The organism is Pseudolactococcus yaeyamensis, from assembly GCF_054658615.1.
Window position 1 is genome coordinate 57,672 of sequence record NZ_BAAGGP010000001.1, and the last position, 57,671, is coordinate 115,342.

Genomic DNA, 57,671 nt, shown 5'->3' on the forward strand with positions numbered 1-57,671 from the left:
TCGTTTCTGCCGTTTCAGTCAAATGGCGTGACATGGCAATAGAACTTGTCAAGGCTGCTAAAGTAGCAGGTTGCACTGTGAGTTTCGATGTTAATTATCGTGGGAAAATGTGGAGTCAGGCAGAATGCGGTACTGTCATCAAAAAAATCCTACCTTATGTTGATTATTGCTCTGCCGGGCATATGGATGCCCTATACTTGTTAGGAATACCTGAGGCACCTAGTGATGTTGCTGATGCCTTGGCTTACTACTATGAAAAGATGCACCAAATGTTTCCAAATATTAAGCTGTTTTATGCGACAAAACGTGATGTGGTAAGTGCCAGTCAGAATCGCTTGACAGGTGCGATTTGGAATCAAGCCGAAGGGCTAGTTATCTCGAAAACGCATGATATTAATCCGATTATTGATCGAGTAGGTGGTGGGGATGCCTTTTCAGGAGGTGTTTTACATGGCATCTTATCAGGATGGACATTGCAAGAATCAATAGATTTTGGTACGGCAGCATCAGCTCTGAAACATACCGTCCATGGTGACACGAACCTATTTAGCGAGAAAGAAGTGAGTGATTTTCTAGCAGCGGGTTCAGGCGCCATTCAACGATAACTCTTAAAATTAATCAGTAAAGCTAGGTCAGGTGATGTCTGACAGAGCGATTCAAAATAGACGACGCATTAAAACTGTCATATGATTGTGAATAAATTCTCAAACACAGGTCGCGTGTCAGTCTTTTTTTGTACTCTTTTTTCTAGAAAATCAACGATTTTTTACAAAGAATATAAAATGTAAGCGGTTGCTTGTTAAAAGTGATGCCGCAGAAAGGTTGGAAATTTGCGTTATCTTACAAATTTAGAAACAGATGCAACTTATAACATAGCCATGGATGCCTGGCTATTAAATACTTTGCAACCCAAAGAAGCCATCTTTGTGATTTGGCAGAACAAGAAAGCTGTTATCGTTGGTCAAAATCAAAATACATTTGCAGAAGTCAATCAAGAATTTGTCGAAGCAAATGATATTCAAGTTGTTCGCCGTGTGACTGGTGGAGGTGCTGTTTTTCATGATTTAGGAAATTTGAATTTTACTTTTATCGTGCCAGTGGCAAATTCTGCTACGGTTAATTTTAAAAAATTCGTTGAGCCGATGTTGCGTGCATTACACGCCTTAAATATTCCTGCTGAGTTATCTGGTCGGAATGATCTCATGCTTGATGGCAAGAAAATCTCAGGAAATGCCCAACGCTACGCCAATGGTTATCTGATGCATCACGGGACACTGCTCTTTGATTCAAAAATTGATGATATGGTCCATTCGCTCAACGTGGCAGATGAAAAATTTATCTCGAAAGCAGCGAAATCTGTCAGAAGTCGTGTCGGGATGATTAAAGACTATGCGCCAGAAGGCACAACAATCAAGACATTTTATGATGCCCTGGTGTATGAATTGTCCAATCATGGTGTGGATCAAGAAATCATTTTAACGCCTGAACAGTTGGCAGAGATTAAGACTTTACAGGAAAGACAATTCTCGCAATGGGATTGGAATTACGGCAAATCCCCTACTTCTAATTTTCACAATCATGCTAAATTTGATGGCGGCATTGTGGACGTCTACGCACAGGTAGAAAATGGCTTGATTAAGACTTTACGTTTCGAAAGTGATTTCTTGGGATTACATGACGTAGCACCTGTTATCACAGCCCTAACAGGGCAAGTATTTGATAAAAAAACTGTCTTGGTACATTTACAGGCTCTACCTTATCGGGATTATTTTGGTACCATCTCTGTTGAAGAAATTGCAAGTTTGTTTGTCTCAGTTTGAGAGTAGATTCATCGCCAAATCAAAAAGAAAAAATGGAGGATATTATGTCACATGTCGAAAAAATTTTAGATTTTCAAGCACAGCTTAAAGCACAAGAGGATGCTTTTCCAATCTTAAGAATTCTTGATGAAACTGGGAAGGTCGTTGATGCCGAGGGAGAAAGTCGGGTCAAGCTATCAAATGAAGCACTTGTAGAGCTGATGGAACGGATGGTATTTTCCAGAACCTTGAATGATCGCGCAACCAAATTAGCCAAGCAAGGTCGACTAGGCTTCTTTGCACCAACGATTGGTCAAGAAGCCTCACAAACAGCAACAAGCTATGCTTTTGAAGCGGAAGATTACTTACTCCCTGGTTATCGTGATATGCCGCAGATGATTCTAAAAGGATTACCAATTGAAAAAGCTTTCTTATGGTCACGCGGCCATCAAGTTGGCAATGAAATGGATGACCTGCAAACTTGGATGCCACAAATTATCATCGGTGCCCAACACGTTCAGGCAGCTGGTGTAGCACTAGGCTTAAAAAAACGTGGTAAAGCAAATGTCGCCTATTGTTACACAGGTGACGGCGGTTCTTCCCAAGGTGACTTTTATGAAGGACTTAATTTTGCTGGTGCTTATCAGGCACCCGCAATCTTCTTCATCCAAAATAATGGATATGCGATTTCGACACCAAGAAAATTGCAAACAGCAGCACCACATTTGGCGGCTAAAGGTTGGGCTGCGGGTGTGCCAAGTATTGTGATTGACGGCATGGACCCTTTGGCTTGCTACCTTGCCAGTCAACAAGCGCGTGATTGGGCAGTTTCGGGTCGTGGACCAGTCTTAATTGAAGCCTTGGTCGAGCGTTTTGGGCCGCATTCTATGAGTGGTGATGATCCTTTGCGTTACCGCACTAAGGAAGAAATTGACACGGCTTGGACATTTGATCCACTTGTTCGTTACCGACGTTATTTAAGAAATAAAGGCTTGTGGGACGAGGACATGGAAACAGATTATATTGAAGCAGTCAATGGCAAAATTGATGATGCGGTTAAAATGGCAGATAATGTACCCAAACAAAAAATTTCAGATTTTATTGTATCAACGATAGAGGTTTCAGGCTTTGCCCAACAGGAACAAATTGAAAAATTTAAGAAGGCAGGTAAATAAGTATGGCGGTAAAAACTTATATTCAAGCAATCACTGAAGCACTTGATATCGCACTTGAACGTGATGAGAATGTCTTAATTTTTGGTGAAGATGTTGGAAAAAATGGTGGTGTTTTTCGAGCAACGGAAGGGCTACAAGATAAGTATGGTGAAGAACGTGTCTTTAATACACCACTTGCAGAATCGGGCATTGGTGGCTTGGCAATTGGATTAACGACACAAGATTATCGCCCGATTATGGAAATTCAGTTCTTCGGTTTTGTGTATGAAGTTATGGATTCTATCGCAGGACAAATGGCGCGGGGGCGTTTTCGTTTTCATAATCAGCGAACTTTTCCGATTGTTGTGCGAGCACCTTATGGTGGCGGCACGCATACGCCAGAAATGCACTCGGATAATTTAGAGGCATTGATGGCACAAACACCGGGCCTCAGGGTTGTCATGCCAGCCACAGCAGAAGATGCTAAAGGATTGCTGCTGTCTGCTATCGAAAGCAACGACCCTGTGATTTTTTTGGAACATTTACGACTTTATCGGGGTGTAAAAGGTGAAGTGGCAGAAGGCTACTATACAACACCATTAGACAAGGCAAAGGTCGTCCGTGAGGGGAGTGATGTGACGATTATCACCTACGGTGGCATGGTACCAGTCAGCTTAAAGGCTGCTGAAACATTAGCAAAAGAAGGGATTGATACCGAGGTAATTGATTTGCGTACAGTTAGTCCGCTTGATATTGAAACGATTGGGGCATCTGTTAATAAAACAGGCCGTGTCGTGGTCGCACAAGAAGCGCAACGTCAGGCAGGGATTGGCGCCATGGTCATGAGTGAGATTTCAGAACGTTTTATCATGGCATTGCAGGCGCCAATTGGTCGTGTTGCCGCACCAGATAGTATTTATCCATTTGCCTTAGCTGAGAATGATTGGCTACCAAATATGACTGATGTCGTAAACGCAGTAAAGGAGGTAATTGATTTTGACTGAAATTTTTAAAATGCCAGATATTGGTGAAGGAATGGCCGAGGGTGAAATCGCCTCTTGGTTAGTAAAAGTTGGCGATGTTATTAAGGCAGAAGATGCTATTGCTGAAATCCAAAATGATAAATTGTTACAGGAAATTTTATCGCCTTTTAGTGGAACAGTAACAAAACTTTTTGTTGAGGCGGGAACAGTCGTCGCTGTCGGTGAACCTTTGATTGAATTTGATGGTGAAGGTACTGGAATAGCTACAGGAGAAACAGTTGGAGCAGTTGAAACAAAAGCAATATCAGAAACGCCTAGTGTTGAAACGGTAACCGTTACAGCAGATAAAACGGCAAACAGCACCATTGGCGCACCTGTTGTCAATGGTCGCGTGCAGGCTATGCCGAGTGTCCGTAGATATGCGCGTCAAAACGGTATTGATCTAACGCGGGTGCCAGCAACTGGTCGCCATCATCATATTACATTAGTAGATGTGAAGCATTTCGAAGCGTCAGGTCATGTCGTACAAGCACCAGATGAAAATATAGTAGCCTCGCAAGTAGAAATCACTGAAACTGAGCCAATGACAGTTGAAGTAGTGAAAGTTGGTCGCGTGCCGATGACACCTGTTCGTAAGGCAATCGCTAAAAATATGGTGGCACAAAAGACAAGCCTACCACACGTGACACTCTTTGACGAAGTGGAAGTATCGGGCATCGTGGCACATCGCAAAGCCTATAAAGAACAAGTTGCGGGACAAGGTATCAAATTAACCTATCTGCCCTACGTGACAAAAGCACTCGTCGCAGTTGTTCGTAAATTCCCGGAATTAAACGCCCATATTGACATGACTGCTCAAGAAATTGTTTATGCTAAAGATTACAATGTTGGCATTGCAGTGGATACACCGAATGGTTTATTTGTACCCGTAATCAAACAGGCTGATCAAAAATCTATTTTGACCATTTCCAAAGAGGTTGGAGAACTAGCAGAGTTAGCAAAACTTGGCAAATTGAAACCGACAGATATGAGTGGTGGGACAATTACGATTTCAAATATCGGATCAGCTCGTGGCGCTTGGTTTACACCTGTTATTAATGTTGGTGAAAGTGCTATTTTAGGACTCGGTACGATTGCGACAACACCTATTGTTAATGCAGAAGGTGACATTGTGGTGGGACAGATGATGAAATTATCCTTGAGCTTTGATCACCGCTTGATTGATGGCATGCTCGCACAAAGCGCTATGAATTATCTTAAAAAATTACTCGGCGATCCCAAATATTTACTGATGGAGGTGTAAAAATGGTTGTAGGAACACAAGCAAGAGCAGTGGATACGGTTATTATTGGCAGTGGCCCGGGTGGTTATGTAGCAGCAATTAGGGCAGCAGAATTAGGCCAAAGTGTGACGATTGTAGAGCGAGGCAATATTGGTGGTGTTTGTTTAAATGTTGGCTGTATCCCTTCAAAAGCGCTGATTAGCGCAGGACATGCCCTTCATGCCGCAACACATGATAGTCCATTTGGCCTGACAATAACAGGTGCCAAACTAGATTGGGAAAAGACGCAAGCCTGGAAACAAAATACTGTTGTCAATACCTTGACAGGTGGTGTAGAAATGCTACTCAAAAAGCATAAGGTAGAGATTATCCGTGGCGAAGCACGTTTTAATGACAATCAAACTGTCAATGTGATGACCAGTGATACTTCTCAGCTTTTGGAATTTAAACATGCGATTATTGCGACGGGATCGCATCCCATTGAAATTCAAGGTTTTAAGTTTGAGGGACGAGTAGTGGATTCGACAGGTGTTTTATCACTTCCAGAAATTCCTGAGCACCTAATCGTCATTGGTGGAGGTGTTATTGGGACGGAACTTGCGGGCGCATATGCTAATCTAGGAAGCCGGATCACGATTATCGAGGGGGTGCCAAAAATCTTGAACGGTTTTGATGATGAGATGGTCAAGGTCATCGTTAGTGACTTTAAAGAAAAAGGCGCAGAGATTGTGACAAGTGCTAAAGCTAAAGGTGTGATACAGGATGAAAATGGTGTGACGGTCACCTATGAAGTGGCTGGTGTAACACAAACGGTTAGAGGCGATTATGTTTTAGTATCCGTCGGGCGCCATCCTAATACAGACAATCTAGGTCTCAATGCGACAGATATTAAGTTGACAGACCGTGGCTTGATTGAAACGAATAATCAGCAACAAACATCTGTCCCTAATATTTACGCTATTGGCGATGTGGTTGCAGGTCCAGCTCTCGCGCATAAAGCAAGCTATGAGGGCAAGGTGGCCGCAGCAGCGATTGCGGGTCAAGACGTGATTAATTGTGCCGTTGCGATTCCTGCTGTTGCTTATACAGAACCTGAGCTTGCTACAGTTGGAGAGACACCTGATTCTGTCAAAGCAAAAGGGTTAAATGCTAAAATCTCTAAGTTCCCCTTTGCGGCAAATGGTCGAGCGATTACCATGCAGTCAACAGAAGGTTTTATTCGAATTATTACAGATAAGACAAGCCACGTAGTCATTGGTGGACAAATTGTTGGTCCAGGTGCGAGTGATTTGATTTCACAACTCAGTCTAGCAATGGAAAATGGTCTAACTTCCGAAGATATTTCATTAACAATTCATCCGCACCCCTCTCTTGGTGAAGCAATCATGGATACTGCTGAACTTGCAGATGGCTTACCTATTCATATTTAGTAAGCGATAGGTTAGGTTAAAATGATTTGAAATGGAAAGGAGATGGTAGGTGAGGGAAAATGGCAATTCGTTCGAAAGGTTTAAGAATTTCTATCAAAAATTATTGAAGAAAAGGGATAGGAGTTTTTATAAAATGAATGGTCAACTCGAGTTGGTTAGTTATACTAGCTACCTTAAGACCTGCTTTTCTACAAAAGTGACAATGATAATAAAGTCAGGCTGTTTAGAAATGACTCGAAGAATCAAGACAATCATAGCAATGGAAATGTTAGATATTCACTTGTTTTTTGTGATGATTGAAGAGTTGTATGTTGTCATAAAAAATATAATATAATACCAATGGAATCGTCAAGAATAGGAGTGAATAGAGATGATGAAAAATGATGAGATGATTTTAGATGAAAAAAACTACTCACTAGAAGGTTTAGAAAAGTTTTATCAGGACTTACTGAGGCATATTAAAGAGGCTTATCCTGATATAGAACGTAGGATGACGATTGTCATCCAAGCTAAATTAATTACAACAAAATTGACGGAAGAAGAAAAGTCCTGCTTAGAAGTAGAGTGGTTTGAAATCGCAAGAAAAATCAAGGCAGTTAAAGAGTCAATATGGCTGTTAGATATGCATGCGATGCCAGATGTTTCTGGTCAATAAAGAAGATGAAAAATCATTAATCGGTACTGGTAGTGGTACAGATTAATGATTTTTTTGTTGCAGAGAAACTAGTTTTATAGGCTTGGTTATGATAAAATAATGTCTATATGATAGTAAAGTTAGGAAGAATATGAAGGATTTTAAAATTTTAGGGTGGCGCCTATATTTGCTGGCAGTTTTTGTTGGCCTATTGTTATTTAGCTTATTGAAACTTTATCCGATGCTGACTTATTATTTTCCAGCCTCTCAGCGTGGCATTTATAAGGGAACAGATGAGACAACAGGGAAAACGATTGTACTTGATAGCCGAAAGGCTAACGTCATTAAGCAAATTCGTGTTTCTGATGATGAACGTGATATTTGGTTCAGCTATGATTATGCGAGCCATAATCGGACAATCAGTAAAGGTAAAGATGATAAGATGCGTTGGCTTGGGTTTAAACTTGATGAAGCAGATAGACATCTCAACTATATTTGGATTTATCCTGCGCGTCAAAATAAATTGGCATCGCTCGTTGTGTGTGATTGGCAGACTGGTAAGACTGTCGCAACTTATCATCTTGTGAGGGAAAAATAATGACAATTAACTATAATCGAGGGAACCTGTTTTCACGTGTTGCAACGGTTTTATTTTTGGGGAGTATTCTTTTCGTACTTCTATTCTTTGCTTTACCTCTTTTGGATACGTTAGGTGAAGATGGGATAGGGATTGTCCTGCCAGTTATCTGCCTTATTTTAGTTGTCATTCTCGCAATCGGTTTGTCTTTACGTTTGTTAGCCTATCCCTTTGCCGTTAAATTGGAGCAGGAGACATTAACATTTTCAGGACAAGTTTTAAAGGCTATCAAACTGGATGAGTTAGACTTTTTGGCTTATGATGAAACATTTCAGGATGGTAATAGTTTTCAAATATTACTAGGTTTTTCAGAGGCATTAGCAAAAACATTCCCTGAGAAAGCTCAGAAAAAGTTACTTGAAACGAAAGCAGGTCAAAAGTTACTGGTTTTAAATTTTTCAGTCCTAGAGGACAAGTCTTGGGATGAATTTTGGAAAATTTTGTCCGAAAAATCGCTATACGTTGATTCAATTTTACTAGATAAACAAGGCCTACTAGAGAACTATAAAAAACAGATTGCGACACGAAAAGTCCAAAAGCAAAAAATTCTGGCATTTATCTCAATCGTCATTGCCATACAATTTATCCTACAGCTGTTTGGGGTTGACCGCTTGATTCAGTTTGATATATTTCATTAAAATACTTGAAAGAAGATGATCTTCTTTTTATTTTACGGTAAATACTAACCGTCAGCAGGCCTTTTTTATGGTATAATCAGGCAATATGGAAAATACATTTGATGCACTACAAATTAGTGCAGAAACGCAGAAGGCTTTGACAGCCTTGAATTATACAACACCTACTCAGGTGCAACAAGCAGTGATTACAACATTTGCTAAAGGTCAAGATTTATTAGTCAAATCACAAACAGGGAGTGGCAAGACAGCGGCTTTTGCCATTCCTTTAGTCGAAAATATCGTCTGGGAAGAACGTCGCCCGCAGGCTATTGTCCTAGCACCAACGTGCGAGTTGGCGCTACAAATTGGCGAGGAAATCTTTAACATTGGACGTTTTAAGCGGATTAAAGTCGAAACTTTAATCGGCCATTCGTCCTTTCAAGCGCAGGCGCGTAACCTTAAAGAGCGGACGCACGTCGTTGTCGCGACACCTGGCCGATTGTTGGATCATATCGACCAAGGCACGATTCAGCTTGACCAAGTCAAGTTCGTCGTCTTAGATGAAGTCGATGAGAGGCTCAGCATGGGCTTTATGGCACAGGTGGATGCGATTTTTGAGCAGTTGCCAACTAAACGTCAGGTTGCTTTGTTTTCAGCGACCCTACCGCAAGCGGTCATGGATGTGTCGGACTTTTATATCAAACAACCTGCATTGATTGAAGTACAGGCGACAAATACTGTGGCAAATCGGATTGAACAGACTTTCTACTTGGTTGATAAAGTTGACAAGTTAGAGAACCTCTACCAACTCTTAGTACTTGGCAATCCTGACGCAGCCATCATCTTTGCCAATACTCGGGCAGCAGTTGATGCCATCGCAGATTTCTTGGCTCAAAAAAATGTCAAGGCAGAAACCTTGCATGGTGGCATGGAACAACGCGATAGAACGCGTGTTATTAACGACTTTAAACACAATTACTTTAGGTTCTTGATTGCGACAGATGTGGCGGCGCGTGGGATTGATGTGGCGGATATCGCAGCGGTGTATAATTATGATTTGCCTGATAATCCTGAAAGTTACACACATCGTATCGGACGGACAGCGCGTTTTGAGAAAACAGGACAGGCTGTTTCATTGGTCAGCAGTGCCCAAAGAAGTGATTTTGCTAAAATTGAGTCTGCGCAGCTGGCTATCGCTGCTAAAATCACTGAGATGCAACTGCCAAGTATCAGTCTAGTCGAGAAGCGCTTGCCCACATTTACCGCAAAACAAAAACGTGAAATGGTCGTGAAAACAGCGAAAAGTGCTGTGTTTAAGGATGATATCATGAAGCTGCATATCAATGCTGGCAAGAAAACAAAGTTGCGGGCAGGCGATGTGGTGGGTGCGATTACCAGCATTCAGGGGGTGACTGGCGATGATATTGGGGTTATCTCAATTATCGATGTCTCGACTTTTGTCGAGATTTTGAATGGCAAAGGCAAGCAAGTCCTTAAAGCCTTGCAAACTGAGAAAATCAAAGGTCGCATGCGCAAGGTATCCCGTGCCAATGCTGGAAAATATGAGTAAAAATAAAATGCTTGTCTTAGGACAGGCATTTTATTGACGTTTGAAAAAGGCAGAAGGTGCTTTGCCATAATATTTTTTAAATAATTTGCTAAAGTAATAGGCATCCTGATAGCCGACTTGATTAGCGGCTTCTTTAACAGTCATGGTTGCCTGATTTTCTAGCAATTCTTTAGCGCGCTCTAGTCGCAATTTAATCAGATAATTAATCGGGGATTCGCCTGTTTCTTCTTTGAAAATGCGGGAGATATAGGTTGGGCTGATGTAGAGTGTTTGTGAGAGGGTAGATAGGCTGACCTCTTCAGTGTGATGTTCCTCTAAATAGCCAATGATAGCATGAATAATCGCTTGTTTTTCTTGTGCCTCATACGATAATTTGAGTGCATTGGTTTCCAAGTGATTGGTCGCGGAGTCACGTAAGATGAAGATGATGAGTTGCATAACGAGTGTTTTGAGCATCAGGTCATAGCCGGGGGAGCCATTTGATTTTTCGGCCAGTATTTCTTGACAGACCTCAAAAAAGTCACGCTCAAATTCATTAAGCTTGATAATTGAGGAACTAAAAGGGAAATTATCCCGAGAGACACCCTGTAAATTGAAATTTCGGAAGCCGATATGAAGTTGTGTTGAAGCCATACCAGTTTCATAAGTTTCGTGATGATAAACGCCGGGATTGAAGAGCAAGATTGTTTGGCTTTCGATGCGCGTTTTTTGATCACCAATGATATAATCAACCGAACCATCGATGACGATAGACATTTCCAGATAATCATGACAATGATGTTTGCTGCTACAAGGTCCGCTATTTTGACAATCGAAAATATAAAGAATTTCAGGATTAAAATTTTTTGAGTTGAGCTGTAACATATTTTTTCTCCGTTAGGACTATTTTAACTTTATTCTGTGAAATAATAAAGCTAAAACAATTCTATCTATCACAACAATCATGTTATCGTCTCTTTTTCATTATTCCCAAGCTGCTTGTACAAGTCATTCAAGGTGACGAACTGAGCTTGACTTTCCTCAAACTTTTGACTTAGGACTTTTTTGGCGTTGTTAAAATAGCTTCTTTGACTATTAGCGTTGATTAAATTACTGCCAATAAAAGCATTATCATCCATTTTAACGACAAAAACATAGCATTTTCCTTGCGGCAATTACGCTCAACTGTTTTGATAACTTACATTTATATCGTATAGGATGATGGTTACAACTTGTTAATAATTTTGCAATACCTGATAAATGTGTGATTTTATCTAGTGAGTAGTTTAAAACAAATCATTTTGTCTATCATCTTTGATAAAATTGACCATTCTTTTTGTCTGATATTTGGCGTAAGATAGAAAGCAAGCAAGGCATCAAAACATGATAAAAGATTTTGCATGGACAAATTTTTTATTTTCCTATGGCATTGCAATTGTCGCTTGGGCGATGTAGGGAAAAACTAAAGGCAATATGCCTTAGTGATTTATCACTTAGCGTTGACAAGAAGTTAGCTTGAAGTTCAAATAAAACATAAGGAGAGATAATGGAAAGTATCAAATGGGTCTGGCAATATGCTAAGGTCTACAAATGGCGTATCTTTTTTGCACTGATTCTAGTGACGATAACATCTGCTTTAGCAATTGTTTTTCCACTATTGGGCGGTAAGTTGGTAGATATCGTGATTAATCAGGGGAAGATCAATCTGTTAGTGCCAATCTTGGCTAGTATGTATGGCGTAGTCATTGCTCGAATCATCATGCGTTATACCTATCAAATTTTATTTGAGCAAATCGGGCAAAGGACACTTTACAAAATTCGTGAGGATTTGTATATCAAATTACAAGAAATGGACTTTGGCTTTTTTAATCAGACACGAGTTGGTGATATCATGGCGCGAATGACAGGAGACACAGATGCAATCAGGCATTTTGTTTCTTGGGTCGTCTATACCCTACTAGAAAATGGTCTGCTCTTTATTTCGGCAGTGCTGCTCATGGCAACGATTGATTGGCGCCTGATGTTGGCTTTACTGGTGGTCACACCTTTGATTGGTTATTTAACCAGTAGGATGTCTCGCCAAGCGCGTCCCCTGTTTTATGAAATTCGAGAAAGTTTTTCACGCCTTAATTCAATGGTAGAGGAAAATATCAGCGGTAATCGCGTTGTTAAGGCTTTTACGCGTGAAGCATTTGAAATCGAAAAGTTTAATCAACATAACGATGACTTTAGACAACGCAACATTGACTCTGCCAATATTTCCAGAAAATATTTGCCTGTTTTAGATGCTTTGGCAGGGTGTTTAGCTGTGATTACCCTTGCTTTAGGGGGCTATTTTGTGATTAATGGTCAGATGACCTTGGGGAATTTAGTGACTTTTAGTAGTGTTCTATGGATGCTTGACATGCCGATGCGCATGAGTGGCTGGTTGATTAATGATGTCCAACGATTTATTGCCTCATCTGTCAAAATTCGTGATATGTTACAAGCAGAAACACAAATTCCGATTCAATCAGAAAAGTCTGCCAAACATCTGAAAGGTTATGTTGAATTTGATGATGTGTCGTTTCACTTTCCAGATGCCCCCGATGTGGCAGCTTTGTCGCACATTTCATTAAAAGCAGTGCCTGGTCAGACGATTGGTATTCTTGGGGAGACGGGTTCTGGTAAGTCAACCTTGGTCAATTTGATTGCGCGGTTTTACGATCCGACATCTGGCGTGGTTAAGATTGATGGTGTTGATGCACGCAAATGGCATGTGCGGGAGCTACGCGATCATATCGCGCTCGTCATGCAAGACATTTTTTTGTTTTCTGATACCATTGAAGAAAATATTGCCTTTGGCGTACCGGGTGCTGATGGCGATGAAGTTCGGAAAATGGCACGGATTGCGGATGCCAATCATTTTATTGAAGGAATGCCAGAAGGCTACGATACTATTGTTGGCGAGCGTGGGGTTGGTCTTTCGGGAGGGCAGAAACAGCGGATTTCCTTAGCCCGTGCCTTGATGAAAAATCCGTCGATTTTAATCTTGGATGATACAACATCCGCTGTTGATATGGAGACGGAGACCAAGATTCAGGAAGAGTTGGATCAAATCACGACGGATAAGACCACTTTTATCATTGCTCATCGTATTTCTTCGGTTAAGGAAGCGGATGAAATTATTATTATGGCGCATGGTAGCATTGTCGAGAGAGGTAATCATGAAACTTTACTGGCACAAAAAGGCTATTACTATGAGGTGTATCGCAAACAATTAGGTCATTTTGATTTGGAAATGGAGGTGGGGGATAATGGCAAGAAATAAATTTGATGTCGACGAAGAATTAGAAGAAGGCTTTAATGCCGCACATTTCAAACGATTATTTCGCTATATCACGCCTTATAAAAAGTCAATATTTGCGACATTAGGGATCATTTTTATCGCAAATATTGCAGCTATGCTAGGCCCTTTTTTCACCAAACTGGTGATTGATGATGTCATGCCAAAGAAAAATCTCAGTATGCTTTGGCTGATAACGATCGCCTTTGTACTGTCAATTATCGTGATGGGCTGGTGTATGCGGTATCGAATTAAATCAATTACAATCATTGGGCAAGATGTCCTGAAAGATATGCGGTTTGATATCTTTCAACATCTGCAAAAATTACCCTTTTCTTATTTCGATAGCCGACCACATGGAAAAATTCTCATTCGAGTAGTCAATTACATTAATTCACTGAGTGATCTCCTGTCCAATGGCTTGATTAATCTGATTTCAGATATGCTCAGTGTCATCGTGACTTTGATTTTCATGTTTGCCATTGATTTTAAACTGACCTTGTATAGTTTGAGTTTATTGCCAATCCTGTTTATCTTTGTCATGCTGATTAAAAATGCCCAACGCAAGGCGTATCAAACCTTGAGCAACAAACAGTCTAATATGAATGCCTATATCCATGAAAGTATTTCAGGCATCAAAGTCACCCAATCATTTTCACGTGAAGCTGAAAACTTTAAGATTTTCTCTAAGGTGAGTCATGACTATCAGACCTCTTGGATGAAGGCGATTTATATTCAATTTTTGATGTGGCCGGGGGTGCAAAATATTTCTGTTTTGACCACTTGCTTGATTTATTTTATGGGAATTAAGGGGATTGGTGTAGAAGTTTCGACAGGAACTCTGATTGCCTTTATTGGTTATATCAATAATTTCTGGAATCCTGTGATTAACATTGGCAATTTCTATAACTCTCTGATTACAGCGACCGCCTATTTAGAACGAATTTTTGAGACTTTGGATGTCGATCCTGACATACAAGATGCACCAGATGCGTTTGAGTTGCCTCCGATTAAGGGAGATGTTGTCTTTCGTCAGGTGACCTTTGGTTACGAGACAGGGAAAGAAATCCTCAAAGCAATCTCTTTTCATGTTCAACCCGGCGAGTCTATTGCGCTAGTTGGGCCAACAGGCGCAGGAAAAACGACCGTGATTAACCTCCTCAGCCGATTTTACGATATCAACTCAGGTGAGATTTTGATCGATGGCGTTGATATTCGGCGCGCGACCTTGCAATCCCTACGCCAGCAAATGGGCGTCATGCTGCAAGATACCTTCATTTTCTCAGGTACCATTCTGGAGAATATTCGCTACGGTAAATTAGAGGCAACGGAAGAAGAGGTTATCGCAGCCTCTAAGATTGTACGGGCGCATGATTTCATCGTTGACTTAAAGGACGGTTACAACACCGAAGTCAAAGAACGGGGCAGCACTCTATCTGCTGGACAACGTCAATTGATTTCATTTGCGCGGGCGCTTTTAGCGGATCCTAAAATTTTGATTTTGGATGAGGCGACTTCCAGCATTGATACCAAAACAGAAACTTTGCTACAAGATGGGTTGGACAAACTTTTAGTCGGTAGGACTTCCTTTATCATCGCCCATAGACTATCAACGATAAAAAATTCTGATCGCATTTTTTATATCGACAAAGGTGGCGTGTTGGAGTCTGGCAGTCATGATGACTTGATGGCGGCGCAAGGCGCCTATTACCACTTGTATCAGTCGTAGTCTGACTTGTTACAGCAGGCTTAGAGTATAAGACAAAAGGTGTTAAACCACACTAAACTCTGTATGAAAAAGGAAATTACATGGTTCGGTGATTTATCTTTTTCACTATGACTTTGTAGTTGCCACTTTAGTGGCATACGGAAAAGCTAGAGGTAACGTGCCACGCTCTGTACAGTAGACTTGATTTTTGAAAAAAATCTAAGTCGCTGGACAATCTTTTAGGCGTTGACTAGAGTTGCGGTTTATAAAGTAGATTAAAGGAGTTTATGATGGATGATTTGAGGTATAAAGCACTGGATAGCTATACCTTACAGGAAGCGAGAGAGATTTTAAGTCAGGGCATATTGGAAGAGTTGATGTTATTACCGCTTTCAGTTGGCGAAAGTGACATTGACTGCTTACAAGCGCAAGAAATTTGTCCGACACTTTTGAAGCATGAATCCGATAAGAGGCAACGCAGCATTGGGATTAGCCTATATTGCTAGGACAAAGGGGAACTTGGACAAGCGGTTGATCAAACCCTATTTGTTAAAAGAATTAAGGGATAACAAAGAAAATCGTGGGCGAATTATTGATGCTATCAGTGATATCAATATTTTTCTTGGTTGGCATCTGGCTGAAAAAGCAATTGAAAAGTTTGAAGGTGGTAAATTTAATGATATAAGTGGTCTTAGTCTGAGATAAGGATATACCCAATTTGTTGTTAAATGAAAATAACGCTGTTCCTCGAAAGAGGGGCAGCGTTATCATATTATGGCTTGAAGTCACAATAGAAAGTAAGTTTTCACTTACTGTGATAATTTAGTGAGGAAACAAGAGCTGCTTTTTGTCGATGATAACTCAAGTCAAGTTATTTCGTTGATAAGTTTGGTAGAGCGCATTTTCACAATTTAAAAACGAAAATGTCATAAACGACCTGAAATATATCAACTATTCATAATGTCAATTTTGTACGAACAATATTTCTATGCCATGAATGACATCAAATATATCCAAAAATATTTTTAAATGAGAGTTCATAGTGATATTTATTAAAAAACAAATTTGCCATTTTTGATAGTCAAAAAAATTCTAGGAAAGGCTTGACAAAACAAAAATCACAAGGTACAATAACATTGTAAGTTAGTTCGTAAAACAAACCAATAAGTTTTAACACGAAAGGATAGCATATGGCATACGTATTAGGGATTGATCTAGGCACGAGTTCGCTCAAAGGTCTTTTGATGAATGAAACAGGCGATGTCGTCGGTGAAGCAAGTGCAACTTACCCGATTTTGACCCCGCAAACAGGTTTCAGCGAACAGGAGCCAGAACAATGGCTTGAGGCAGCGAAACAAGTCATCGCAGCACTCATTCAAACCTCACCAAAAATCAAAACAGAGCTCAAGGGTATCAGTTTTTCAGGTCAGATGCACAGTTTGGTGGTGTTGGACGAGAACAAACAATCGATCCGACCAGCCATTCTTTGGAATGATGTGCGGACAACCAAGCAATGTCAGGAAATTACTGAAAAAGCAGGCGATTTAGTCTTAAGTTTGACCAAAAACATCGCCCTAGAAGGTTTTACGCTACCCAAAATCCTCTGGATTCAAGAAAATGAACCAGAGAATTGGGAAAAAGTCCGCTACATGATGTTGCCAAAAGATTATTTAGGCTTTTGGTTGACGGGTACTTTTGCGACAGATTTCTCAGACGCAGCAGGAACCTTGCTACTTGATATTGCCAAAAAAGAATGGGCACAGCCAATCTTGGATACCTTTGATATCCCGATTGCGCGCTTGCCGAAACTCTTTGAATCCCAAGACCAGATTGGTGTATTGACAGATGATATGAAAGCCTTATTTGGCTTTGAGGTAGATGTGCCAGTCTTTGCAGGCGGTGCGGATAATGCGTGTGCGGCTGTTGGGTCGGGTATTATTCAAGAGGGTGCAGGCATGTGCTCTATCGGGACGAGTGGTGTCTTCTTATCATTTGAAAACGATGCACTTGCAGATTACCAAGGCAAACTTCATCTCTTTAACCATGCTGCCAAAGGCGATTACTACTCGATGGGTGTGACATTAGCTGCAGGCAATAGCTTGGATTGGTTCAAAAATACCTTCGCAGCAGATAAAAGTTTTCCAGAATTACTCGGAGGCATTTCGGCTATCAAACCAGGTGCAGATGGCTTGTTATTCACGCCTTATATTGTCGGCGAGCGGACACCACACGTGGACAGTCAAATTCGCGGGTCATTTATCGGCATTGATACCCATCACACCTTGACGCATTTTGCAAAAGCAATGCTTGAAGGGATTACCTTCTCACTCAAGGATTCTCAAGTGATGATGGAAACAGTTGCCGGTCGTCATTTTGAACGCATCGTTTCTGTCGGAGGAGGTGCGAAAAACCCTGACTGGTTACAGATGCAAGCTGACATTTTCAATGCGACGATTGTGAATTTGACGGTTGAGCAAGGTCCAGGACTTGGCGCTGCGATGCTTGCTGCCATTGGTGCAGGTTGGTTTGATAACGCTGCCGAGGCTGCTGAAGTCTTTGTGCATTATAAAGATGAATTCACACCAAACCCTGACCATGTTGCAGCCTATGCCAAACTATATGCCCTTTATACACAAGTTTACGGTGCAACTAAAACACTGAGTCATGACTTATTGGATTTAAACTAAAATTTATAGATTTAAAGATGATTTAATGGGGAAACAAAAAGTTAGAATAAAAAATGACGGGAGTGATGAAGAAAATAAAAAAATGTATATTAGTTATTGTACTTTTCTTGTCAACGGTGGTGTGTATTTCGAGAGTAGAGGCAACAAAACCACCTAGATTTTTGGGGGACATTAATGTATGGAGTCGGGAATATTCGATACTACATTTCATCAAGTGCTAGTAATTTTACGGGTGATATTGATAATGCAAGACAAAATTGGATGTATACTGGTTGGGATAACCCAATTTATATGCATAAACAGGGAAGTAATTATGGTACGAATATTGATTGTTACGGCTATACAGATTCTAGAAGTGGAATTGGCGGGTATGTAGAATTTTTTGACGATAGCGAACGAGCAGTAGCGACAGGAGGAGCTGTACCAAATAGAAATTATTATTATTCTATTGTGCGATTAAATCAACACTACAAAAACAATTCGTATATGAGAGATAGGATTCCGCGTCATGAGATGGGGCATGCATTAGGGCTAGCCCACGTTAATGATAAAAGCAGTGTCATGTATCCAACAGTAGAGGGTGATCCACGTCAAGTAGATAGGGATGCTAGTAATAAAATTATAGATATTTATGGACGGTGAAGAAAAGAGTAATGATTGGTTTGTTTTTCATTCTTATTCTAGCTGGATGTAGCAAACAAACTTCAAAGGAAAATAGCTCTAATAAAACGAAATTAAATAGTAGTTCTGAAATAGTTAGCTCAAAAAATAAAGTTAAAGAAGTTGCTAATTATTATTCCTATCTAGATGGGATTGATCGTTCTGTTGTTCAAAAATCTGTTATTGAATCATTCACGATGTATGATAAAACAGACCCTCAAAAATTACAAGAAATAAGTAGCGATGTTTTTATAGCAAAGGTTGTATCTATTGACAAAGCTGATGTAGATGCGAATGTAGCTGGTGTAGAAAGTGACAATCTTATTCCGAATACCTATGGTAAATTGGAAATTTTAAAAAGTTTAGAAGGTGATGCTGCAGGGGAAGTTCAATTTATCAGGTCAGGAGGTATTATTAAAGAGAAAGAAAGATACAAGAATGCCCCAGAAGATGAAAGACAGAAACATAATAGACTAAGAGCACAATCTGGAAAAAGCTCTATTGATCAAAGTGAAGAATGGATTGAAGTAAGAGAGGAAGGTGATATTGAGCTTCATGCTGGAGAAACATACCTATTTTTTGCGACCTATGATGAAAAACGTCAGGCATATTTTTTAATTGGTTTTGAATATGGCGCCTTGTTATTGGAAGATGAAAAACAACCAATTGAAAAAGTACCTACGAAAGAAAATGAAATTGGAAAAACTTGGGAAATCAAAAATGAATCTACTGGTGAAGAAAAAAAATTAGGCGAATTTTTAGAAAAAGAACTTGAAATTGATGTAACAGAAAAATAGTGACTTGATTTTATAATTTTGAAAATCATGACTAGAATATAAAATAGGAGTATAGAACAAAAATGACAGATTATAACTCGGCAACCTATCTTGAAAAAGTTGATGCTTGGTGGCGGACAGCTAACTATATTGCTGTTGCCCAAATGTACCTTAAAAACAACCCTTTATTAAAAACAGAGATTCAAAAAGAAGATGTCAAAAATCATCCGATTGGTCACTGGGGAACAATCGCTGGTCAAAACTTTATTTATGCGCATCTTAATCGTGCGATTAATAAATATGACCTCAATATGTTCTACATCGAAGGCCCGGGTCATGGTGGACAGGTGATGGTTGCCAACTCATACATTGACGGCAGCTATACTGAAATTTATCCAGAAATCACACAAGATGAAGCAGGTTTCAAACAGTTATGTAAAATTTTCTCATTCCCTGGTGGGATTGCTTCTCATGCTGCGCCAGAAACACCCGGCTCTATCCATGAAGGTGGCGAGTTAGGTTACGCCCTTTCTCACGCCACAGGTGCGATTTTAGACAATCCAGATGTGATTGCGGCGACAGTTATTGGTGATGGTGAAGCTGAAACAGGCCCGCTTGCTGCAGGTTGGTTCTCAAATACTTTCATCAATCCAGTCAATGATGGTGCAGTTTTGCCGATTCTTTATCTCAATGGTGGTAAAATCTCGAATCCGACGATTTTGGAACGTAAATCGGATGCTGATTTAACCAAATATTTTGAAGGCCTCGGTTGGGATCCGATTTTCGTGTCAGGCACTGATGCGACTGAAGTTCATCCCGTTATGGCTGAAAAATTAGACCAAGTAATTGAAAAAATTAAAGCCATTCAAACAGAAGCGCGCAAAGGCAAAGCAGAAGAAGCAACTATGCCAGCTTGGCCTGTCTTGATTGTTCGGACGCCAAAAGGTTGGACAGGACCAAAATCGTGGGATAATGAACCAATTGAAGGGGGCTTCCGTGCTCACCAAGTGCCAATTCCAGTGGATGCCCACAATATGGCAAAAATTGACGACCTCGTTAATTGGTTGAAATCTTATCGTCCAGAAGAGTTGTTCGATGAAAATGGGACAATCCGTGATGAAGTCCGTGAGATTTCGCCAAAAGGCGATCGTCGGATGTCAACGAATCCTGTGACAAATGGTGGGATTGATCCGAAACCAATGGTCATCACAGATTGGAAGAAACACGCACTTGACTTTGAGCCAGGTAGCATTTCAGCACAAGATATGGTTGAGTTTGGTAAATATGCCAAAGACTTAATCGTGGCCAATCCAGAAAATTTCCGTATCTTCGGACCAGATGAAACCAAATCAAACCGTTTAGCATCAGTCTTTGATGTGACCAGCCGCCAATGGTTGGGTGCTAAAAAAGAAGACTACGATGAATGGATTTCACCAGCTGGACGTGTCATTGATGGTCAGTTATCTGAGCACCAATGTGAAGGATTCTTAGAAGGCTATGTCTTGACAGGTCGTCACGGTTTCTTTGCCAGCTATGAAGCTTTCTTCCGTGTTGTGGACTCAATGATTACCCAACATTTCAAATGGTTGCGTAAAGCCAAAGAACAACCTTGGCGCAAACATTATCCATCGCTTAACTTGGTCGCAACTTCAACTGTTTTCCAACAAGATCATAATGGCTATACCCACCAAGATCCGGGTCTCTTGACACATTTGTCTGAGAAGAAACCAGAATTTATCCGTGAATACTTGCCAGCAGATACCAATACCATGCTCGCAGTTATGGCTGAAACTTTGGCATCAGAAGAATTGATTAACTTGATTGTTTGTTCAAAACAACCACGGGCGCAATTCTATTCTGCTGAAGAAGCTGAAATCTTGGTTAAAGAAGGCTTGAAAGTGATTGATTGGGCATCAACTGTTGCTGCAGATGAAGAACCTGACTTGGTGATTGTTGCTGCGGGTACAGAGCCTAACTTGGAAGCCTTAGCTGCGGTAACGATTCTTAAAGCGACTTATCCTGAGCTTAAAATTCGCTTTGTCAATGTCGTTGATTTGCTCAAATTGCGCCATCCAAATGTTGACCCACGTGGCTTGACAGATGAACAATTTGACGCTTACTTCACGACAGATAAGCCGATTGTCTTTGCTTTCCATGGCTATGAAGGCTTGATTCGTGACATCTTCTTTGATCGTCACAATCACAATGTCTTTATCCACGGTTACCGTGAAAATGGGGATATCACAACTCAATTTGATATGCGTGTCTTTAGTGAAATGGACCGTTTCCATTTGGCACAAGACGCCGCAAATGCCGTTTATGGTGCTGAAGCAGCAGCCTTCTCACAAAAAATGACTGATACCATTAACTTCCACCATGATTACATTCGTGCCAATGGTGAAGATATTCCAGAAGTTGAAAACTGGCAATGGTCTTAATTTAACCAGATTGTACACTCATTTAAGTAAAAATAGCCAAAAATGTTCGCTTTAGTTGCTTAATTGAGTATATTAGAGAATTGTGGTCAACATCAACACCTAACCACCTGTTGCTGAAACGATTGCATGATAAACATTGAGCCTCCTTAGCTAATTTTGATATCAAATTAACTACAATTCTCTATTTAATATAATGATATAATCTAGTTCTTAGACGACATCATGAAAATATGTGCGTTTCCTGTTGTCAAGGGAGCGCATATTTTTGTTAAGCATCACCCCAACATCGTGTTACAATAGAGGTGTTAAGTATTAATCAAATCAAGTGTCTTTGAGCGAATGACCCCGCTTGGCAGAAGCGTGAGCGGATGTCAAGTTTCAAGGTTTCATGAAATGAAATCGTAGAAAGGTAAAATTATGAGTGTAAAAGTCGAAAAAGTTAGTCTGGGAGAGGGGAAAACAACCCAGCTAGTCAGATTAGAAAATAAAAGTCTCACAGTTGAATTAGTCGCTTACGGGGCGCATTTATATCGTGTCTTGGCAAAGGATAGGCAGGGTGTCGCTGAAAATGTCGTCCTAAATGTCACACCAATTTCAGCATTAGCCACTGACTTACAGTATTTTGGTGCGACTGTAGGGCCAGTTGCTGGTCGGATTAAACGGGCACAAATTGGGGCATTAAGCTTAGAAGCCAACGAAAATGCGAATTCCCTCCATAGTGGCTCGCAAGGCTGGTCATTCCAAGAATGGGAGTTGGATTGGCAAGAAATTGACAACGAGATAAGTGTCATCTTTAGTTATGTCGATGATAAATCTGGTTTCCCGGGTCCGATTACAGCGCAAGTCATTTATCGCTTGGTAGGAGAACAGCTCAGCATGACTTTTACGGGAGCGTCACCAGTTGCCACTTTCTTTAATCCAACTAACCACGCTTATTTCAACCTCAGTGGTGAGTTGAAAACGGCTATTCGTCAACAGAGCCTTGAAGTCTCAGCCTCGCACGTTCTGGAAACAGATGCCGAGCTCATTCCCCTAGGAACATTTTTGCCCGTAAAGGGTACCCCCTATGACTTTACGACGGCTAAACCGCTAGAAGTCGCCCTCAGCGCCCTGCCAAGTGGCTTGGATACAGCTTTTGTTTTTGATGGCAATGCGCGTGAACACTATGTTACTTTGTACGATGAAGCAAGCGGCAGACGACTAGACGTGACGAGCGAGGCTGGTAGCGTGATTATTTACAGCGCCAGTGGATGGGATCGCGATACTGATGTGAACAATCGACCTATGACAAAAGAGTTAGGATTAGCGATTGAGTTTCAGGAGTTGCCTGATTTACCACATCACCCTGAATGGGGAAGTATCGCACTTTTGCCAGATGAAAAAGTTTCTAAGACAATTCACTATAGATTTGGAGTCAAATAAAATGGTTAAAACAATCATTAGCATAACAGGAGATTACTCTCATGAGGGGAGAGTAATAGATCACTGCATTCAGCGTGTTGTTAGTTTGTTAGATGAAGCTGTCATCTATGAAAATGTCCCTTTAGATGCTTTAGCTGACGCACTCTCCAAAAATCCAGATTTAGTGATTTTATCAAGTGAAAACCGATATATGTTGCAACAAACTGGCTTAAGTGAGTGGCTAACACCGGAAATAAGTACTCAGATTACGACTTATGTCGCTCATGGAGGTAGCTGGCTTGCACTCCACTCGGGTATGTCCAACTATCCGATAGATTCAGACTACATCCAAATGTTAAAAGGTTATTTTGTCAGACATCCAGAGCCACTGGCGGTAACCTATAAGTGTGAATTAGCCGAGGCACCGAGGCAATTTGTCATCCATGATGAACATTATCAAGTTGGTTTCGTTGATGAGTTTACCAACATTTTCCTACGGAGTTTTTCAGATGCGGGTGAGTCAGTCGCAGGCTGGCGACATTTTTATGGGAGTGGCAAAGTTGCAGGCTATGTGCCTGCCCATAATCGCGAGGGAATGCTTAATCAAGAAAATTTAGCGTTGCTAAAAACAGTTGTTAATTGGTTGCTGAAACATCAATCTAGTGTTAGATGGAAACAATATCTAAAAGAATAATGGTTGCAGGCTTACTAATAGCATTTTAAATACAGGATGAATAGGTTCAGGAGACTGAGCCTATTTGTTTATATTTGAGAGAATTTTGCTATTTTTAGGATAAAAGAATCCATTTTAGTAAGTTTTTTTTTAAAAAGTTCGTTATTGATTTAAAAATTTTGAAAAAGGTATTGACAAAAGTGGTGGAAGCGATTACAATAGAGATAAGTTGGTTTTTCGAACAATCTAACTAGAGGTAATTCATTGGGAAGGGGAGTCAAATTGCTGATAAGATAAAGAATAAGGCGTTTGTCTATTAAACAACCTAACTAAAAACTTAAAGCTTTTGAAAAGCAGGAGGAAGAAAAAATGGCATATTTTCCAGAGATAGAGAAAATTCAATACGAAGGTGTTGGGAGTAAAAACCCCTTCGCCTTCCGTCACTACAACCCAGAAGAAGTTGTAGAAGGCAAAACAATGAAAGAACACTTACGTTTTGCGATTGCCTACTGGCATACCATGACGCAAGACGGCTCAGATCCATTTGGTAATGCGACCAACCAACGCCCTTGGTTTGGTGCAACACCACTTGAAACAGCCAAAAATCGTGTTGAGGCATTCTTCGAAATCCTAGTTAAATTGGATGCGCCTTACTTCTGTTTCCACGATATTGATATCGCACCAGAAGGTGACACGCTTGAAGAATTTTTCTCAAACTTGGATATCATCACAGACTTAATCAAAGAAAAGATGGATGAGACAGGGATTAAATTGCTCTGGAATACAGCCAATTTGTTCTCAAATCCACGCTTTGTCAATGGTGCAGGCTCATCAAACAACGCCGATGTCTTTGCTTACTCAGCAGCTCAAATCAAAAAAGGTTTGGACATCTCTAAAAAACTCGGCGGTGAAAACTACGTCTTCTGGGGTGGTCGTGAAGGTTACGAATCACTTCTCAACACAGACATGGCACTCGAACAAGATAATATCGCCCGTCTTTTCAAAATGGCGATTGCCTATGGCGAAAAAATTGGTCATAAACCACAATTCTTGATTGAGCCAAAACCAAAAGAACCAACGAAACATCAATACGATTTCGATGCGGCAACAACCCTTGCTTTCATCTTGAAATACAACTTGCAAGATGACTTCAAACTCAACCTTGAAGGGAACCATGCAACCTTAGCAGGTCATACTTTTGAACATGAATTGACAGTGGCACGTATCAATGATGCGCTTGGTTCAATCGATGCCAACCAAGGCGACGTCTTATTGGGTTGGGATACAGATGAGTTCCCGACAAATGTGTTTGATACAACCCTTGTCATGATTGAAATCTTGGAAAACAATGGGATTGCGCCCGGTGGGATTAACTTTGACTCCAAAGTTCGTCGGTCATCCTTTGCGCCAGAAGACTTGTTCCTAGCTCACATTGCTGGATTTGATACCTTCGCTCGTGGTTTGAAAGGAGCAGCAGCGATTCGTGCTGATAAATTCTTGTCAGACCTTAAAGCGAAACGCTATGCCAGTTATCAAACAGGGATTGGTGCCAACATCTTAGCAGACAAGGAAGATCTTGAAAGCTTGACTGAGTACTCACTTAAAAATGGTGCTGCGATTACAAATGACTCAAGTCATATTGAACTTGTGAAATCACATCTTAATGATTATTTGGTTTAAAAATGACTCATGTTAATGCTTAGGGGAATCTTCCTCTGTAACCTATAAACATAAATTATAAATTTTAAGGAGCTTACAAAATGAAAAAATGGCAAAAAGTGGCACTAAGTGCAGTTACGGTTCTGTCGGTGGTAACATTGGCAGCAGGTTGTTCGGCAGGTAAGAAGAAAACAAGTTCTTCTGGCAATAAAGGCGCAGTAGAAGTCAGCTTTAGCTGGTGGGGCAATGATGACCGTCACAAAGCAACACAAGATATGATCGATGGTTTCGAGAAAGAACATAAAGATATCTCGGTTAAAGGCGAGCCTAGTGGTTTTGGTGATTTGGACCAAGTATTTACAACTCGTTACGCAGGTAATACACTTGCTGATATCACAACTTTGCTCTATAACTGGGTCCCTCAGTTTGGACAAAATGGCGGTTTCTATGACCTATCTACCATCAAGAGCTTAGATTTATCAACTTATGACAAAGATTTCTTGAAATTTGGTCAAGTTGATGGCAAACAAGTCGCTGTACCTTATGGTCAAAATACAATTGTCATGTATGTCAATAAATCAGAATATGAACGTAATGGTATTGATGTTGCAACTCTAAAAACTTGGGATGACTATAAAGAAGCTGCTAAGAAATTACCTGAAGGATCGTTTATGATTGCGTCGCCAACTTGGCGTTTCCCTGTAACTGTTTGGTTGCAACAAAAAACTGGTAAAGCTGAATTTGATGAAAAAGGCGATTTGAACTGGTCTGAACAAGATTACTTAGATGCCATGACTTGGTATAAAGAAATGGCTGATGCACGTGTCTTCGTTTCACGTAAAGATTACCTTGAAAATGTCGGAACAGAACCTGTTTCACTTGCAACGAATAAAAAATGGTTGGAAGGTGAATATGGCGGAGGTATTGGTTGGAATGCTGGGATTACATCTGACTATGAATCTTTGAAAGAAATTGGCGATGAGTTAGTTATTGTTGACTATCCAATCGCAAAAGGTGGCAAAGAAGTCAACCTCTTGTCTAAACCATCACTATTATTTGGTGTTAAGAAAGACGAAAAGAATCCAGAACAAGTTGGGACTTTCTTGAATGACTTCCTGAATGGTGAAGAAGCTAACAAAACACTTGGACTTTCTCGTGGCATTCCTGCATCAAGTAAAGCCGTTGAAGTCTTGACAGAGGATGGTCAATTAACTGGCTTCATGAAGGAAGGTTTTGACTACGCAAAAGAAGCAGTGAAAATTAATGAAACGCCTTTCTATGAAGATGGCACATTGACAACAATCTATACAACTGAAATCGAAGCTGTAGAGCTTGGTAAAACTGATTTGAAAACAGCAGCTAAAAATGTTTACACGAAAACGAAAGAACAAGCTGCCAAACTTGCTAAAGATTATAAATTGAAATAATCAGGAGACTTAATGGGAGCAGATAGACATATTTGTTCCCATCGTCATTTACAGCATAAAAAATAAATTATTCCAACTTATTACACTTAGGAGATTAAGCAATGAAAAATAAAAAAATTGGCTTAATTTTTGTAGCGCCTTGGCTCGTCGGGTTTATCGTTTTAACAATTTGGCCGATTCTTTCCTCATTCTACTATGCGTTGACAGATTATTCTCTGGCACGTGTTGGACAGAAACCTGAGTTTCTAGGGCTACAAAATTATATCAACTTATTTAAAGATGAAACATTTAGAACCTCTTTAAAAGCAACAGTCATCTATACGGTTGCGACTGTACCGCTTCAATTAGGCTTTGCCTTATTTGTCGCCTTTATCCTGAACTTTAAGCTCAAAGCGATCAGTTTCTATCGGACGGCTTACTATATTCCGTCAATCTTAGGAGGCAACATTGCGGTTGGTGTACTTTGGCGCTCAATGTTCCAACCTAAAGGCTTGGTCAATACTTTCTTAGGCACTTTTGGTATTCATCCGATTGACTGGTTGTCAACAGCGGCAGGGGCGATGATTGTCCTTGTCATCTTGAAAGTTTGGCAATTTGGTTCTGCCATGCTGATTTTCTTAGCCGCCCTGAAAGACATTCCGGGGGAACTGTACGAATCAGCAAGTCTAGAAGGTGCCTCAAAATTGACACAGTTTTTGAAAATCACTGTGCCACTCATCACACCGACAATTTTCTTCAATCTCGTCATGCAGCTCAACAATGCCTTTCAAGAGTTCAATGGGCCTTACATCGTAACAGGGAAAGGACCGCTCAACTCGACCTATCTGGCGTCGATGTTTATCTATGATAAAGCCTTTAAGGAGTTTGATATGGGCTATGCGAGTGCTGCGAGTTGGATTCTATTTGCCCTGATTGTCGGCTCAACTATCGTGCTCTTTGCCAGTCAAAGAAAATGGGTTTACTATTCTGATGGAGGTGGAAAATGACGCCTAGTTTATCTGAAAAAAGAAAAATTCAGAATCAAAAAGTTTCAGCGGTGATCAGATATGTCGTGCTGACATTGGTTGCAGTGATTATGCTCTATCCGATTATTTGGTTAGTTGGCGCATCCTTTAAAGAGAATAACGAGATTTTTACATCGATTGGGTTTATTCCTAAAAAGCTAGATTTCCAAGCCTATATTGACGGTTGGAATACCAAAGGGGATTATACTTTTACCCTGTATTTTATCAATACCTTTAAGTACGTACTGCCTAAGATTCTATTCACGGTAGTTTCAGCGACGATTACAGCTTATGGTTTTGCACGGTTTGAGTTTCCTTTCAAGAAAATCATGTTTTCACTCTTGATGGCAACGATGTTCTTGCCGCAAGTCGTGACACGTGTACCCCTTTATCTCTTTTGGAAAAATCTTGGCATGTTGGATACTTATGTGCCTTTACTTGCCAATTCCTTCTTTGCCCAAGAACCTTTCTTCGTCTTTATGATGATTCAGTTTTTACGGTCTATTCCAAGAGATTTGGATGAAGCAGCAACGATTGATGGCTGTGGTGAATTTGGCATTCTGTGGCGCATTCTAGTGCCTGCTCTGAAACCAGCTTTGACATCTTGTATTATCTTCCAATTCGTTTGGACCTTTAGCGATTTCTTGGGACCACTGATTTATATTACCTCACAAGACAAATTCCCAGTTTCATTAGCCTTGAAACTTAACATTGATCCATCGACCAACACACCATGGAATCAAGTCTTTGCCATGTCTCTGATTTCACTCTTGCCAGCGATTATCCTGTTCTTTAGCGCTCAGAAATACTTCGTTGAGGGTGTGACATCTTCTGGTATTAAAGGTTAGAAAGTATATTTTAGCTCATATAGAGGCCTTTGAGCGGATGTAGTTCGCGACTGACCCTGCTTGGACGGAGCGCCAGCGTAGGTCAAGTTTCAAGAGTTCACGAAGTGAAACCGCAGAAAGGAAAAAAATTATGAAATTCAATTTTGATTTTTTGACAAACTGGACAGTTGCCGGTGTTAATGTCGTATATCGACTAACGGTGCAGAATCTTTATTTCATCATGTCAAATGCTTTATTTCTTGTCATGCTCCTGATTTTCAGGCTGACCATCAATAATTTTGTCTTGTTTCTTGTGCCAATCTTTCTGATGTTGAACAGCTTTTTGGCTCAGTTTAAGGTGATTGAAGCACATGAGGATAGATTACCTTTGAAAAAATATGGGGCCATTTATGTGACAAGTTTGAAACGGCATTGGCAAGTAACACTATTTTATACCTTCTTGATTGCCTTTCTCATCTTTGATTTACAAGTCTTGAGCTTGACACAAAACGTTCTGCTCTATATTCCTTTTCTGATTACCAGTGGTTTTCTCATGAGCAGTATGTTCTTTGTGCTTTTGATTTCGACGGATGATCGTTCGGCAACTCTTCCTTTAGGGCGCAAATTTTTCTCAGCCCTGTTGATTTCATATAAATTACCTTTGGTAACAGTTTTGAATATCCTGTGCTTGCTTGCGACTGTTGTGACCTTGCGAATTTTTCCAGTGGCTTACATTTGCATTCTTGGCGGGGCGATTAATTATCTGATTTACTTGAATTGCCAACGACGATTTTCAGTAAAATTGTACTTTGAAGATTAAGGACACCTCTAAAAACTCAGATTTGCCACTTTTGGTTAAATTTCCCTATCGCATCGTTATTGCTTTCGCACCTTGCAGTAGCAAATGGGCTTTCTGTGGCGAGTAATCGCAGCCACAAGCCTTGTCGCAATGCCTAGCCGAAGACAACTTCGTTGTCCTCATTGGTTGACTGAAAGCAATGCTTTCAACTAGAAAAATTTAACTCAAAAGTCATCAAAAGTCATCAAAAGCAGTTTTTAGAGGCGCCCTTAAAATAAACCAAGCATGAAAAAATGCTTGGTTTGGTTTACTTATAGCTGACTAAATGAGGGAAGAAAAAAGATGAATTGGAAAACCATTTTTGGTTATGTGAGTTCAGATTATCGCTCGTGGCCAAATGATCTACAGGCTGAGCAGCAAGTGATTAGTCTGAGAGTAGATGCAGGTGGCACGACGATACGTTTGGTGTTGGAAAATGAATATGGGATTGAGCCCCTTGATTTTAGCTCAGTCACTTTGATGTATGCGAATCAAGTTTATCCAGTTCAAGTCTTGCGACAAGATGCCATTTCGATTAGACCCGGTGAGCGAATACAGACGGATCCGATTGCACTTAGGTTTAATGCGGGGGATAGTTTTATCATTACGACACAACTAGCGCATCCAACGACGGTGACCAGTGGCATTGTGACCTATTCCAATCAAGAGATGCAGATTGAAAATTTTTATCAAGGTAATTTTGAGCCACAGACGCTGCGTTTTCGGACGAGACAAGAAAATCCACTCTTGCACTTTGTTTACGGTTTTCAGTATTTGGAGGCTGTGACGATGGCAGAAACGGTGCATGTTTTCGGTGATTCCTTGACTCAGCAAGGTTGGTTAATAGACGGCTTGAAACAACGGCTGCGTGATGAACATATCTCGGAATTTGGGCTGGTGAATCTCGGTATCGGTGGCAATCAGATTTTGGTTGGCACAGATAGACCGCAGGCTGATCCTTATTTCCGTCAGGGGTATGCGGGGCTAGCGCGTTTTGAACGAGATGTTTTCAGTTTAAATGCGCCTGATACTGTTCTTATTTTTCACGGTATCAATGATTGCTTGTTTGGCGATGCAAGGGCTGAAGAGATTATCGCAGGTCTGGAAAAATATGCGCTAATGACCAAACGTTACGGTAGTCGCTTGGTCGGCTGTACCTTGACACCAGCAGGCCAATCAGACTTTTATAAGGAAAGCTCTGAAAACAAGCGCCAAGCTGTCAATGCTTGGATTAGAAAGTCATCTCTGTATGATGCGGTATTAGATTTAGACGCTGTTGCGCATTATCCTGAGACACCACATGTGTTGAAAACAAGGCTTGATCGTGGTGATGGCTTACACTATAGTCAAGCTGGAGGTCACGAATTGGCACAAGCCTTGCCAGTTGAGCAAATCAATAAAATATTGCATTAATACTTGGAAGGAAGCTATATGTTGAAAAAATATCAATTTGCCACATTTAAGCAAATTATTTATACCGAGCAAGAATCGCCAGCGGTCAGTCATGCTGGGCAAAATGTGGCAGCAGATATGACAGCGGTCACAGGACATTCAGTCAAGGCTCAAGTTGCAGATGATTTAAATATCCCACATCAAATCATCGTTGCCAGTCTAACCAACGGTGAATCGTTAACTGCAGAGTTATTAACAGCGGGAAAAATCACCTCAGCTGAGCTTGCTCAAATCAATGGGCAGTGGGAAAGTTATTTGATCAAGTTTATTGACAATCAGTTGTTGATTATTGGTAGCGACCGCCGTGGGGCTGTTTATGGCCTTTATCACCTGTCAGATGAAATGGGGGTTTCCCCCTGGACATTCTTTGGTGATGCACCATTGCCCCAAAATCCTGAGGTTGCGATTCAACTTGATGGCACGCTTTTTCAAAAATCGCCTTCTGTCAAATATCGTGGTATTTTCCTCAATGATGAAGATCCTGCGCTCACGCATTTTTGTGAGAAAAATTTTGGAACCAGTGTTTTTGAGGACGCTGCTTTAAACAATCCTGAGGCTTATCCGGGTTTTAATCATCATTTTTACAGTCATGTTTTTGATATGATTCTGCGTTTAAAAGGCAATTACCTCTGGCCAGCCATGTGGGGCAATGCTTTTTGGACGGATGATTCTCAAAACGCTGAACTTGCTGAAAGTTATGGCATCGTCATGGGTACCAGCCACCAAGAATTTATGGCGACGAGTGATAAAGAATTTACGTGGTGGGCTGCTGAAAAGGGGTATACTGAAACCGACGGATCGCCCTTGGAATGGGATTTCTGGCGCAATGGCGATAAGATGACGGAGTTTTGGCGCAATAGTGTGACCACACGTCATCAAAATGAAAATGTCTATACCGTTGGGATTCGAGGGCTAGGCGATTCGCCGGCAGCGCCGATGGGCACGACTGAGGCTGATAATATCAAACTGGTCAGTGATGTTTTTCAAGCACAACGGCAACTTTTAGCAGATGCTGGTCTGAATCCTTCGGAAACGCCGCAAGTTCTGGCATTATATAAGGAAGTTGAAAATTATTATTATCACGGCTTGAATCAAGAAATTCCAGCTGATGTGACGATTTTACTAGCTGATGACAATCATGGTAATTTGAGAACCTTGCCAACTGATGACATGCGTGCTTTCCAAACGGGTGGTTTTGGCATGTATTACCATTTTGATTACCATGGCGGCCCCCGCGATTATCGCTGGATTAATACAAGCCCAATCGAAAAAACGCGTGAGCAAATGGTTATGGCCTATAATTACGGTGTGCAAAATCTTTGGGTTGTCAATGTTGGTGATCTGATTCCCTTGCAATATCCGATAGATTATTGGTTTAATCTAGCTTATGATATTGAGCGTTATGGTACGATCGAAGGGACAGCGAATTTTGCGTCTGAGTTTGCAACACGTGAATTTTCAGCCTATTTTCAGCCTGATGATGTCGCCAAAATTTCCCACGTTTTGACAAGCTACCCCCAATTAAATGCTGTCCGCAAACCAGAATGGTTGGGCTATGATGATTTCAATGTGTTGGATGGCGAAGCGCAAAACCATTTGAAGGCTTGGGAAGCATTGGACGAGACTGTCACGCATCTCTTGGGGAATTGTCCTGAAGTGGTGCATGATGCCTTCTATCAATTTGTCTACTATCCCGTTCATGCCTCGAGCAATGTTATCAAACTGATGCTTCATCTTGGCTTTCAGAAGATGGGTATCAAGCCAGAGAGCAGTGAAAAAATCGCCCGTCAGGCATTGGCAGAAGATACCGCGATTAATGATTACTTCAATTATCAGCTCCATGGTGGTAAATATCTGGGCTACGGCATGGAATTTCATATCGGTCAGACGACATGGTACTCGCCCTTGGAACAGTTTACTTTTCAACCGTCAAATATGTTAGATTTTTCTTTTGCGGACAATCCTAAACCTCATGAGCCACAAATTCGTGAGCTGACCTCAGATGTTTTAGTTGATATTGCTAGTGACCTGCCCAATCAAACAGCTGTTGAGCAAGACGGTGTGATTGCGATTTTGGCTAAAGAGTTTGCCAGTGATAGACCCGCTAAAAATGGCGCACGTTGGACGAGCTTACCCAATTATGGGCGTGAAAAATCAGCGATTAAGGTTCAACCTGATCAAGTCAGTGTTCACCCAAGTCAGATTGATGTGGCGAAAGTGTTGGCTGAAAATGCTTATGTTGACTTTAACATTTATGTCAAAACAGCAGGTATGGCAAGCGTTGTCACCCAATTTTCACCAACGACTTCACCGATTTTTAATGACTTAACACACTTGCGCTATGGGATTCAATTGATTGCAGTTGCAGATGACGGTAGTTTAATTGCGGATGAGCTTCAAATTGTCAATACCCTATCCGATGATTTCATGATTATGAATGATTGTGGTTTTACTTGGAGCGATGGGGTAGATACGGCAGTTCACACAGCAACCCTTCGAAATGGCAAGTCTTGTTTGTCTCAGCACCAGATAAAAAGTGCAGGATTTTACAAATTACGCATCTACATGATTGATGATGGTTTGGTCTTGCAAAAGGTTCAATTAGGCACAGCCAATCTGCCGACAGTTCGGACAGAAGACGGCTGTGATGTCCCACGCGCCTTGATTGGTCCAACGGATTGGTCAGGCAATAGTTTCATTGCCGATGTCAAATTTCAAGCCGGTCGTGATTCAGGCGGTGGCGATAAAAAATTAGCAAAAGGTGGCACCCTCCAAAATTATTTTGGGGTGAAGCCAAGTTATTTATATCGAAAATTTTGATAGCAACTAATCGAGTTTCGGCTCCTTGGTGTTATGAAAATAGATAAAAGTATGCACGAACGTTGTTCGTTTACGCCTTTTCCTAATTTTCTACACACCAAAGCAGTCGCCTCAACATCTTAACTAGGAGAAAATAATGTCAACAAGAGATAAATGTTGGTTAGACAAAATCATCACCAACGAAACTTATCAAAGGTATTACTTAGCAGAAAAATCAGCGCTTGCAACAACGATTGAGCAGGAGTTTGCAGCTCTATTTGACAATGCTCAGAAAAAAGCGCAAAAAAATGAGGCTGATATCGTGTTTGAAATCGTCACAAATGAAAAACTAGGTCAAGAAGGTTTTGAGCTGACCGTTTCTAAAAATGGCGTCGTGATTTCAGCCAACAGGTCAAAAGGCTTGCTTTACGGTTTTTACCATCTTTACACACGTTTGGCACAGGGGAAAGCCATCACAGCAACCGTGTCTGTGCCTGACCAAAGCATCCGGATGATTAACCATTGGGATAACATGGATGGATCAATTGAGCGTGGTTATGCGGGGAATTCGATTTATTATCAAGATAACACCTTCCGCCGTGATTTTGAAACCATCCGCAACTATGCACGCTTATGGGCATCTGTCGGGATTAATGCGATTTCGATTAACAATGTCAATGTTCATAAGGTTGAAACACGTTTGATTCTCGAAGAAAATTTGCCAGAAGTCAAATACATCGCGGATATTTTCAGCGCCTATGGCATCAAAACCTATCTCAGTGTGAATTTTGCCTCGCCTAAACTCGTTGGTGGTTTGACGACTTCTGACCCATTAGACGAAGGTGTGAATGATTTCTGGGCAGATATTGCCAAAACTATCTATCGTGCCATTCCTGATTTTGGTGGCTTTGTGGTTAAGGCTGACTCAGAAGGCGAACCGGGACCTTTCACTTATGGTCGTGGGCATGATGATGGCGCTAATATGTTTGCGCGTGCCTTGGCAGCTTACGGCGGTCAAGTCATCTGGCGCTGTTTCGTTTATGATTGCGCACAAGACTGGCGTGATCGTTCGATTGATCGGGCGCGTGCTGCTTATGACCATTTTATCGACTTGGACGGTAAATTTGATGACAATGTGACCTTGCAAATCAAACTTGGCCCCATTGATTTTCAAACGCGTGAACCTGTGACCCCCTTATTTGGTGGCTTGAAAAAGACCAATCATATCATCGAGTTCCAAATCACACAGGAGTACACAGGGCATCAAAAACATATCTATTATTTAGCGCCTGTTTGGAAAGAAGCTTTAGACTTTGATACCAAGGTCAATGATAAAGAAAATCTAGTCAAAAATGCGCTCAAAGAAAATTCAGTCATTGCATCACGTTCTGGGATTGCAGCAGTCGGCAGTGTTGGTATGGATGAGAATTGGACGCACCATAAATTGATGCAAATCAATCTCTTTGCCTACGGTCGTTTGTGTTGGCACAATGATTTGACCTCGCAAGAAATGGCTACAGAATGGCTGGCTTTGACTTTTGACCTGTCAGAAAGCGCAAGAGAAAAAGTCTTGGACATTTTATTGACCTCTCGTGAAACCTACGAATTTTACACTGCACCGCTTGGCATTGGGTTCATGGTTAAACCGCATTTGCATTATGGGCCAGACATTGACGGTTATGAATATGACCGTTGGGGGACTTATCATTTTGCTGACCGCAATGGGATCGGTGTCAATCGGACATCTGTTGATGGTACTGGTTATGCAGGGCAGTATGCGCCAGCGCGTGAGGCGGAGTATAATGATTTGGCGACCTGTCCAGATAATCTGGTTCTGTTTTTCCACCACTTGCCCTACACGCATGTGCTTCAAAGTGGCAAAACCTTAATTCAACACATTTACGATACGCATTTTGAAGGTGTTGCGCGTGTTGAAAACTACATTGCAACTTGGCAAGATTTAGCTGACGAACTCCCACCAACAGATTTTGAAAATGTCGCAGAACTTTTGCAGGAACAATACAGCGTTGCCAAGGATTGGCGTGACCAAGTCAATACGTATTTCTTACGAAAATCAGGGATTGCTGATGAAAAAGGGCGTCAAATCTACGCTTAATGAAGTCCGACTAGGAGTGATCAAAAATGGTAGAACAAATCAAGATAGGCGTTGTTGGGTTAGGTAATATGGGAATGACCTATGCTAAAGCACTTTTAGCGGGTCGGATTCCTTCTGCGGTTCTAACAGCAGTTTGTGTCAATGGTGCTGTGAAAGCTGAAAAAGCAAGAGCAGAGTTTGGTGACAATGTGCAGTGTTTTGGTGACTTTCAAGAATTCATCAGCTCAGATGAAATTGAGGCAGTCATCATTGCCACGCCCAATCAAACCCATGCTCCCATGGCGACAATAGCTTTTCAAGCAGGTAAGCATGTCTTGCTTGAAAAACCAGTTAGCTTAGACATTCGAGAAGGCTACGATTTGGTGGCGCTGGCAGAAAGTCAAGGCTTAACCTTTGCCGTCATGCACCACCTGCGTTTTAATCCACAATTTCAAAAACTCAAAGCTTTGTTAGAGACACAGATAATCGGTCAGATTCAACGTATTCACTGGGATAATCTGCGCTATTTTCGACCACAAAGTTATTACAATAGTCTGTCATGGACAGGAACATGGGAGAAAGATGGCGGTGGTTTGCTGATTAATCAAGCCATTCATGAGTTAGACTTGCTGAACTTTCTCTTTGGTGAGCCGAAAAGCTTGTTAGCCTATACGCAGTTTGGCGCTTACCGTAATGTTGAAGTTGATACCGAATCAACCCTTATCTTAACCTATCCGAATGGTGCAAGCACCACTTTTGTGACCTCGATAAATGAACCGTTAGGACAGGAAAACCTACGGATTGTTGGGGAATTGGGCGAGATAAAGTGGTTAGGAGATGGCAAAATTACAGTTACCAAGCTAAATCAAGCAAGTGTTCAGGCTGGCACACCAGAAATTTCTGAAACTTATGATATCGCCATTAGGCTAGATGACAATAGTTGGCAGGCTGATTTAATTGCCAGTATTGCCAATTTTTCTCAGCATATTTTAGATGATAAGCAACCATTAATCGCGCCGGGACTTGCAGGCGTTAAAAGTGTTGAACTGGCAAAAACAGCTTGGGCATCGGCTTATTTAGGTCAATGGTTGCAGTTTCCAGTCAAGCCAGCTGAAATTGAAGATAGCTATGACCAGATCAAACAAGCGTACGGTAAGTGACACATCATCCACCAAGTCTGTTAAAACACACCTAACATCAAAAGGATAAAGGCAATGCGTTTAACTCAAATTAAAAAAGTTGTTACAAAACGACTGCAACAGGATTTTTCAGGGCAACACTTTTCAACAGCAGCCTTGCGCCAACTTTTTTTGCCTGTCTTGATTGACCGAACATTTTTAATCATGTTCGGTTTTATTAATACAGCCTTAATCAGTGCTAGTGGCTCAGCCACCATTGCGGCAGTCAATATGGTCGAGAGTCTAAATGTCTTTTTAGTCTCGATGATTAGCGCCATTGCACTGGCGGGTACTGTCTTAGTGGCGAGAAATTTTGGTGCAGGACGGCGAATCAAAGTCGGAAAAATTATGACGACCAGTATTTTAATCACTTTCGTGATAGGCGTGTCGTTTTGTCTAGGGATGTTACTTTTTAAAGGTTCTATGCTTGAGACCATTTTCGGGTCAGCCCAAGCAGATGTGATGGACATTGCCCAATTTTATTTTCTGGGTGTGTTGTTGACCTATCCAAGTCTTGCCATTCTTGAGGGAATAAATGGTGTTTTAAGAGGGATTAGTCGAACAAAAAGTACCTTGACGATTTCTTTGTTTACCAATCTTCTTTATTTGGCTTTGAGCTTGATTTTAGTTATCGGTCTGAAACAGGGGATTTTAGGTTTGATGATTGCCATGAATTTCTCGCGGATTTTAGGTGCTATCTTTGCTTTAAGGTTACTTTTAACAAGTATGAAAGAAGATGGCTTTAAACTGTCTCGACTGACACAGATCAATCGGCAGCAAGTCTTTTCTGTCATCAAAACAAGCATACCATTTGCCAGCGAACAACTCTTTTTCAATGGTGGCAAAATTATCATGCAGATGATTGTCGTGCAACTGGGGACTTCCGCAATTGCAGCGCACGCTATTATCTCGACTTTGGCGCCGATGTCGGAAATCATTCCGATTGCACTATCAATTATTATCATTCCGATTGTTGGGCAAAGTCTAGGGCAGAAAAATCCGCATGATGCCAAAAAAATAACCCGAGTATTTCTCATCTACGGGTCATTGATGGTATATGCCATGGATCTACTGGTAATGATACCAGCTTTTCCGCTACTCATGCGTTTATTTCATGTCGCAAGTGATGTTCAACCAATCGTTCGTCAGACTTATTGGGTCATTATCATTTTTCATGGTCTAACCTTTGCCTGCTCTGCGATTTTACCTGCCGCCCTGAAAGCAGCAAAGGACGCTGTTTATTCAACGACCGTTTCGCTTGTAACAATGTGGGGGATTCGAGTTATCTTAGGTTATCTATTGGCTAAGACTTGTCACCTAGGTGTTTTTGGGATTTGGCTAGCCATGGCAGCAGAGTGGTTAGTAAAAGATGTGATATTATATGCGAGATTTCATCGCAAAAAATGGCAGTGAGGACAAAGCTTTGTTTGAACCGTTTAGAATCGGTGTGGCCTTATGACTGATTAACCAAGATGGTGATTGTATTTTAGGTTGGGAATATTGAAGTAATCTTGAAGGTTTAAGGCAATCGCACCTAAAATTGTCGCTTGTTCATGGAGAGAAGAATTACGAAGGACGACATTTTTAGTAAAGGCGCTTTTGAGCTGTTCCTGCATCAGCTCACTAATCTCAGGGAGTTCTTTAAATAAATCCCCATTAAGCGTGATAATGTCTGGGTCAAACGTTAGGATGAGACCATTAACACAGTTGGCAAGCATCTCAACAATTTCATGAATAAAGGCAAGGGTTTCAGGGTCCCCAGTTCTGAAAAATTCGCGGATGATAATCATATTGACAAAATCCATGTTTTTGAGTTGTCCAAACTGTCTATAAATGGCTTTCAGACTTGTATATTGTTCTAAACACCCGGCATTGCCACAGATACAACGTAAACCGTTTTCTTTGATGATCGTATGACCGATTTCTCCAGCATTACCACTCCGTCCTTGCTGAAGCACACCATTTTGGATAATCCCCGCACGAACACCGTTACGGACGCTCAGGTTAACCAAATAGTTGCTAGGTGAGGCAAAAGCATATTCGCCGAAAGTCGAGAGATTCACCTCATTTACGATGTGGATAGCAAAATCATACTTGTCTTTGAAAATTTGATAAAGGTCAATTTGATCCAGATTTGAACGCGGTGTGAAAGTAATTTTTTGATGATTAACAGATCCATGAATGGCAATGGTTAGGCCGATAACGCCAAGTTCGGTTTTGGGGAGTTGCGCGATTGTTTGTTCGATAATTTGTGTCAACATTTCAACAACGTTATCTTTTGTGATATTGACATCGGTTTCTTTCGTTTGAAAAATAATCTGCTGATTCAGATAACTCGCAGTACACTCCAGATAACCTGTATCAATATTTAGAAGTAAGCAGGCACCCGCTTTTTCATTGAAATAAATCATAATCGGTTTTCGACCGCCGCTAAGGCCACCTTGACCTATCCCTTTTTCAATCACGACCTTTTGATCTAATAGGTCTGAGATGATGGAGGTAATGGATGTTTTATTTAATCCGATCATCTTAGCAAGTTGGATGCGAGAAATACCGTCTGACTTAATAATTTCTTGCAAGACAGTGGAGACATTTTGCTCCCGAACTTTAAATTTATCTGTCTTCATATGGTGCTCACTTTCTTTTTGAACTTGACGTTGAGATGACTAAGAAAATTATCATCAAGCATGCTATCATTATAACAAAAAAAGGGAAAAATTTGAATCATTTATTATGTCCATGCGCCAATTAGACACGATTAATGAAGGATGAATTAAGTTTTGAGATGTCTTTGATAAATAAAAATAAAAATTTATCTTATAGGGCTTGCAAAACAGATTGAAAATGATTACAATATAATTACGGCGAGTTGGTAAGTTCGAGTTACGAACTATGAGATTTAGGAGTTGCTTGAGTCTTACAGAGCGATTTAATCTATCTTAAACGTATAGATAATCGTAAATGAATCATCATGAAACCTGTATTTTAACTTTAATCCGATTTTTCTTGAAAAAGGCGGAGCGAAACAATTAATTAAAAATAGCACTTTAAATGATACTTGTTCTAAAGTGTAGACAAAGGACGATGAAAATGGAATTGATCATAATAGGTGGTGGTTGGCGTTCAGAATTTTATCTGCGACTGGCGCAGAAAATGCCCGAACGCTATAAAATTATAGCGGTTGTAACGATTAATCCTGAGCAGCAAGCACAGTATGCCAAGGCACCTTGGCATTTGACTTGTGTTGCGAGTTTGGCAGAAGGTTTGAAACTCGGGACGCCAGATTTTGTCGTGATTTGTGTGCCACCGACAGCTGCGACTCAAGTTTCGGTTGACGTCATGAAACTTGGCTTGCCAGTTCTGTCTGAAACACCGGCAGGAAGTAGCTTGGAAGACTTGCAATATTTGTCAGAAAATATGCCCACGAACGCCAAATATCAAGTGGCAGAACAATATTATCTGAGACCGGATATGGCTCTTCGCTTGTCCTGCCTTGCCCAAGGGAAAATTGGCACACCTCAACTTGCTTTGGTTTCCCTAACCAATAACTATCATGCGATTTCGCTCATGCGTAAATTTTTAAATGTTTCAGGACACGAAACGACAGTTAAAGCACAGCGTTTTCAAGTGACTGGTCAGCCCGGCTTTGAACGCGGTGGGCTAGCTGACTCAGAAACATTTAATGTCTACCAACAAACCTTGGCGACTTTTGATTTTGGGCAAGGCAAGACAGGCATCTACAATTTCGAAGATGATCAGCACCGTAGCTTTATCCGCTCCCAACATATTCAGATTAAAGGTCATCGCGGTGAGCTGAATGATCAGGAATTGCGTTATCTAAAAGATTTTCAGACGCCGATGATTTCGCAATTTAAGCGCATCAATAAAGGCGAGTACGAAAATATGGAAGGTTTAGGATTTAAGGGCTTGATTTTGGATGGCGAATGGATCTATCAAAATCCCTATCCTGAAGTCGTGTTGTCAGATGATGAGATTGCCCTAGCGAGTTGCTTAGATAGAATGGCAGAGTATTGTAAGGGTGGTCAATCCGCCTACTCATTTGCGCAAGCCGCACAAGATTTTTATTTGACCTTATTGATTGAATCAGCAATTGTCACTGGCAAAGCTGTTCGCACAGAAACACAACCTTGGACTGCCACACTCTTAAAAGATTATGAAACACAAAAATCATAATCTGACAGTCAACTATCTATCTATTTGAGAAATGGAGATGCCATGTTTATTGATAAAGATTTTTTACTAGAAAGTTCATTAGCAAAATCCTTGTTCCATGAGGTTGCTGAAAATTTACCGATTATTGATTATCACTGCCATTTGGAGCCGAAACAAATCGCTGAAAATACCCGGTTTCTATCTATAACCGCATTATGGCTAGAAGGTGACCATTATAAATGGCGTGCCATGCGTGCCTGTGGCATATCGGAAGCAGCGATTACTGGTGAGGCGAGCGACTGGGAGAAATTTTATGCTTGGGCACAAACAGTTGAGCGCTTGCTTGGTAATCCCTTGTACCATTGGACACACCTAGAGCTCAAACAATATTTTGGCATCACGGAACTTTTGACGTCAGAGAGTGCTGAAAGGATTTATAAAGCCTGTAATGACTACCTAGCTGAACATGACGTGACAGCACAATCTTTGATTTTAGCCTCTCATGTGAAGTACATCGGGACAACGGATGACATGTTGAGTGATTTAAGCTATCATCAACAGATTTTAGCCTCAGATTTCCCTTGTGTGGTTGCACCAAGTTTCAGACCAGACCCAGTGATTGCCATTGAAAAAATTGGTTTTGCTGATTATATTCAAAAAATTGCTGAGTTTAGAGGCAAAAAAATAGCAGGATTTTCAGATTTGGTTGACTTTTTAGATCAACGCTTGCAATATTTCACTGAAAATGGTGGCAGTGTTAGCGATCATGGTTTTACCTTCTTGGTTTACGAAGCAGCGACACCTGATGAGTTGGATAATATTTTCAAAAAAGCAATGGCGAAACAACCGCTTGAACAAGATGAAATTGCCAAATGGCAAGGTCAGATGATGGTGGCACTAGGCAAACTTTATAAGCGTTATGATTGGGTCATGCAACTGCATTTTGGTGCTGTCCGAAGTGCCAATACTCAATTGTTTGAGCTAGTAGGGGCGGATACAGGTGGCGATTCAATCTATGATCAAGCTGATTTGGCCATACATTTGAATCAATTACTAAATGCCCTTGATCAAACAAATGAACTCCCTAGAACGATTTTGTATAATACCAACCCAACACAAAATGACATGATTGTTACGACCTGTGGCAATTTCCAAATGAATGACGATGGCATCAAAAGTCGTGTCCAATTTGGCGCTGGCTGGTGGTTCAATGATACCTATCGTGGCATGATTCGCCAGATGGAAAGTTTAGCTGACAATGGTGTTCTGATGAATTTTGTTGGGATGTTGACCGATTCGCGTAGCTTCTTAAGTTACTCAAGGCATGATTATTTCCGCCGTATTTTGGCAAATTATATGGCGGAGAAAGTCGCAAAAGGCTTTTACCCTGATGATACTCAGCTACTTGGTCAGATGATAGAAGCCATCAGCTATACCAATGCCAAAGACTATTTTAAATTTGACCAACTAAATGAATCAAATCTTTGAAGATTAGAAATGGAGCGCTTTGGTGGAAATTACAGAGAGTTATCTAACAGCACGTGACCGATTTACCGATAAAAAAATCAACACGCCAACCTATGATGAGCAGATTATGCGACAAAAAACACAAGAAAATCCTGAATGGGTTCATTTTGGTGGTGGGAATCTCTACCGTTGTTTCCACGGACAGGTTGCGCAAGATTTATTGAACGCGGGCGATCTTGAAACAGGGATTATCCTTGTCGAAACTTTCGGGGAAGATATGATTGACGAACTTTATCATGGTTTTGATAATCGTTCCCTGACCGTCGTGATGAAATCTGACGGCACCTTTGAAAAAGAACTGGTCGCCTCCACTGCTGAGAGCTTATTCGCACACGCTAGCCGCCCTGAAGATATGGCGAGACTGGTCGACGTTTTTCAAAATTCGAGTCTGAAATTAGTCAGCCTGACGATTACAGAAAAAGGCTATATCATAAAAGATTCCTCTGGGAAACTTTTGGCACAAGTTGCTGAAGACCTTCGGACGACCATCAGTTTTGAAAATTTGCAGCACACCATGTCTAAACTGACCTATCTCCTTCTGAAACGTTTTCTAGCAGGTGCAGCACCGCTCGCCGTGCTTTCGACGGATAATTTTTCGCATAATGGCGACAGGCTAAAAGCAACGGTTCTAGAAATTGCGCAAGGTTGGCAAAAGGCAGGCCATGTCACACAAGACTTTGTGACCTATCTCGCGTCGGGTGATAAAGTCAGTTTTCCGTTTTCGATGATTGACCGCATCACACCCCTGCCAAATCAAGCCATAGCTGAAAAATTAGCGTCAGAAGGCATTGAAGACATGCTACCGTTTACCTCAGCCAAACAAAAAATGTTACTGTCTGCCTTTGTCAATACAGAAGAAGTCCACTATCTCGCTATCGAGGATGCTTTTCCAAATGGTCGACCAGCTTTTGAAAAAGCAAATGGTGTCTTGATAGGAGATCGCGACACGATTAACAAGGTTGACTTGATGAAAGTCTGCACCTGTTTAAATCCGCTGCACACAACACTTGCCATATTTGGCTGTTTACTTGGTTTTGATCGGATATATAAGGAAGTTCAGGATAAAGATTTGCTGAGCTTGATTGAACAAGTTGGCTTTATTGAAGCCTTACCGGTTGTTGAAAATCCAGAGATAATCAAGCCAGTAGATTTCATCAAAGAAGTCATCTATCAGCGATTTGCCAATCCGAATATTCCAGACATGCCACAACGGATTGCATCGGATACGTCTCAGAAAATTGGGATTCGTTTTGGTGAAACTCTGAAAGCCTATGTGGCAGCACCGGATAAGGATGTACGAGACTTAACCTTTATTCCTTTAACGATTGCCGCATGGTGTCGTTATCTACTAGCAATTGATGATAAAGGTGAGGCGTTTGAAGTCAGCCCAGACCCACTATTAACAGAATTACAGGCACACTTAGCCACAGTAACCATTGGTGGGGGGCAAGAAACTCATCAGATTTTGCGACCGATTTTAAGCAATCAACAGATTTTTGGTGTCAATTTAATAGAAATTGGTTTAGCTGAAAAGATTGAAAACTTCTTCGACCAAATGATTCAAGCACCGGGCAGTATCAGACAGGTACTGCAAGAAACTCTAACAAATTACGCACAAGAAATAAGAAAGTAGGAATATAGTAATGAAAATGACAATGCGTTGGTATGGTAAAAATGATGATCCAGTCAAAATTGAAAATATCCGTCAAATTCCCGGGATGACAGGTGTTGTAGGTGCTTTGTTTGATGTGCCGGTTGGTGAAGTATGGCCAGAAGATAAAATCAAAGCGCTAAAAGATGATGTTGTCGCAGCTGGTTTAGAGCTAGAAGTGATCGAGTCAGTCAATATCCACGAAGATATCAAGCTTGGCTTGCCGTCACGTGATCGTTATATCGAAAATTATAAAGAAACGATTCGCCGTTTAGCCAAAATCGGTATCAAAGTCATCTGCTATAATTTCATGCCAGTATTTGACTGGATGAAAACAGAGATGGCTTACCAGCTTGAAGATGGGTCAACGACCATGGCATTCTTCCTTGAAGGCGTCCAAAAATCGCCAGAGGAGGTGGCAAATGATGTCTTATCTCAAAATGAAGGCACCGTCTTGCCGGGTTGGGAACCTGAACGTTTGGCAGATGTGACAAAATTGATTGACCAATATCAAACAGTAACAGAAGCTGATCTGAGAGAAAATCTCAAATATTTCCTAGAGCAAATCATCCCAGTTTGTGAGGAAGTTGATATCAAGATGGGCATTCACCCAGATGATCCACCTTATTCAATTTTTGGTCTACCACGCATTGTCAAAAACCGTGATGATTTAGACTTTATCTGTAACGCTGTTGATTCGCCCTATAACGGCATTACTTTCTGCACAGGCTCTATCGGTGAAGACCCTGATAATGACCTTGTTGCAATCGTTGCTGAGTTTGCCAAGCGAGATCGAATTCCCTTTGCACATGTTCGTAATGTTAAGTTTATTGGTGACAATGGTAAAGATTGTTATGAATCTGCACATTATAGTCCTTACGGCTCGCACGATATGTTTAAAATCATGGCAGCCCTCTATGACAATGGTTTTGATGGCTATATTCGACCCGACCACGGTCGGATGATTTGGGGAGAAACAGGTCGTCCGGGTTACGGTTTATACGACCGTGCCTTGGGTGCCATGTACTTAACAGGTTTGTGGGAGGCTTTGGAAAAATGCCAAGTGAAGTAAACTACTTTGTTCGCTTAGTGTTAGAAAAGAGATGAAGGATTGACATCATGAAAAAGCAAAAGATACTCAAAAAATTAGAAGATGCAGGCGTTATCGCCGTTGTTCGTGGCAGTTCTAAAGAAGAAGCGATTCAAGCATCACAAGCCCTTGTTGTAGGAGGTATTGTTGGACTTGAAGTGACCTTTACCGTTCCCAATGCCAATCAAGCGATTGCGACATTAAGCGCCCAGTATCAAGGTGATGAAAAAGTTGTCGTAGGCGCAGGAACTGTCCTTGATGCCGTGACAGCTCGTTTAGCGATTATGGCAGGTGCTGAATTTGTCGTCAGTCCAACCTTTGACCAAGAAACGGCTGAAATCTGTAACCTCTATCAAATTCCTTACCTTCCGGGCTGCATGACCATTACAGAAATGAAAACAGCCCTCAAAGCAGGCGTTGACATCATCAAACTTTTCCCCGGCAGTGCTTATGGACCAAGCATTATCTCAGGTTTTAAAGCACCGATGCCACAACTGAATATCATGCCAACTGGTGGTGTTTCCTTAGATAATATGGCAGACTGGTTCAAGGCAGGTGTCGTTGCTGTTGGTGTAGGAGGCAATCTCCTGGTCCCTGCAGCTAAAGGAGATTTTGAAGGCGTGACAGCGATTGCCAAACAGTACGCTGAAAAGTTTGCTGACATTAAAAAACAATCAGTAGGTGCCTTATGAAAGTTTTAACCCTTGGCGAAATCATGTTGCGTTTATCGACATCAGCCCATCAACGTTTGGCAAGTGCATCAGATTTTAAAGGACATTACGGTGGTGGTGAAGCAAATGTTGCCCTATCTCTCGCCAACTTTGGACATAAAGCTTATTTTGCTAGTCTGGTGCCTGATAATTTGTTGGGGTTAGGGGTTAAACAACATTTACAAACGTATGGCGTTCAGACCGATTATTTACAATTTGGTGGTGAGCGCTTGGGCACCTATTACTTGGAAATGGGAACAGCCAATCGTGCCAGTCAAGTCATTTATGATCGCGCCTATTCAAGTTTTTCGCAAGTTGCAACTGATATTTGGTCAGACACAAATTTGTTTGACGGCATTGACTTGTTTCATATTTCAGGGATTACACCAGCCTTGTCAAAAACTTGGCAAGGCTTGACACGACAACTGATTGAAAAAGCCAAATCAGCAGGCTGCAAAATTAGTTTAGATATCAATTATCGCGGGAAACTTTGGACACAAGCACAAGCAGGTGCGGTCATCCGAGACTTACTCCCATTGGTTGATTACTGTTCAGCGGGTGAGTTAGATGCTAGATATATCTTAGAGCTATTTGCAGATAAGGATTTGTCAGTTGATTTGGCAACGTGTTACCAAAAAATAAGGCAAGCCTATCCCAATCTATCGGTACTCTATTCGACCAAACGGCAAGTTCACTCGTCATCAGAAAATACACTGCAAGGTTTTATTGATACAGATGGTCAACTTACAAACTCTAAACAGTATGAGATTCGACCCATCGTTGACCGTGTGGGGAGTGGCGATGCCTTCTCAGCAGGTGTCTTACACGGTATCTTAAACAATTGGTCAGCGCAACAAACGATTGACTTTGCCACAGCTGCTTGTGTTTTGAAACATACGATTGCAGGCGATGCCAATTTATTCTCGGAAGCAGATATTCAAGTCTTTCAAAACGCTGTTTCTGGTGAAATAAAACGTTAATAGCACAAAAAAGAAAGTTCGTTGACCGAACTATTAAAACTTGCTATAATATAATGTAAAGAGGGTTGGACGAGAGGAAGTTAAATGGTTAAAAAAGCAAATCTAGACGCTGTTCGAGAAAATAATCGAAAGTTAGTCCTACAAACGTTGTTCAATTCAGAAAAAACATCGCGGAGCTCTATTTCTAAAGCAGTTGGGTTACAAAAATCAACAGTTTCTTCAATTTTTCTTGACTTAGAAGAAGAAGGATTTGTTCAAGAATTGGGCATCGGAGAATCATCAAATGTGGGTGGTCGTAAGCCGAGTATGATTCGCTTTAATCGCCAATATGGCTACGTTTTAGCTTTCGATATGGGTGTGAGACATCTACGCTACACGATCAATCACTTGAGTGGTGAGACGATTAGCGATGGTGCAATTGAGATTCAATCAAAAAAAGTCGCCCCAGTTTTTGCTGAGATGAAAAAAATCTTCGAAGCGTTAGACATTCAGGATATGGTTAAAGGTCTGGTTGGTATCGCTGTCGCCGTCCATGCACCAGTTCTTAATAATCACATTATTTATAGTCCTTTCTTTGAATTTGAAGATTTTGACTTGGTCGGTGAATTGGAAAAATTGACAAATGTACCAGTCCTCATCGAAAATGAAGCCAATCTGGCTGCTATTTTCTATCGAGACTACCATGTCTATAACGAAGATGCTGCCTACAAGGATTTCATCGCTCTTAACATTCATAATGGGATTGGGATTGGCATTGTTTGTGAAGGCTACGTTTTCAGGGGCGTGGATGGACTTGCTGGAGAAGTTGGTCGTACGATTGTCTATGATGTGAAAGCCAATCTAAGCAGTACCGGGGATTTACCGAGACTAGAGGATTTATATTCTGAAAACGCGATTATTGATCGTGCTGCAGCGATAAAAAAAGTCGACAATTTTTCCCGAGAAGCGTTTTTGGAACTGCTAAAAGATAGAGACTCTGAAGTCATGCCTTTATTAGAAGAATGGACGATGGCCATCGCATCATTCATCTACAATATCAATCAACTTTACGCACCTCAAGCGATCTTTATCACCTCAAGAATTTTTGATGCCTGTCCAGAAATTGCTAAAAAAACTTTGGACAATGTTGACAGATTCAACAGTGTGCATAAACCTGAGCTTATTTTCTCAGATTCATCTCTTCAAGATGCCTCAATGCTAGGTGCTGTCGCTTTGATTTCAAGATATGTGCTGGGCTTACAAGATCATATTTTAAAATTTTCTCTATAAGATGATATCAGGTTAAAAATCTCAAAATTAGAAAAATCGCATGGAACGCGTTTTGAAACGTGATCTCATGTGGTTTTTCTATTTTATATTTACGGATTAAAAGGTATTAATGCTTATAGATTTGTAAGTAGAATAGTTCATATAAAAAATACTTGACAAATTAACTGGAAGCGGTTACAATGGTATATAAGTTGGTTTTGGAAACGAACTTACTCGTAAGTCGTGGACTTACAAAATAGTGTAATAAAAGGAGGAGATGTATAGGTGAGGAATTAAGAGATATAAGGAGATATTAACACAAATAATGGAAACGCTTTCTTTTGCGTAGGATGGAGAAATAAAAAATGAAACTAAAAAAATTAGTATTGCTAGGAGTGACAGCAGTAGTAACTTTAGGACTATTTACAGCATGCGGTAAAAAAGAAGGAGGTGGTAGTGGCAAGACTGTCGGGATTGCCATGCCATCAAAAGCATTAGAGCGTTGGGAAAAAGATGGCAACTACATAGTTGAGCAATTGAAAAAAGATGGTTATAAAGTCGATATTCAGTATGCGCAAGATGTTGTCCCCACACAAGTCTCACAAATTGAAAACATGATTACTAAAGGTGTGGACGTCATATTGATTGCACCAATTGATGGTGAGGCATTAACAGATGTTGTAGATAAAGCTGAAAAACTTAAAATTTCGGTGATTTCTTATGACCGTTTGATTATGAATGCCAAAGGTGTGGATTATTATGCGACATTTGATAATACTAAAGTAGGTCAGCTGCAAGGTCAATATATTGCGGATAAACTTGACTTGAAAAACGCAACGGGGACTTTTAATATTGAACTATTTGCAGGTGCGCCAGATGACAATAATGCACGTTTCTTTTATAGTGGTGCTATGAGTGTCTTGAAACCTTATATTGAATCAGGAAAATTAGTCGTTCGAAGTAAACAAACAGACTTTAATAAAATTGCTATTAAGAATTGGGATGGTGCGACTGCCCAAGCACGTATGGATAATCTGTTAAGTTCTTATTATTCTAGCGAAAAATTGGATGCTGTTTTAGCACCAAATGATGCTGTCGCAATGGGGATTGTTTCATCACTCAAGAGTGTCGGATATGGAAAAGCAGATCGTCCGATGCCAATTATTACAGGACAAGATGCAGAAGCTGCATCAGTTAAATCAATTATTTCTGGCGACCAAACAATGACTGTTTTTAAAGATACAAAAAAATTAGCTGGTGAAGCAGCTCGTATGGTTAATGAGATTTTGACTGAAAAAAAGGTTGGTGTTAATGACGAAAAAACTTATGACAACAACAAAAAAGTTGTGCCAACTTATCTGATTGAACCACTAGTCGTTGATAAAGATAATTATCAAGCAGAATTGATTGATAGTGGCTATTTGAAAGATTCAGATATCAAATAAATAAAGGATAATGAAAATGGCAGAAATCATATTAGAAATGAAAGGCATTATCAAAGATTTTTCCGGTGTCAAAGCATTAAACAATGTGAATGTGAAAGTCGAAAAAGGCGAAATTCATTCACTTTGTGGTGAAAATGGGGCAGGAAAATCAACCCTGATGAAAGTTCTGAGCGGTGTCTATCCTTATGGTGACTACCAAGGAGATATTATTTACAAAGGAAAAACGTGTCAATTTAAAAATATTAAGGATAGTGAAAGTCAAGGTATTGTCATTATTCACCAAGAATTGGCTTTGATTCCGCAACTTTCGATTGCTGAGAATATTTTCTTAGGCAATGAAGTCATCAAACACGGCAGAATAGATTGGGATGAAATGTTCCAACGTGCCAAACTATTCATGAAAATTGTCGGTCTATTTGAAGACCCTAATACTTTAGTTGAAAATATTGGTGTCGGCAAACAACAACTCGTAGAAATTGCTAAGGCGATTTCAAAAGATGTTAAGCTATTGATTTTAGACGAACCAACTGCTGCACTAAATGAAGATGATAGTGAAAATTTGTTGCAGCTACTCTTGAAATTCAAAAGTCAAGGCATCACTTGTATTATCATCTCTCATAAGCTTAATGAAGTCATGGAAGTGGCTGATAAAGTGACGATTATTCGAGACGGTCAGTCGATTGAGACGCTTGAAAAAGGTGAGGGACTGACGGAAGATACCATCATCAAAGGTATGGTGGGTAGAAGTTTGGACAATCGCTATCCTGAGTACACACCATCAATCGGAGACACGTATTTCGAGGTGAAAAATTGGGATGTCTTTCATCCCATTCATTCAGATAGACAAGTGATTAAGGACGCCAATTTTTCAATTAAACGTGGTGAAATTATCGGTATCGCAGGCTTGATGGGTGCTGGACGTACTGAGCTTGCTAAAAGTATCTTTGGGCGTAGTTACGGATCGCATATCTCAGGTCAGGTTTTAAAAGAAGGTAAACCGATTAAGCTTAATACAGTTAAACAAGCTATTGCAAATGGTCTTGCCTATGTGACTGAAGATCGTAAAGGTGACGGCTTGGTCTTGATTGAAAGTATAAATGAAAATATTTCTCTAGCCAGTCTAGATGCTATTGCCAAACATACGATTCTTGATAAAAATCAAGAAATTAAGAACTCAGAGAGCTATAAACGCAAGATGAATATCAAAAGTAACGATATTTTCCAAGTTGTTGGAAGTTTAAGCGGTGGTAATCAACAAAAAGTTGTTCTAGCTAAATGGATGCTGACACATCCAGATATTTTATTCTTAGATGAGCCGACACGTGGGATTGATGTCGGTGCTAAGTATGAAATTTATGCCATTATTCAAGAAATGGCTAAAGCAGGAAAAGCAGTTTGTATCATATCATCAGAACTTCCTGAATTATTAGGTATGTGTGATCGCATCTATACGATGAATGAAGGCAAAATTACAGGTGAAGTTGCTAAAGCAAACGCAACGCAAGAAAATCTAATGCAATTGATGACGAAAAACGAGGTGGCGGTCTAATGGCAACAGAAAAAGCAGCAGTTCCAAATAAAAATATCCTATCGATGTTTTTGGCTATTTTCCAAAAATACAGCATGTATTTCTTCTTAGTCATCATTATGTTGGCTTTTCAAATCTTGAGTAATGGGATTCTCTTGAAACCACTCAATATTACAAATATCATTTTACAAAATTCTTATATATTGATTCTGTCGATTGGGATGGTCATTCTGATAATTTTGAATGAAATTGATTTGTCAGTTGGCTCTATAACCGCATTTGTCGGCGCATTATCTGCGATTCTCTCCATAAAAATGGGGTTGCCTACGATTTTATCAGTTATCATCTGTCTATTAGTAGGCGCAGCAATTGGTGCCTTTCAAGGCTTCTGGGTATCTATTGTTAAAGTCCCTTCATTTATTGCGACCTTAGCGGGCATGCTGATTTTTAGAGGTTTAACAATTGTTGTCCTTGATGGTAAATCATTAGCACCTTATCCAAAGAGTTTCCAAATCATCAGTTCAGGTTTCATTCCGGATATTTTTAAAGGAGATAGCCTCCACTTATTTACCATGCTGATTGCAGCGATAATTGCAGTGGTTTATATGCTATCAACTATTAATAGTCGTAAAAAGAAAGTAGCATTTGGGTCACCAGTTGAAAGCAATCTCATGTTCATCGTTAAAAATATTTTGATTATTATTATTTTGGGATGGTTTGCTTATCTTATGGCACAGTATGAAGGTTTTCCAAATGTCTTGATTATTTTAGCGATTTTGATTCTGGTCTATCGTTTTATTACAAATCAAACAACGATTGGTCGTCATATTTATGCAACAGGCGGTAATGAAAAAGCAGCAGAATTGTCAGGGATTAATACCAAAAAAATCAAATTCTTGATGTTTGTTAATATGGGTGTACTTTCTGCGATTGCGGGGATTATTTTCTCAGCACGTCTCAATGCGGCAACTGCAACAGCTGGAAACGGCTTTGAACTTGACGCAATCGCCGCTTGTTATATTGGTGGTGCATCAGCATCAGGTGGTGTCGGTACAGTTTTAGGCGCTATCATTGGTGGTCTCGTAATGGGCGTCTTAAACAACGGAATGTCGTTATTAGGGATTGGTGTAGACTGGCAACAAGCTATTAAAGGCTTTGTACTTTTACTTGCAGTTGCTTTTGATATTTATAATAAAAATAAATCAAAATAACGATATATCTTGGAAAAATTGATAACTTTTAAAGATATCAATTTTTTTATTTTTAAGAGAGTACTTGATTTTAAAGGATTTTTGAAAAAATATCACGATAATCTAAAAAATTATCAAAAAGTACTTGACAAGTCATTTGAAAACGATTACAATTATCTTTGTAAGTTGGTTTGTCAAACGAACTTTATAAAACTTAATAAACTATGAACTCGCAAAGACGAGCAGGAGGAAGAAAAAAATGGCATATTTTCCAGAGATAGAGAAAATTCAATACGAAGGTGTTGGGAGTAAAAACCCCTTCGCCTTCCGTCACTACAACCCAGAAGAAGTTGTAGAAGGCAAAACAATGAAAGAACACTTACGTTTTGCGATTGCCTACTGGCATACCATGACGCAAGACGGCTCAGATCCATTTGGTAATGCGACCAACCAACGCCCTTGGTTTGGTGCAACACCACTTGAAACAGCCAAAAATCGTGTTGAGGCATTCTTCGAAATCCTAGTTAAATTGGATGCGCCTTACTTCTGTTTCCACGATATTGATATCGCACCAGAAGGTGACACGCTTGAAGAATTTTTCTCAAACTTGGATATCATCACAGACTTAATCAAAGAAAAGATGGATGAGACAGGGATTAAATTGCTCTGGAATACAGCCAATTTGTTCTCAAATCCACGCTTTGTCAATGGTGCAGGCTCATCAAACAACGCCGATGTCTTTGCTTACTCAGCAGCTCAAATCAAAAAAGGTTTGGACATCTCTAAAAAACTCGGCGGTGAAAACTACGTCTTCTGGGGTGGTCGTGAAGGTTACGAATCACTTCTCAACACAGACATGGCACTCGAACAAGATAATATCGCCCGTCTTTTCAAAATGGCGATTGCCTATGGCGAAAAAATTGGTCATAAACCACAATTCTTGATTGAGCCAAAACCAAAAGAACCAACGAAACATCAATACGATTTCGATGCGGCAACAACCCTTGCTTTCATCTTGAAATACAACTTGCAAGATGACTTCAAACTCAACCTTGAAGGGAACCATGCAACCTTAGCAGGTCATACTTTTGAACATGAATTGACAGTGGCACGTATCAATGATGCGCTTGGTTCAATCGATGCCAACCAAGGCGACGTCTTATTGGGTTGGGATACAGATGAGTTCCCGACAAATGTGTTTGATACAACCCTTGTCATGATTGAAATCTTGGAAAACAATGGGATTGCGCCCGGTGGGATTAACTTTGACTCCAAAGTTCGTCGGTCATCCTTTGCGCCAGAAGACTTGTTCCTAGCTCACATTGCTGGATTTGATACCTTCGCTCGTGGTTTGAAAGGAGCAGCAGCGATTCGTGCTGATAAATTCTTGTCAGACCTTAAAGCGAAACGCTATGCCAGTTATCAAACAGGGATTGGTGCCAACATCTTAGCAGACAAGGAAGATCTTGAAAGCTTGACTGAGTACTCACTTAAAAATGGTGCTGCGATTACAAATGACTCAAGTCATATTGAACTTGTGAAGTCACATCTTAATGATTATTTGGTTTAATAGCGTTAGCGCCTAAATATATCAAGTAGTTGAGTCTGTTATACGCATTCAAGCATAAAACTAGTACAGATTTCGGCTAGTTTCAGACTTGAACGAGTATAGACGGCAACTACTCTCTTATGTTTAGGAAAATTAATGGAGGAAAATTTATATGAAAATCCAAAACCCAGTCTTATCAGGTTTTAATTCAGATCCGTCAATCATTCGTGTTGACGATACTTATTATATTGCGACATCAACATTTGAGTGGTTTCCGGGCGTACGCATTCATGCATCCAAAGATTTGGTGCACTGGAATTTAGTGGCACATCCCTTGTCAACGGTTAAGTTGCTCGACATGAAAGGCAATCCAGCTTCTGGTGGCATCTGGGCGCCTGATTTGTCCTATGCTGATGGCAAACTCTGGCTTGTTTATACCGATACTAAAATTACAGATGGCTCATTTAAAGATATGACCAATTATTTGACGACAGCAACTGATATTACAGGGCCGTGGTCTGCACCGATTGAGCTAAATGGCGTTGGTTTTGATGCGTCACTATTTCATGATGATGATGGCCGTAAATATCTGATTCAACAAACTTGGGATCACCGTGAATACAAACATCCCTTTGATGGGCTGACCTTGACAGAGTATGACGCCAAGGCTGAACGACTTTTACCTGAAACAGCTCGGACAGTCTATCGTGGCACGGCTGTTAAGTTAGTCGAAGGACCGCATATTTATAAAATAAATGGCTATTATTACATTTTTGCGGCACAAGGTGGGACTGTTTACACACACGAAGAAGTCGTTGCACGCTCGAAAACCTTGGATACTCTGTCATTTGAAACGCAACCGGGTGAAGTTTTCTTGACGAATTTCGACACGCCATTTAACTATATTCAAAAACAAGGACATGGTGGCTTAGTGGATACGCCTTCTGGCGAATGGTACTATGCTTCCTTATGCGGTCGGCCTTGGCATCATCCGAATGAAAGTCTCACAGAGCCACGCGGTTGGTGTACGTTAGGACGCGAAACGTCAATCCAAAAAGTAGAATGGGATGAAGCAGGTTGGCCACATATCGTTGGTGGACACGGTGGAACAACGGAAGTTGACGCACCAAAAGATGCCATTTTCACAGAAGCGCCAGCCAATCATAACCAATGCAATGAATTTGACGAAAAAGAACTAGACATCAATTTCAATACCTTGCGTGTACCATTTGATGACAAAATGGGAAATATCAATGATGAAGTTCCCGGACATTTGCGCCTTTATGGTCAAGGATCGCTTGAAAACTTCTTTGACTTATCCTTGGTCGCAAGACGTTGGCAAGCCTTTAACTTCAATGCTGAAACGAAAGTCAAATTTAACCCGACGAGCTATCAAGCCATGGCTGGTTTGACAAACTACTATAATGATAAACATTACTCATGGATTTTCATCACTTGGAATGAAATCAATGGTGCCGTCATTGAAGTCGCACAAAATGATCGCGGCAATTACACTTCATTCCTAAAAGATGATGCCATTAAAATTCCAGACGGCACTGAGTATGTTTGGTTTCGGACAAAAGTTCGCAAACGGACTTATACCTATGAGTATTCCTTTGATGGTCAGACTTATCATGAAATTCCTGTCGTTTTGGACGCTGCGATTCTCTCAGATGATTATGTCAATCAAACCATGGGAGGCTTCTTTACAGGTGCTTTTGTCGGTCTAGCAGCAGTAGACTATGCGGGTTATCGGACACCTGCCGATTTTGATTATTTCAACTACGAAGAACTTGAAGATAATGAAGAGAAAGATATTTTTGCTGCAGGTTTAAGATAGATTTTTGATGGAAATTGAGAATATTCAGTAGCTTTGAACTAAAATATTGTTTAAGATAACAAAAATCAAAATATAATCACAAAAGGAGGGTACGATGGCTGATGATGTATTGTTTTCAATGACTGGTATCGAGAAAAGTTTTGGGCCCGTACATGTTTTAAAAGGTGCAAAACTTGAAGTCAAAAAAGGTGAAATTCATGCTTTCATGGGAGAGAATGGTGCTGGAAAATCAACTTTAATGAATGTTCTTGCAGGACTTTTGGAAAAAGATGCAGGAAAAATTGTGTTTGATGGGAAAGAAATTCCTAAAATGACTCCCAAAATTGCAGCGGAACTTGGGATTGGTTTTGTTCATCAAGAATTAAATTTAGCGGAAGACTTGACTGTTGCGGAAAATGTTTTCATTGGAAGATTGCCCTATAAAAATGAGTTTCTAGGTCTTGTGGATTTTAAGAAACTTCATGAAGATACCAATCATTGGTTAAATATGTTAGGTGTCAATGTCAAACCGACAGATTTGGTTTCCAGTCTGTCGACTGCCAACAAACAGTTAGTTGAAATTGCTAAGACACTGAGTCTTAATGCACGTGTCATCATATTTGATGAACCAACGACATCTCTTTCTGATAAGGATGTTGAAGTCCTTTTCATCATTATTAGAAGGTTGAAAGAAAAAGGCTTTTCAAGTATTTATATCTCCCATAGAATGAAAGAAATTTTTGAACTTGGTGAGCGGATTACAATCATGCGTGATGGGGAGTATATCGCAACTGATGAAGTTAAAAATCTGTCAGAAGATGAAATTATCACAATGTTGGTTGGTCGTGAAGTGTCAGACCTCTATCCTAAAGTAGCAAAAGAAATCGGCGACATCTCATTTGAAGTAAAAAATTTGTTTGATAAAAAAGGCAAAGTTGAAAATGTGTCATTCAAAGCTAAAAAAGGTGAAGTTATTGGTTTTTCAGGTCTTGTTGGAAGTGGTCGAACAGAGACCATGCGGCTTTTATTTGGTGCTGATAAGATGAAATCTGGAGAAATCGCTATCAACGGTACGTCATTAAAGTTAAAAACGCCTTCAGATGCGATTAAACATGGTTTAAGTTTTCTAACAGAGGATAGAAAGCATCAAGGTTTAGCTTTAGGTCTCTCTATTAACGATAATATTAATATTGCAAGCTTGGGTAATTTTGTAGTCAGTGATAAAAAAATGAAGGCCATCTCGGATAAATTTGTTAAGGAATTGAATATTAAAGTTTCAAATATTGAAAATCCTGTCTCTAGTTTATCAGGAGGTAATCAGCAAAAAGTTGTACTTGGGAAGTGGTTAAATACTGATAATGATTTTTATATTTTTGATGAGCCAACCAAGGGAATTGATGTCGGAGCTAAGTCTGAAATCTATGACATCATTTCAAAATTAGCCCAAGCTGGAAAAACGATTTTAATTGTTTCATCAGAAATTCCAGAATTACTAGGAACTTGTGATCGCGTATATGTTTTCCATGAAGGTAAAATTACGGGAGAACTTGATATAGCCAACTATACGGATAGAAAAGATCAAGCGCAAGAGTTGATCATGAAATACGCAACTGCAACATATCAAGAATGAAACAAGAAATTTGTTGACTAAAACTAGCATATAAGAACTTGCTTTAGTTTTAGTAGTATTACACTAATCGCTTGTCTAAAGGAGTAAATGTTATGAATA

At 40.5% G+C, this 57,671-nt stretch carries 47 protein-coding genes (2 of these 47 cut by a window edge); 44 read left to right on the plus strand and 3 right to left on the minus strand.

Annotated elements, in window-relative coordinates:
- The 10 genes from ACYQ21_RS00275 to ACYQ21_RS00320 form a co-directional block, all read left to right on the plus strand.
- Positions 1 to 605 carry the 3' portion of a sugar kinase gene (locus tag ACYQ21_RS00275; RefSeq protein WP_460053963.1) on the plus strand. 406 nt of this gene lie to the left of the window's left edge, so only the last 605 of its 1,011 coding nucleotides appear in the window; its start codon lies off the left edge, out of view; it ends in the stop codon at positions 603 to 605.
- Between the two features lie 225 nt (positions 606 to 830).
- Complete coding sequence (locus tag ACYQ21_RS00280) at positions 831 to 1,820, plus strand: lipoate--protein ligase (protein ID WP_460053966.1); 990 nt, start codon at positions 831 to 833, stop codon at positions 1,818 to 1,820.
- 32 nt (positions 1,821 to 1,852) lie between these two features.
- Positions 1,853 to 2,974 (plus strand): thiamine pyrophosphate-dependent dehydrogenase E1 component subunit alpha, encoded by a 1,122-nt coding sequence (locus ACYQ21_RS00285; RefSeq protein ID WP_460053968.1) that lies wholly within the window; start codon positions 1,853 to 1,855, stop codon positions 2,972 to 2,974.
- Between the two features lie 2 nt (positions 2,975 to 2,976).
- Positions 2,977 to 3,957, plus strand: a complete 981-nt coding sequence (locus ACYQ21_RS00290; protein ID WP_460053969.1) for an alpha-ketoacid dehydrogenase subunit beta — start codon at positions 2,977 to 2,979, stop codon at positions 3,955 to 3,957.
- Entirely contained in the window at positions 3,950 to 5,239 is a 1,290-nt protein-coding gene (locus tag ACYQ21_RS00295) for a dihydrolipoamide acetyltransferase family protein (RefSeq protein WP_460053970.1), read from the plus strand. Before ACYQ21_RS00290 ends, ACYQ21_RS00295 begins: the two co-directional genes overlap by 8 nt.
- A gap of 2 nt (positions 5,240 to 5,241) precedes the next feature.
- Entirely contained in the window at positions 5,242 to 6,648 is a 1,407-nt protein-coding gene (lpdA, locus tag ACYQ21_RS00300; RefSeq protein WP_460053972.1) for a dihydrolipoyl dehydrogenase, read from the plus strand.
- Between the two features lie 370 nt (positions 6,649 to 7,018).
- The gene (locus tag ACYQ21_RS00305) at positions 7,019 to 7,303 is read left to right on the plus strand and encodes a hypothetical protein (protein WP_460053973.1); all 285 of its coding nucleotides are present in this window, start codon (positions 7,019 to 7,021) and stop codon (positions 7,301 to 7,303) included.
- Positions 7,304 to 7,433: 130 nt separating this feature from the next.
- Positions 7,434 to 7,880 (plus strand): hypothetical protein, encoded by a 447-nt coding sequence (locus ACYQ21_RS00310; protein ID WP_460053975.1) that lies wholly within the window; start codon positions 7,434 to 7,436, stop codon positions 7,878 to 7,880.
- Positions 7,880 to 8,557 (plus strand): hypothetical protein, encoded by a 678-nt coding sequence (locus ACYQ21_RS00315; RefSeq protein ID WP_460053977.1) that lies wholly within the window; start codon positions 7,880 to 7,882, stop codon positions 8,555 to 8,557. The genes ACYQ21_RS00310 and ACYQ21_RS00315 overlap by 1 nt, the downstream gene beginning before the upstream one ends.
- A gap of 85 nt (positions 8,558 to 8,642) precedes the next feature.
- Positions 8,643 to 10,106: a DEAD/DEAH box helicase gene (locus tag ACYQ21_RS00320; RefSeq protein WP_460053979.1), complete on the plus strand. Its 1,464-nt coding sequence runs from the start codon at positions 8,643 to 8,645 to the stop codon at positions 10,104 to 10,106.
- 30 nt (positions 10,107 to 10,136) lie between these two features.
- On the opposite strand, the gene ACYQ21_RS00325 is transcribed toward ACYQ21_RS00320, so the two are convergent.
- Together ACYQ21_RS00325 and ACYQ21_RS00330 are read right to left on the minus strand one after the other, a co-directional pair.
- Entirely contained in the window at positions 10,137 to 10,970 is an 834-nt protein-coding gene (locus ACYQ21_RS00325; RefSeq protein WP_460053981.1) for a helix-turn-helix domain-containing protein, read from the minus strand.
- 77 nt (positions 10,971 to 11,047) lie between these two features.
- On the minus strand, positions 11,048 to 11,224 hold the full coding sequence (locus ACYQ21_RS00330; protein ID WP_460053982.1) for a hypothetical protein: 177 nt from the start codon (positions 11,222 to 11,224) through the stop codon (positions 11,048 to 11,050).
- 407 nt (positions 11,225 to 11,631) lie between these two features.
- Between ACYQ21_RS00330 and ACYQ21_RS00335 the strand changes: the two genes are divergently transcribed.
- The 20 genes from ACYQ21_RS00335 to ACYQ21_RS00430 all read left to right on the plus strand — a co-directional run bounded on the left by ACYQ21_RS00335 (position 11,632) and on the right by ACYQ21_RS00430 (position 38,445).
- Positions 11,632 to 13,395 (plus strand): ABC transporter ATP-binding protein, encoded by a 1,764-nt coding sequence (locus tag ACYQ21_RS00335; protein WP_460053983.1) that lies wholly within the window; start codon positions 11,632 to 11,634, stop codon positions 13,393 to 13,395.
- Positions 13,382 to 15,139 (plus strand): ABC transporter ATP-binding protein, encoded by a 1,758-nt coding sequence (locus ACYQ21_RS00340; RefSeq protein ID WP_460053985.1) that lies wholly within the window; start codon positions 13,382 to 13,384, stop codon positions 15,137 to 15,139. The genes ACYQ21_RS00335 and ACYQ21_RS00340 overlap by 14 nt, the downstream gene beginning before the upstream one ends.
- A gap of 269 nt (positions 15,140 to 15,408) precedes the next feature.
- The gene (locus ACYQ21_RS00345; protein WP_460053987.1) at positions 15,409 to 15,624 is read left to right on the plus strand and encodes a hypothetical protein; all 216 of its coding nucleotides are present in this window, start codon (positions 15,409 to 15,411) and stop codon (positions 15,622 to 15,624) included.
- Positions 15,575 to 15,823: a hypothetical protein gene (locus tag ACYQ21_RS00350; RefSeq protein ID WP_460053988.1), complete on the plus strand. Its 249-nt coding sequence runs from the start codon at positions 15,575 to 15,577 to the stop codon at positions 15,821 to 15,823. Before ACYQ21_RS00345 ends, ACYQ21_RS00350 begins: the two co-directional genes overlap by 50 nt.
- 485 nt (positions 15,824 to 16,308) lie before the next feature.
- Positions 16,309 to 17,805, plus strand: coding sequence for a xylulokinase (xylB, locus tag ACYQ21_RS00355; protein WP_460053990.1), 1,497 nt, complete (start codon positions 16,309 to 16,311; stop codon positions 17,803 to 17,805).
- 174 nt (positions 17,806 to 17,979) lie between these two features.
- Entirely contained in the window at positions 17,980 to 18,447 is a 468-nt protein-coding gene (locus ACYQ21_RS00360) for a matrixin family metalloprotease (protein ID WP_460053991.1), read from the plus strand.
- On the plus strand, positions 18,444 to 19,262 hold the full coding sequence (locus ACYQ21_RS00365; RefSeq protein ID WP_460053993.1) for a hypothetical protein: 819 nt from the start codon (positions 18,444 to 18,446) through the stop codon (positions 19,260 to 19,262). Before ACYQ21_RS00360 ends, ACYQ21_RS00365 begins: the two co-directional genes overlap by 4 nt.
- A 62-nt stretch (positions 19,263 to 19,324) precedes the next feature.
- Positions 19,325 to 21,679, plus strand: coding sequence for a phosphoketolase family protein (locus ACYQ21_RS00370; protein WP_460053995.1), 2,355 nt, complete (start codon positions 19,325 to 19,327; stop codon positions 21,677 to 21,679).
- A gap of 417 nt (positions 21,680 to 22,096) precedes the next feature.
- Positions 22,097 to 23,101: an aldose epimerase family protein gene (locus ACYQ21_RS00375; protein ID WP_460053997.1), complete on the plus strand. Its 1,005-nt coding sequence runs from the start codon at positions 22,097 to 22,099 to the stop codon at positions 23,099 to 23,101.
- Position 23,102: 1 nt separating this feature from the next.
- Positions 23,103 to 23,774 (plus strand): ThuA domain-containing protein, encoded by a 672-nt coding sequence (locus ACYQ21_RS00380; RefSeq protein ID WP_460053999.1) that lies wholly within the window; start codon positions 23,103 to 23,105, stop codon positions 23,772 to 23,774.
- 348 nt (positions 23,775 to 24,122) lie between these two features.
- Positions 24,123 to 25,433: a xylose isomerase gene (gene xylA, locus ACYQ21_RS00385; RefSeq protein ID WP_460054001.1), complete on the plus strand. Its 1,311-nt coding sequence runs from the start codon at positions 24,123 to 24,125 to the stop codon at positions 25,431 to 25,433.
- A gap of 80 nt (positions 25,434 to 25,513) precedes the next feature.
- On the plus strand, positions 25,514 to 26,839 hold the full coding sequence (locus ACYQ21_RS00390) for an ABC transporter substrate-binding protein (protein ID WP_460054003.1): 1,326 nt from the start codon (positions 25,514 to 25,516) through the stop codon (positions 26,837 to 26,839).
- 101 nt (positions 26,840 to 26,940) lie between these two features.
- Positions 26,941 to 27,825, plus strand: a complete 885-nt coding sequence (locus ACYQ21_RS00395) for a carbohydrate ABC transporter permease (RefSeq protein ID WP_460054005.1) — start codon at positions 26,941 to 26,943, stop codon at positions 27,823 to 27,825.
- The gene (locus ACYQ21_RS00400; protein ID WP_460054006.1) at positions 27,822 to 28,691 is read left to right on the plus strand and encodes a carbohydrate ABC transporter permease; all 870 of its coding nucleotides are present in this window, start codon (positions 27,822 to 27,824) and stop codon (positions 28,689 to 28,691) included. The genes ACYQ21_RS00395 and ACYQ21_RS00400 overlap by 4 nt, the downstream gene beginning before the upstream one ends.
- Before the next feature lie 130 nt (positions 28,692 to 28,821).
- On the plus strand, positions 28,822 to 29,490 hold the full coding sequence (locus ACYQ21_RS00405) for a hypothetical protein (protein WP_460054008.1): 669 nt from the start codon (positions 28,822 to 28,824) through the stop codon (positions 29,488 to 29,490).
- A 321-nt stretch (positions 29,491 to 29,811) separates the two neighbouring features.
- Complete coding sequence (locus tag ACYQ21_RS00410) at positions 29,812 to 30,921, plus strand: GDSL-type esterase/lipase family protein (protein ID WP_460054010.1); 1,110 nt, start codon at positions 29,812 to 29,814, stop codon at positions 30,919 to 30,921.
- An 18-nt stretch (positions 30,922 to 30,939) separates the two neighbouring features.
- Complete coding sequence (locus ACYQ21_RS00415) at positions 30,940 to 33,780, plus strand: glycosyl hydrolase 115 family protein (protein WP_460054013.1); 2,841 nt, start codon at positions 30,940 to 30,942, stop codon at positions 33,778 to 33,780.
- Between the two features lie 136 nt (positions 33,781 to 33,916).
- Entirely contained in the window at positions 33,917 to 35,875 is a 1,959-nt protein-coding gene (locus ACYQ21_RS00420; RefSeq protein ID WP_460054015.1) for a glycoside hydrolase family 20 zincin-like fold domain-containing protein, read from the plus strand.
- 26 nt (positions 35,876 to 35,901) lie between these two features.
- On the plus strand, positions 35,902 to 37,014 hold the full coding sequence (locus ACYQ21_RS00425; protein WP_460054016.1) for a Gfo/Idh/MocA family protein: 1,113 nt from the start codon (positions 35,902 to 35,904) through the stop codon (positions 37,012 to 37,014).
- Positions 37,015 to 37,068: 54 nt separating this feature from the next.
- The gene (locus tag ACYQ21_RS00430) at positions 37,069 to 38,445 is read left to right on the plus strand and encodes an MATE family efflux transporter (RefSeq protein ID WP_460054019.1); all 1,377 of its coding nucleotides are present in this window, start codon (positions 37,069 to 37,071) and stop codon (positions 38,443 to 38,445) included.
- A 50-nt stretch (positions 38,446 to 38,495) separates the two neighbouring features.
- On the opposite strand, the gene ACYQ21_RS00435 is transcribed toward ACYQ21_RS00430, so the two are convergent.
- Complete coding sequence (locus ACYQ21_RS00435) at positions 38,496 to 39,659, minus strand: ROK family protein (protein WP_460054021.1); 1,164 nt, start codon at positions 39,657 to 39,659, stop codon at positions 38,496 to 38,498.
- A gap of 463 nt (positions 39,660 to 40,122) precedes the next feature.
- Here ACYQ21_RS00435 and ACYQ21_RS00440 point away from each other — a divergent pair, with 463 nt between their 5' ends.
- From ACYQ21_RS00440 to ACYQ21_RS00505, 14 genes are all read left to right on the plus strand, one after another.
- Complete coding sequence (locus tag ACYQ21_RS00440; protein ID WP_460054023.1) at positions 40,123 to 41,226, plus strand: Gfo/Idh/MocA family protein; 1,104 nt, start codon at positions 40,123 to 40,125, stop codon at positions 41,224 to 41,226.
- A 42-nt stretch (positions 41,227 to 41,268) separates the two neighbouring features.
- A complete protein-coding gene (gene uxaC, locus ACYQ21_RS00445) occupies positions 41,269 to 42,693 on the plus strand; it encodes a glucuronate isomerase (RefSeq protein WP_460054025.1) in 1,425 nt (474 codons plus the stop codon).
- Positions 42,694 to 42,712: 19 nt separating this feature from the next.
- Complete coding sequence (locus ACYQ21_RS00450; RefSeq protein WP_460054027.1) at positions 42,713 to 44,365, plus strand: mannitol dehydrogenase family protein; 1,653 nt, start codon at positions 42,713 to 42,715, stop codon at positions 44,363 to 44,365.
- Between the two features lie 10 nt (positions 44,366 to 44,375).
- On the plus strand, positions 44,376 to 45,455 hold the full coding sequence (gene uxuA, locus ACYQ21_RS00455; RefSeq protein ID WP_460054029.1) for a mannonate dehydratase: 1,080 nt from the start codon (positions 44,376 to 44,378) through the stop codon (positions 45,453 to 45,455).
- Between the two features lie 47 nt (positions 45,456 to 45,502).
- Positions 45,503 to 46,165 carry a bifunctional 2-keto-4-hydroxyglutarate aldolase/2-keto-3-deoxy-6-phosphogluconate aldolase gene (locus ACYQ21_RS00460; protein WP_460054030.1) on the plus strand — a complete coding sequence of 221 codons (663 nt, stop codon included), beginning with the start codon at positions 45,503 to 45,505 and terminating at the stop codon, positions 46,163 to 46,165.
- Positions 46,162 to 47,163, plus strand: coding sequence for a PfkB family carbohydrate kinase (locus ACYQ21_RS00465; protein ID WP_460054032.1), 1,002 nt, complete (start codon positions 46,162 to 46,164; stop codon positions 47,161 to 47,163). Before ACYQ21_RS00460 ends, ACYQ21_RS00465 begins: the two co-directional genes overlap by 4 nt.
- 84 nt (positions 47,164 to 47,247) lie before the next feature.
- Complete coding sequence (locus ACYQ21_RS00470) at positions 47,248 to 48,432, plus strand: ROK family protein (RefSeq protein ID WP_460054034.1); 1,185 nt, start codon at positions 47,248 to 47,250, stop codon at positions 48,430 to 48,432.
- A 344-nt stretch (positions 48,433 to 48,776) separates the two neighbouring features.
- Complete coding sequence (gene chvE, locus ACYQ21_RS00475; RefSeq protein ID WP_460054037.1) at positions 48,777 to 49,856, plus strand: multiple monosaccharide ABC transporter substrate-binding protein; 1,080 nt, start codon at positions 48,777 to 48,779, stop codon at positions 49,854 to 49,856.
- 16 nt (positions 49,857 to 49,872) lie between these two features.
- Positions 49,873 to 51,405, plus strand: coding sequence for a multiple monosaccharide ABC transporter ATP-binding protein (mmsA, locus tag ACYQ21_RS00480; protein ID WP_460054039.1), 1,533 nt, complete (start codon positions 49,873 to 49,875; stop codon positions 51,403 to 51,405).
- Positions 51,405 to 52,595, plus strand: a complete 1,191-nt coding sequence (gene mmsB / locus ACYQ21_RS00485; protein ID WP_460054041.1) for a multiple monosaccharide ABC transporter permease — start codon at positions 51,405 to 51,407, stop codon at positions 52,593 to 52,595. Before mmsA ends, mmsB begins: the two co-directional genes overlap by 1 nt.
- 238 nt (positions 52,596 to 52,833) lie before the next feature.
- Positions 52,834 to 54,144: a xylose isomerase gene (gene xylA / locus ACYQ21_RS00490; protein WP_460054001.1), complete on the plus strand. Its 1,311-nt coding sequence runs from the start codon at positions 52,834 to 52,836 to the stop codon at positions 54,142 to 54,144.
- 151 nt (positions 54,145 to 54,295) lie between these two features.
- Positions 54,296 to 55,963 (plus strand): glycoside hydrolase family 43 protein, encoded by a 1,668-nt coding sequence (locus ACYQ21_RS00495; protein ID WP_460054044.1) that lies wholly within the window; start codon positions 54,296 to 54,298, stop codon positions 55,961 to 55,963.
- Positions 55,964 to 56,057: 94 nt separating this feature from the next.
- Positions 56,058 to 57,572: a sugar ABC transporter ATP-binding protein gene (locus tag ACYQ21_RS00500; protein WP_460054046.1), complete on the plus strand. Its 1,515-nt coding sequence runs from the start codon at positions 56,058 to 56,060 to the stop codon at positions 57,570 to 57,572.
- A 92-nt stretch (positions 57,573 to 57,664) separates the two neighbouring features.
- Positions 57,665 to 57,671, plus strand: the 5' portion of a protein-coding gene (locus ACYQ21_RS00505; protein WP_460054048.1) for an ABC transporter permease. 962 nt of this gene lie beyond the right edge of the window; the window shows 7 of its 969 coding nt (coding positions 1-7); the start codon lies at positions 57,665 to 57,667; its stop codon lies beyond the right edge, outside the window.

Bases quoted from the DNA above. Each gene is read 5' to 3' on its own strand.
- ACYQ21_RS00285 (WP_460053968.1), top strand. From the start codon at position 1,853: ATGGAGGATATTATGTCACATGTCGAAAAAATTTTAGATTTTCAAGCA.
- ACYQ21_RS00290 (WP_460053969.1), top strand. From the start codon at position 2,977: ATGGCGGTAAAAACTTATATTCAAGCAATCACTGAAGCACTTGATATC.
- lpdA (WP_460053972.1), top strand. From the start codon at position 5,242: ATGGTTGTAGGAACACAAGCAAGAGCAGTGGATACGGTTATTATTGGC.
- ACYQ21_RS00305 (WP_460053973.1), top strand. From the start codon at position 7,019: ATGATGAAAAATGATGAGATGATTTTAGATGAAAAAAACTACTCACTA.
- ACYQ21_RS00310 (WP_460053975.1), top strand. From the start codon at position 7,434: ATGAAGGATTTTAAAATTTTAGGGTGGCGCCTATATTTGCTGGCAGTT.
- ACYQ21_RS00315 (WP_460053977.1), top strand. From the start codon at position 7,880: ATGACAATTAACTATAATCGAGGGAACCTGTTTTCACGTGTTGCAACG.
- ACYQ21_RS00320 (WP_460053979.1), top strand. From the start codon at position 8,643: ATGGAAAATACATTTGATGCACTACAAATTAGTGCAGAAACGCAGAAG.
- ACYQ21_RS00325 (WP_460053981.1), bottom strand. From the start codon at position 10,970: ATGTTACAGCTCAACTCAAAAAATTTTAATCCTGAAATTCTTTATATT.
- ACYQ21_RS00330 (WP_460053982.1), bottom strand. From the start codon at position 11,224: ATGGATGATAATGCTTTTATTGGCAGTAATTTAATCAACGCTAATAGT.
- ACYQ21_RS00335 (WP_460053983.1), top strand. From the start codon at position 11,632: ATGGAAAGTATCAAATGGGTCTGGCAATATGCTAAGGTCTACAAATGG.
- ACYQ21_RS00340 (WP_460053985.1), top strand. From the start codon at position 13,382: ATGGCAAGAAATAAATTTGATGTCGACGAAGAATTAGAAGAAGGCTTT.
- ACYQ21_RS00345 (WP_460053987.1), top strand. From the start codon at position 15,409: ATGGATGATTTGAGGTATAAAGCACTGGATAGCTATACCTTACAGGAA.
- ACYQ21_RS00350 (WP_460053988.1), top strand. From the start codon at position 15,575: ATGAATCCGATAAGAGGCAACGCAGCATTGGGATTAGCCTATATTGCT.
- xylB (WP_460053990.1), top strand. From the start codon at position 16,309: ATGGCATACGTATTAGGGATTGATCTAGGCACGAGTTCGCTCAAAGGT.
- ACYQ21_RS00360 (WP_460053991.1), top strand. From the start codon at position 17,980: ATGTATGGAGTCGGGAATATTCGATACTACATTTCATCAAGTGCTAGT.
- ACYQ21_RS00370 (WP_460053995.1), top strand. From the start codon at position 19,325: ATGACAGATTATAACTCGGCAACCTATCTTGAAAAAGTTGATGCTTGG.
- ACYQ21_RS00375 (WP_460053997.1), top strand. From the start codon at position 22,097: ATGAGTGTAAAAGTCGAAAAAGTTAGTCTGGGAGAGGGGAAAACAACC.
- ACYQ21_RS00380 (WP_460053999.1), top strand. From the start codon at position 23,103: ATGGTTAAAACAATCATTAGCATAACAGGAGATTACTCTCATGAGGGG.
- xylA (WP_460054001.1), top strand. From the start codon at position 24,123: ATGGCATATTTTCCAGAGATAGAGAAAATTCAATACGAAGGTGTTGGG.
- ACYQ21_RS00390 (WP_460054003.1), top strand. From the start codon at position 25,514: ATGAAAAAATGGCAAAAAGTGGCACTAAGTGCAGTTACGGTTCTGTCG.
- ACYQ21_RS00395 (WP_460054005.1), top strand. From the start codon at position 26,941: ATGAAAAATAAAAAAATTGGCTTAATTTTTGTAGCGCCTTGGCTCGTC.
- ACYQ21_RS00400 (WP_460054006.1), top strand. From the start codon at position 27,822: ATGACGCCTAGTTTATCTGAAAAAAGAAAAATTCAGAATCAAAAAGTT.
- ACYQ21_RS00405 (WP_460054008.1), top strand. From the start codon at position 28,822: ATGAAATTCAATTTTGATTTTTTGACAAACTGGACAGTTGCCGGTGTT.
- ACYQ21_RS00410 (WP_460054010.1), top strand. From the start codon at position 29,812: ATGAATTGGAAAACCATTTTTGGTTATGTGAGTTCAGATTATCGCTCG.
- ACYQ21_RS00415 (WP_460054013.1), top strand. From the start codon at position 30,940: ATGTTGAAAAAATATCAATTTGCCACATTTAAGCAAATTATTTATACC.
- ACYQ21_RS00420 (WP_460054015.1), top strand. From the start codon at position 33,917: ATGTCAACAAGAGATAAATGTTGGTTAGACAAAATCATCACCAACGAA.
- ACYQ21_RS00425 (WP_460054016.1), top strand. From the start codon at position 35,902: ATGGTAGAACAAATCAAGATAGGCGTTGTTGGGTTAGGTAATATGGGA.
- ACYQ21_RS00430 (WP_460054019.1), top strand. From the start codon at position 37,069: ATGCGTTTAACTCAAATTAAAAAAGTTGTTACAAAACGACTGCAACAG.
- ACYQ21_RS00435 (WP_460054021.1), bottom strand. From the start codon at position 39,659: ATGAAGACAGATAAATTTAAAGTTCGGGAGCAAAATGTCTCCACTGTC.
- ACYQ21_RS00440 (WP_460054023.1), top strand. From the start codon at position 40,123: ATGGAATTGATCATAATAGGTGGTGGTTGGCGTTCAGAATTTTATCTG.
- uxaC (WP_460054025.1), top strand. From the start codon at position 41,269: ATGTTTATTGATAAAGATTTTTTACTAGAAAGTTCATTAGCAAAATCC.
- uxuA (WP_460054029.1), top strand. From the start codon at position 44,376: ATGAAAATGACAATGCGTTGGTATGGTAAAAATGATGATCCAGTCAAA.
- ACYQ21_RS00460 (WP_460054030.1), top strand. From the start codon at position 45,503: ATGAAAAAGCAAAAGATACTCAAAAAATTAGAAGATGCAGGCGTTATC.
- ACYQ21_RS00465 (WP_460054032.1), top strand. From the start codon at position 46,162: ATGAAAGTTTTAACCCTTGGCGAAATCATGTTGCGTTTATCGACATCA.
- ACYQ21_RS00470 (WP_460054034.1), top strand. From the start codon at position 47,248: ATGGTTAAAAAAGCAAATCTAGACGCTGTTCGAGAAAATAATCGAAAG.
- chvE (WP_460054037.1), top strand. From the start codon at position 48,777: ATGAAACTAAAAAAATTAGTATTGCTAGGAGTGACAGCAGTAGTAACT.
- mmsA (WP_460054039.1), top strand. From the start codon at position 49,873: ATGGCAGAAATCATATTAGAAATGAAAGGCATTATCAAAGATTTTTCC.
- mmsB (WP_460054041.1), top strand. From the start codon at position 51,405: ATGGCAACAGAAAAAGCAGCAGTTCCAAATAAAAATATCCTATCGATG.
- xylA (WP_460054001.1), top strand. From the start codon at position 52,834: ATGGCATATTTTCCAGAGATAGAGAAAATTCAATACGAAGGTGTTGGG.
- ACYQ21_RS00495 (WP_460054044.1), top strand. From the start codon at position 54,296: ATGAAAATCCAAAACCCAGTCTTATCAGGTTTTAATTCAGATCCGTCA.
- ACYQ21_RS00500 (WP_460054046.1), top strand. From the start codon at position 56,058: ATGGCTGATGATGTATTGTTTTCAATGACTGGTATCGAGAAAAGTTTT.